This is a genomic window from Paraburkholderia nodosa (assembly GCF_001718195.1).
Classification (GTDB): Bacteria; Pseudomonadota; Gammaproteobacteria; order Burkholderiales; family Burkholderiaceae; genus Paraburkholderia; species Paraburkholderia nodosa_A.
In genome coordinates this window covers 230687-287989 of the sequence record NZ_MCNV01000001.1, presented here as the reverse complement: position 1 = coordinate 287989, position 57303 = coordinate 230687, and the positions used below count along the sequence as shown (strand labels likewise).

The following is a 57303-nucleotide window of genomic DNA, read 5'->3' as shown; positions in this document are numbered from 1 at the left end:
GCAGCTTTCAGGTGACGAACATTTTTCATCGCCTTTCGGTGTTCGAGAATGTGCGCTGCTCCGTGTTGTGGTCGCTCGGCTACCGGTATTCGTTCTGGCATCGGCTCGAGCAATTGCGCGACGCGCGCAAGCGCGCCGAAGAAGTGCTCGAACTGATCGGCCTGCAGGGCCGCCACGACACGCTTGCCGGACTGCTGACCTACGCCGAGCAGCGCGCCCTCGAAATCGGCATCACGATCGCGGGCGGCGCCGAAGTCATCCTGCTCGACGAACCCACGGCGGGCATGAGCCGCTCGGAGTCGGATCATGCGGTGGAGCTGATTCGCCGGGTCACCGTCGGCAAGACGCTGGTGATGGTCGAGCACGACATGAGCGTCGTCTTCGGCCTCGCCGACCGCATCTCGGTGCTCGTGTACGGCGAGGTGATCGCCACGGACACGCCACAAGCCATCCGTAACAACCGCCGCGTGAAGGAAGCCTATCTGGGCACCACGCTGGACGAACCCGCAGGTGCACATTGATGGCGACCGCGAATTCCATGCTTCAGGTGCGCGACCTGCATGCGTACTACGGCAAGAGCCATATCCTGCACGGCGTCGAGATGCAGGTGGGCGAGGGCGAGATCGTCGCCTTGCTCGGACGCAACGGCGTGGGCCGCTCGACGCTCGCCAAAGCCATCATGGGGCTCGTGCGGTGCGAGGGGCAGATTCTGCTGCGCGGCGAGGAAGTGCGCGGACTGCGCACCTTCGAGGTTGCGCACCGGGGCATCGGCTACGTGCCGGAGAACCGCGATATCTTCCCGACGCTCACCGTGCGGCAGAACCTGATGCTCGGCGAAAAGCGCATCCGTTCGCGCCAGAAGCCGCGCTGGCAGTTCGACGACATGTACCGGATGTTCCCGCGCCTGAAGGAGCGCGAGGACACGCCAGCGGGCTTGCTGTCCGGCGGCGAGCAGCAGATGCTGACGCTGTGCCGCACGCTCATGGGCGACCCCGACCTCATCATCATCGACGAGCCGACCGAAGGGCTCGCGCCACTCGTCGTCGCGCAGGTGGGCGAGTACCTGAAGACGCTGAAGGCGCGCGGCATTTCGGTGCTGCTCGTCGAGCAGAAGCAGGCCATCGCGCTCGATATCTCGCAGCGCGTGTACGTCATGGGGCACGGCCAGATCGTGTTCGAGGGGACGCCGCAGCAGTTAAAGGCCGATGTGCGCGTTCGCCAGGAATGGCTCGAAGTGTAGGGCGCGCTGCGAGCGTTCGGTCTGCGGAAGACATTGCGCTTAGCGTGCGGGCAAGTTACCCGGTGAGTAGTTGGGCTGCTGGCCGTTGGCCCCAAAAAGATCTTCGGGTTGACCGTTCATCCGCTGCCGTATGTTGTCGTTGACGACCATGCCTGCCGGGAACGCCCGCGGTCCCACTCCGGCGGCCAGCCAGGCACGGTCCTCTACCCATTCGCGGTGTCGCGGCCCCAAGGGGTTGGACTGGACGGCAACGGGCGGATGAAGGGCGAACTTCAATCCGACGTCAGTGTGCTGCAACCTGTCGACGATCCAGACTAGCGGGCCGTCGGAGAGGCCGTGATCGGGGTAGCCGCCGCCGACATCGCAATGACCGCCGGGAAAGAGCGCTTGCGTCACGTTCGGGTTGGGATTCCACAAGGTCGGTTCGAACGGTCTGCGTTGCTCGTCGAGCGAAACCGCGTGCACGCCGAGGCCAATGTCCGGGTTCAGCGTCAGATCGCAGAACCGGAACAGATCGATGGCGGAACCCTCGTAGTAGATGGGAATGCCGAGTGAACCGACCGTATCCCAAACCGCCACGGCGGTGACTTTTGCGTTCACGAACGAGTTGGCATCCAAAGGCTTCGGGTTGGAGAAGGCGCGATGGATCGTCAAGAACTCCGTCAGGCCGTCTGCGATTTTCTGGAACGTCGTTTCGTGGCCGTGTCTCCATCGATACCACGCTGCCACCGCGGTGTCGTAACGTTTCTGATCGTCGATCGCGGCGAGATCCGGCCGAAGCAGACCCTGTCCCGCAATCAGTCCCGCAAGGGCTCGCGCGGTGTACGCGCCGCGGCTGAAACCGACGATCACGATGCTGTCGCCGGGCTCGAAATTGCGCGAAATATACGTATAGCCGCGCGCGATTCGAGCGACGACGCCGACCCCGAAAGCGCCGCCAGCGACTTTATCGAGCAGTTGCTGGGAATTTCCGACCCCGTGAATGTATTTCGCGATCTGTACGGGTGTGCCGTTGGCGTCTGCAAGGGCCTTTTCCATCTCGAGGCCACCCCAGTTGCTTCCTTCGGGCAGCAGGTTTCCATCGAGCCACGCGAAAAGCTTGCATACATTGGTCAGTCCCGGCTGGCACCCTGCCGCGGCGTCAGGCGCGGCACCGTCGCCTTTTCCTGCCGGATCTTCGGGGCCGTTCCACGTGCCGTCCGCGCAAAAGACTATCGTTTTGGACATCGCCGGCTCCTCACACGCAATTCAGTCGCTATCCACGGAATATTTGTTCGCTATCCTGATTATTGTCCCGGTGCGTTAACTCAGCCGATGCGGCATCGCGTGCGATGCGCGTGCCGAACATCAGGTCTACAAATATAGCTTCTGCGTTCCGGATTGCGAGGTCAGGAATGTACGAAGGCGCACGTACGACAGGGGCGGCCGTGCTGAAGTGGGCCGCAGGGGCCCCGGCGGGTCAGCTGAACTGCTCTGAAGGGGGGCTTTCGCATGGGGGAAGCAAGCTTTCGCGCTTCGGGGGAGAATGCATGTCGACGCGCCCTCGCAGACGTGCGAAAGGCGGGAGCGCGGTTTTGGCGGCGAGCTTCGAAAGGCTGAGCAGGAGGCCTGTTCGAAGTCACTAGCCGGAAACGAATGCAGACGTTAGCAGATGTTCTGAACTGACCGACAGTCGCCGTACTCGGCGGCGGCACGAGTCCCCACAGAGTGCCTAGGCGGCCGCCAGCGTAGCCGGCATTGTCGCAATGCCATTCGCGGTAACCGGTAATCCGTGAGGCGCCGTTGACTGATCTCTCCCACTACGTCAGGACCTCGCCATCATGCAAGACGAATCGGAAGATGTTGTCGCTCGTCGCGACTTCATGAAGAAGGCCGTTGCGCTGGTCGGCGCAACATCCGCATTGGTCTCGCAAAGCGAGGCCGCAAATGCCCAAGGCGCCAATGCGCCGACCGCCGGGGGCCCGCAAGGGACCGGGACGGTTTATACCGGCGATGTGATCCAGGCAAAGAAGGTCATCAGCGCGCTCGACGTCGGCGACCTAGAGCGCGGCAAGACACACAAGTTCTACTTTCAGGGCGTGCAAATGCCGACGGGGCAGAACTGGTATGTGTCGGTGATCGTTGTCCACGGTGCGAAGCCGGGCAAGCGCGTCGCGCTGATCAGCGGGGTGCATGGCGATGAAATGAGCCCCGTGCATACCATCCACAGCGTGATAAGCCAGCTCGACCCCGCGCAGATGTCAGGCACCGTGCTGGCGGTGCTCGACGTATCGCGCCCCGCGCTCGAGGCCATGGAGCGCAGATGGCCCAATTCCGCACTTGGAATCGGCCTCATCGACATCAACCGCGAATGGCCGGGCAACGAGAATGGCGGCAGCGCGCCGAGCCGGCATGCGGGACTGCTGTTCAACCGGCTGTTGAGGCCGAACACCGACTACGCACTCGATTTTCATACGGCCACCACCGGCATGGATTTGACGTCCTTCAATCTGGCCAGAATGGAATTGCCGGAGGCGCGAGCCATGGCGGAGCTTTTTCCGATCAAGCAGATCTTCGACAACCCCGCCTATCCCACGCTGCTTGCCAATGCATTCATCAACGTGGGGATTCCCGCAATCACGCCCGAGATCGGTTCCGCGCGCGTTTTCGATTTCGACATGATTCCGTCGTTCGTCGAAGGCACGATGAACGTGCTCAAGCGCTACAACATCGTATCGGGTCCGATGGGGCGCACTGGGCGAGACGTCGGGACCTTCGTCGGCAACAGCGGCCACTCAGTCATGTCGACGCACGGTGGATTCGTCGAACTGCTGGTCAAAGTCAATGACAAGGTCAACGCGGGCCAGAAAGTGGCAATCCAGCGCAATACCTTTGGCGAAGTGGTCGCGGAGTATACGACCGAAGTCACGGGCGAGGTGACGGGACGACGAACCGACGCCACGGCAGAGCCCAGAATTCCTCTCGTGATGATTCTTTATCAGAGCGCGGCAAAGGAGATTCCGGAGGACTTTTCTGAATGAAATCGGGTCGGGCAGGGCGGCACGGGTTTGCCGCCCTTGTTTCGGATGATATGGACACGCTGCAACTTGAGTTTCCGGAGAAAGAAATTCAAACAATCCCCGTCGCATAGTACACGGCGATCACGAAGAAGACCGCCAACGTCTTGATCACCGTCACCGCAAAAATGTCCCGATACGACTCGCGGTGCGTGAGCCCCGTAACCGCGAGCAGCGTGATGACCGCGCCATTGTGCGGCAGCGTGTCCATGCCGCCGCTCGCCATGGCCACCACGCGGTGCAGCACTTCCATCGGAATATGCGCTGCCTGTGCGTTTTTGATGAAGAGATCCGACATGGCCGCGAGCGCGATGCTCATGCCGCCCGATGCCGACCCCGTGATACCCGCGAGCGCGCTCACCGAAACGGCGGCGTTCACGAGCGGGTTCGGAATGCTCTTGAGCGCATCGCTCACGACGATGAACCCGGGCAGCGCCGCAATCACACCGCCGAAGCCGTATTCCGAGGCGGTATTCATCGAAGCCAGCAGCGCCCCGGCCACGGCCGCCTTCGTGCCGTTCGCGAAGCGGTCTTTCACGCGGCCGAACGCCGTGACGATCACGAGCACGATACCCGCGAGCAACGCGCCCTGAACCGCCCAGATCGCCACGACCTGCTTGACGGTGGCCGTGACCGGCGTATGAATGCCGGGCAGCACTTCGGGCGGCACGGTCACGGTGTCGCCGTACCAGACGGGAATCCAGTGCGTGAGCAGGAAGTTCGCCACGCCCACCAGCACGAGCGGCGCGACGGCGAGCAGCGGGTTGGGCAGGTGCTCGGTTTTCACGTGTTCCGGCTCGTTCACGAGCGAGGTGCCGTAGCCTTCGCCTTTCGACATCGCGCTGCGGCGGCGCCATTCGAGGTAAGAGAGGCCCACCACGATGATGAAGAGCGAACCGGTCACGCCGAGCGCAGGCGCGGCCCACGAGGTGGTCTTGAAGAACGTGGTGGGAATGATGTTCTGGATCTGCGGCGTGCCGGGCAGCGAATCCATCGTGAACGAAAAGGCGCCGAGCGCGATGGCGCCCGGCATGAGGCGCTTCGGAATATCGCTCTGGCGATAGAGTTCGGCTGCGAACGGGTAGACGGCGAACACCACTACGAAGAGCGAAACGCCGCCGTAAGTGAGCAGCGCGCACACCGCGACGATTACGGCGTTGGCGCGCGAACTGCCGATATAACGGATGGCGGCGTGCACGATCGCTTCGGAAAATCCCGATAGTTCGATCACCTTGCCAAATACCGCGCCGAGCAGGAACACAGGAAAGTAGAGCTTCACGAAGCCCACCATCTTTTCCATGAAGATGCCCGAGAAGACGGGTGCAACAGCGGCGGGTTCGGTGAGGAGGACCGCGGCGAGCGCGGCGATGGGCGCGAAGAGAATCACGCTGTAGCCGCGGTACGCGGCAAGCATGAGGAACGCGAGGGCGGCGAGAACGATAACAAACGACATGGAGTCTCCTGCGGATCGATCGCGTTGCGCGATTCAGCTTGCTGCGTGTGTGATGGCTTTCGCTGCGTCCTTTCGTGCGGCGAGGCCGTGGTGCGTCGCAGCGATTGTAACGAAAGGATTTATCTCGTTATTGCGAGCGTGGCCGCTCGGTCCTATCGTTGCGCAGAAGAGCGAGCCGCAGAGGTGCCAGTCAATGAGTGCAATCGGTAATGGCGGGCCAGGTGCGTGGCGCGTGCGGGCGGTGCAGACAGCGCGGCTTGCGGCGGCGCTTGTTTGCGTGGGCGCTTTTGCGGGCATTTGGGCGGGCGCAGCGTTCGCACAATCGCAAGCCGGCGCTTCCGCGCCCGGCTCAAAGGCCGAGAACACGACGAACGCGCCGGATACCCAGCGCAAGAACTGGTACAACGACCCGTTCTTCGCGCTGTCGAACGCGATCAGCGCCTGTCCGCAGCCGCTCGGCCCGCGGATGACGAAAGCCGAAGCCGACGACGACGCCCACTATCGCGTGGAGCGCGGCACGACCTGCTGGCTCGCGCACAAGTGCTCGAAGCCGAACTCGTATCTTTACGATGCGGACATTGCAGCGGCGATTCGCCAGCAACTGCAAGGCGATGCCCTGTTTGCGGGCACGAGCATCTGGATCACGGTGCAGCGCCGTTTCGTCTACGCGGAGGGCTGCGCGGGCCCGGGCTTCGACAGCGCGGCGCTCGAGCGCAGGCTCGCCGCGATTCCCGACGTCGAGCAGGTCTTCGTGCGCGTGAGTTCGGACCCGCAGGGCGCGCTGCCGTACAAGACGCTCTCGACCGCGCCCTGAGCGCTTGCACGCGGCGATGCATCGCACATGGCTCGCGGCGTGGCACAATCGCAACGTCGAAAAACTAGAAGCCCGTTGGGGTGCTCCAAATGACTCGTCCTGGTTCGTCGTTGTTCCGTTTGCACAGATTGCCGTTCGCGGCGTGTGCGTTGACCTTGATCGCAGGGCTGGCTGCGTGCAGCAGCGGCCCGCCGCTGTTCCTGTCGGACGGCCGTCCGACGATCCAGGTGCAATGCCCGGCGTCGGGCGATCGCGATTCCTGCGCGCAGCAGGCGCGTGCCCGTTGCGCCGGCGCAGGCTACGACACCGTCGCGACCTCGACCGACAACGGCAACTACACGCTCGTGTTCGCCTGCCGCAAGGCCCAATAAGCCTCTCGCGCCCCGCTCAGCCCTCGGCGGCGGCGCTCGGTCCGCGCGCCGGCAGGTTCAGCAAAAGGCGCAGCAGGTCGGGCTGGCGGCGCGTCGCCGTCTTCTGAAAGATCGATTGCAATTGTTTGCGCACGGTGTCGTGCTTCACGCCGACGTGCGCGGCGATTTCCTTTTGCGTGAGACCTTCCGCAAGCAGCAGCGCGATACGGCATTCGGCCGGCGAGAGATCGAAGGCCGTCGCGAGCACCTGCTCGTCGACCAGCGGCGCGGAGCGCGGGTGATAGAAGGTCAGCGCCGCGAAAGCGCGCAATTCCGGGGCCGAGGCGTCGTCGGCCGTCACCACGTTGTAGAACGCGTAGAGCACCTCCTGCTGGCTCGCCGAGGCCTGCGCGCGGCCCCGCCCATCATGGGTTTGGCCGTGCGGGTCCGTTGCGGCCGCAGCATCGGGCGCATCCGGCGCGAGCGTGCCGTCGGCGGCCCCTACGATACGCAGCGCGCGAAAGCGCGCCGCCGCAGCCCGCGCGCCGCTCATGCGGTTGCGCAGGCGCGCCTCGCTCACGGCGATGTCCTCGAGCAGGCGCGCGTGATAGGGCGCCGCGAGCGTGATGCGCCGACCGCGCACCCGCACGAGCGAGGTCGCCTTCAGGAGCCGCTGTGCGGCCTCGTTGCTATGGAGCACCTCGCCCAGCGCGCTCACGAGCATGGCTGGCGGACGTGAGCGGTTTGCAAGCGTGTCGGCGTTCAAGGCAAAGCGGCGCAGGTACAGGCGCACCGCGCGCACGAGGTGCGGCGTGAGCCGCTCGAGCAGTTCGCGGTGCTCGCCCGGAAGCGGCCCGGCCTGGGCGTCCACGCGGCACGCGAGCATAACGGCGAGCCCGTTCTGTTCGATCAGCTTGCACAGCGCCGCGTAGCGATGGCCTGCCTCGAGCGGGCAGAGCTCGAACCCGGCTGAGCAGTCGCCGTCCGCGCAGTCGAGCTCGATGCCGCAATGGAGCCACTTGCCCGGCGGGTAAGCGCGCAGCCATGCCAGGCGCACATCGTCGCGGTACAGCGGCCGGATGCGCTCCAGCGGTTCCGCGCCGGTGAGTGCGAAACCGTCGCTCCAGGAAAATAGATCGCGCTGCCGGTCAAAGGCATACAGATGAACTGACGCCACCCCAGTCGCTTCGCGCAATTGCGCGCAAAAATCCTTCCAGGCGCAAGGATTATCGAGTGTGTCGTAAATAAGGTGCAGCAGGCGATCGTATTGTGATTCGTTTGTTTTCACGCCATTCTCGTTGTTCGTATTGTGAAAGACCGATGGCAGCAAAATGCGCTCCGCATAGCGTTCCACAATTGAGGAATATACAGGCGCAATAGCCCCCGTTAATCTGCCTTTCGATATGGATGCGGATACAACCGCGAGCGTGGACGAGCTGCCTCTGGAATTCCGTGCGGTATCCAACGGATAGCCGGTCGCGCTGGCTTTATTCTGGTCTGACAGTACGAACAAAAGCAGTCAATCCGCTGCGGCGTGCATTTAGCACGGTCTGCCGGCGCGATTACCAAACCGACCGATTATCCGCAGCGTGCGGAAAAGCGGCGATGCGACGAAAGTGAGTGCGCGCTATTTGTGCGCGCTCGATAAAACTTGTCATTACCGGGGGCAGCGATGAATCATCACCAACTCGAAAAGGACATTGAGCATCTCGAACATATCATCGGGCGGCTCTCGGGGCGCGACCGTATTCCGCTCTCTTATTGGCGCGGCCGGCTCGAGTCGGTTTCCGGCGAGAACCTCGTGCCTTCGCAGGTGCAGCGCGTGAAGCGGCTCAACGAAGCGCTGCGCGCGCTCGAAAGCCGTCTGTCGCACGAATCGCTTGGGCAACGCGAACGGTAACGCCAACGTTTGCGATAGCGTTGTAAAAATGCGCGCCTGCATCGTCGCACGGGCTCCAAACCGGTCACAATGGCACTCTCTTGACCGAACTGGAGATGCGTTTTCATGCCGAGCTACAAGCAACTGACCGCCCAGCTGGAGAAGCTTCACAAGGAAGTGGCTGCGGCGCGTGAAAAGGAAATTGACCAGGCGATCGCCGAGATCAAGGAAAAAATCGCGGAGTACGACATCACCGCGGAAGAACTGGGCTTCACGAGCCGACGTGCAGGCCCCGCGCGCAAGAAGGCGCTGCCGGCCCGCTACATGAACCCGAAAACCGGCGAGACCTGGAGCGGCCGTGGCCGCGCGCCGGGCTGGCTGGCGGGCAAGAACCGCGAACGCTTCCTCATCAAGGAATAACGGGCCAATTCCTGCCAGGCCGTTGCACCAGGGGTGCGCAGCACCCGCCGTGACGGCCGCACCGTATTGAGTCCCGAAAAAGCTCACCTCAGGTCCCGCGCGGCGCGCAGCGGCATGCCGCAACGAGCGGGACCAGGACGCTCACGCAGCGCTTGCATGTCTGTGGCGAAAGGAAATTCTCGTGAAAACGGGGGCGTCTCGCGAGCGCGGCGGGTGCACGAAGCTGTCGACGGTGCGCTCGCATCGAGGTCCTGTAAAAGCTCACCTTTGCCAACGCGGCGCGAACCAGCGCGTCCAACCCGTTCGAACCCCATCAAACCTTTAGTCGGCGGGGCGAATGCCGTGTATCATTCGGTCCCGGCGCCTTTTCGCTTTTTTGCGCGGGCATCCGCGGGACATTCCCGATCGCTCGTGCTATTTGCCGTGCGTCGCAGGCAGCGCACTGCTCGCCGCACGCGCCGTAAGCGTTGCTTGAAAACGCGCCCGCAAGCGCCGCCGCGCTCGCCGCAACCCCCGCCGCGCGGCCCGGTTGCCCGAATTCATCTGTGATACCCGCCCTATCCATGTCAGTAGCCGAACTCAGACGCCGCCGCACGTTCGCGGTCATTTCTCACCCGGACGCGGGCAAGACCACGCTCACCGAAAAGCTGCTGCTGTTTTCGGGCGCGATCCAGATCGCGGGCACCGTGAAAGGCAAGAAGAGCGGCCGCTTCGCGACCTCCGACTGGATGGAGATCGAAAAGCAGCGTGGCATCTCGGTCGCCAGTTCGGTCATGCAGTTCGAGTACGGCGACGCGGTCATCAATCTGCTCGACACGCCGGGCCACGAGGACTTCTCGGAAGACACGTACCGCGTGCTCACGGCGGTCGACGCCGCCGTGATGGTGATCGACGGCGCGAACGGCGTGGAAGCGCAAACGCTCAAGCTGCTCGAAGTCTGCCGCAGCCGCAAGACGCCCATTCTCACGTTCATCAACAAGCTCGACCGCGAAGTGCGCGAGCCGCTCGACCTGCTCGACGAAATCGAGCAGCACCTGGGCGTGGCCGCCGTGCCGTTCACCTGGCCCATCGGCATGGGCAAGGAGTTCCAGGGCGTGTACGACATCCAGCGCGACCAGGTACGCGTGTTCCGCGCGGGTCAGGAGTCGCTGGGCGGCGCGGTGGAAACGCTGCAGCACATCAGCGACGCCGATGGCGAAGCGCGCTTCGGCTATCACTGGAAGCGCACCAAGGAAGAAGTCGAGCTGATCACGGGCGCGACGCCCACCTTCGATCGCGACGCCTTCCTCGCGGGCGAGCAGTCGCCGGTGCTGTTCGGCTCGGCGATCAACAACTTCGGCGTGAAGGAAATTCTCGACGCGCTGGTCGATCTCGCGCCGCCGCCGTCGCCGCGGATGGCCGTGCAGCGACCGGTCTCGCCAGAAGAGCCGAAGTTCACGGGCGTCGTGTTCAAGGTGCAGGCCAACATGGACCTCGCGCACCGCGACCGCGTGGCGTTCATCCGCGTGTGTTCGGGCCATTTCGAGCGCGGCATGCAGCTGAAGGTCACGCGCAACAACAAGACCTTCCGCGCGAACAACGTGGTGAGCTTCCTGTCGCAGCGCCGCGAGACCGTGGCCGAGGCGTACCCTGGCGACATCATCGGTATTCCTAACCACGGCACGCTGAGCCTCGGCGACACGCTCACCGAAGGCGAAGACCTGCAATTCACGGGTCTGCCGTTCTTCGCGCCGGAAATCTTCCAGACCATCGAAGTGGTCGATCCGATGCGCGCGAAGCAACTGGGCGAAGCGCTCAAGCAGCTTGGCGAAGAGGGCGCGATCCAGGTGTTCCGCCCGATCCACGGCGGCGCGACGATCCTGGGCGCGGTCGGCCAGCTGCAGTTCGAAGTGGTGTCGCACCGCCTCGCGGCCGAGTACAAGGTTGCCGTGCGCCTGATGCCCGCGCGCTATCGCCTCTCGCGCTGGGTGACCTGCGACGATCCCGCCGAGCTGCGCCGCTTCACCGATTCGTACGAGGCCCGCATGGCCTACGACGCGTCGAACGCGCCGACCTATCTCGCCTCGCACGTCTCCGAAATCGAGGTCGCGCAAAAGGCCTGGCCGAAGATCGTGTTCAACGAGCTGCGCGAGCATTCGGGCGCGCCGTTCCGCAAGTCGATGTAACACACACGGCGCGCTCGCGCCGCGTTCACAAACCAGGCAAAGTCCTTCTCGCGCATCGTGGTGCCACACGCCCAGGGCGGCGTGCGGCGCCATGCCGCCGCGTCTGCGCTCGTAGGCGCCGGGCGAAATACGCGCAGCGCCTGCGCGCTTGCCCTATCCTCTTCTCGTAACGGTAAAAGACGACAAACCGGCGTTCGCCTCTATGGCAAGCGCCTGTCCGACCGACGAGGAGTGCCTGTGACCGTACGCAATCTCGATGCAGTGTTCCAGCCGAAATCCGTGGCCGTGATCGGCGCTTCGCAGCGCCCCGGCAGCATCGGCAGCATGGTATGGCGGCGGCTGATCGAAGGCGGCTTCACGAGCCCGCTGTGGGCCGTCAATCCGCGCCATGCGGGCGACTTCGAAGCCTTCGACGGCCGGCCCGTGCTCGCCGACGCAAGCGACCTGCCCGAGGCGCCCGGCGTCGCGATCATCTGCACGCGGCCCGCCACGTGGCCCGCGCTCGTGCATCGCTTGGGCGGCATGGGCACGCGCGCGGCGATCATCGTCGGCGAGGCGAGCGACGAGGCCGACCAGGCCGACCTGCGCCACGCACTGGCGGCGGCGCGCCCGCATCTGCTGCGCATCGTCGGCCCCGGCAGTCTCGGCGCGCTCACGCCCGCGCTCAACGCGCAGCTGGGCGCGGCAGCGTCGATTGCGCGCAAGGGCGGCGTGGCCTGGGTGTCGCAGTCCAACGCGCTCACCAACGCGGTGCTGCGCTGGGCCGCGCCGCGCGGCCTGGGCTTTTCGCACGTGATCGCGCTCGGCGACGAAGCCGACGTCGACGTGGGCGACGTGCTCGACTACCTCGCGAGCGACCCGAGCACGCGCGCGATCCTGCTCGAAGTAGACACGATCCGCGCGGCGCGCAAGTTCATGTCGGCGGCGCGCGCGGCGGCGCGCAACAAACCTGTGCTCGCGCTGAGAAGCGGCCGCGACGACAAGGGCGATGCGCTCTACACGGCGGCGTTCCGGCGCGCGGGTCTCGTGCGCGTCGACACGCTCGACGACCTGCTCGACGAAATCGAAACGCTCGGCGTGGGCCGCGTGGCCGCGAGCGACACGGCCACGCTCATCACGAGCGACCGCGGCGTGGCGACACTTGCGCGCGACGCCTTCATGAAAGCCGGCGACACGCTCGCCCGCTGGAACGACGAAGCGCTGGCGGCCGTCCAGGCCGCGCTGCCGCACGCGCAGGCCGGCAATCCGCTCGTGCTCGGCGACACCGCGAAGCCCGAGCACTTCGGCCTCGCGCTGCAAACGCTCGCCACGCACCGCTCGAGCGGCACGGCGTTCGTCGTGCACGCGCCCACCCACAGCGCGCCGGTGGACGCGGTGGCGCGCACGCTGATCGAGCAACAGCGTTTCGCGTATCGCGGCATGCTCGCGTGCTTCTTCGGCGGGGTGGACGAAACCACGCGCGACGAACTGCACGCGCACGGCATTCCGGTACACACCACGCCGCGGCGCCTCGCGCGCGCGTTTGCCCGTCTCGTCGATTACCGGCTGGGCCGCGAGCTCTTGATGCAGACGCCGGAGACCATGCCCGCGCAGGGCCCGGCCGCGATCGAGGCCGCGCAGGGCGAAGCGCGCGCGGCGCTGGCGGCCGGGCGCACGGAACTGAAAGGGGAGGAGGCGGGCAGACTGCTGGCCTTGTTCGGGCTTGTCACGCAGGCGCAGGACGAACCGGGTGTGAAGCCCGTGGTGGATGTGTCGGTCGAGTTTCGCGACGACGACAACTTCGGCCCGGTGTTCCGTTTCGCCGCGCCTTCGCCGGACGACTTTTCGCCGCCGCTGCGCGTGTACAGCCTGCCGCCACTGAACCCCGTGCTCTCGCGCGACATCGTCGCGCACTCGCCCTATGCGCGCTACGCGGCGCCCGAGCCGACGCTGGCCGCGCTCACCGAGCTATCGCAGTTCGTGTGCGAGGTGCGGGAAATCGTGGGCTTGCGTCTGACGCTGCGTGTGCTGCCCGAGGCGGTCGTGGTCGTCGCGCCCTGCCTGCAGCTCGCGGAAAAGCGCAGCCGCTTCGCGATCATGCCGTATCCGCGGCGGCTGGAAGAAACCATCGACTGGCACGGCGAGTGCCTCACGATCCGCCCGATCCGTCCCGAAGACGAGGAGATGCACCGCACGTTCGTCGAGTCGATGACACCCGACGACTTGCGCCTGCGCTTCTTCTCGGCGGTGCGCAGCTTCGATCACACGCAACTCGCACGCATGACGCAAATCGACTACGACCGCGAGATGGCGCTGATTGCGGTGGTGCATGGCGAGGACGGCCAGCCGCGCACGCTGGGCGTGGTGCGCGCCGTGGCCGATCCGGACAACGAGACCGCCGAGTTCGCGGTCGCGATTCTGTCGAATCTCAAGCGCGGGGGCCTTGGCCGCTTGCTGATGTCGCGCATCATCGAGTACGTGCGCTCGCGCGGCACGCACTGGCTGCTCGGCGAGGCGCTGCGCGAGAACGCGCCGATGATCGGCCTCGCGCGCGCCTGCGGCTTCACCGTCACGCCCACGGAAGACCCGGGGGTGGTCGGCTTTCGCATGCCGCTCGACTGAGCCGGCGCACCTCGCTGCTTAGGCGGCCAGCTTCGCGAGCGCGTCGTCGATCTGGCCGCGCGTGAGTGCGAGCTCTTCGAGCCAAGCCTCGCCGTACTGCGCGCCGGTTTCCTTCTCCAGCCGCGCGATGGTCGCAGCGCAGCGCGCGGCGTCCTTGGGCGTGGCGATGAACGCCTTCACTGACTGGCCGCCCTGGAACGCCTCGAACAGCGGCATGCGGATTTCGTCGGGCAGCGCGCGCGTGGTCCACTGATGCGTCTTGCCGTTGAAGGTGAGCGACGGCGGCAGCACGCGCTCCTTGCGCGTGGCCGGAATCAGGCCGAAATTGCGCGCGGCTTCGGCGATCTGCTCGGCCGTGAACAGCTCCTCGGGAGCGATCTCGAATTGCGCGATGGCGGTTTCGACGGTCTTCATCGCGTCGGCGCGGTCGTCGCGCTTTTTCTGCGCGCGCGCGACGATATCGCGCAACTCGTCGGCTTCGTCAGCCGAGATCGTGAAGCTCGCCTGTTTCTGCTGAAGCTCGGAAAAGCGCTGGAATTCTTGATCGGTCAGGAGTTTCGCCATGGGTTTCGAATGCGCGTGAGCCGCTTGCCCGCCGGTTTGCGGCAGCGCGCGCGGCGCACAGGTTTTTTTGAGAGGGCCGCCATTCTAACCGTTTTGCGTGGCCGGCTTGAGTCCACCGGGCGTCAGGCTGCGCCGTCCTCGCGGAACATCGACAAGGTCTGCACGGTCGCGCTCAGCATTTGCGTCGCCTCGTCGAGCGAGGGCGCGACATAGTCGTCGATGCGCTTGAGGAACGGGCAGGTGAGCGCCGCGATCGCCTGACCCGAAGGCCCGAGCACCGGAAACGTCACGTCGGTCACGCCGAAAATCTGCTGACTGTCCTTGCGCGAGAAGCCCGCCTCGCGCACCTGCTCGCACGCGGCTTCGAGCGCCGCGTGATCGATCGCCACCTCGCCCTTCACCTTCGTATGCTCCGCGAGCATGTGCGCGCGCTGCTCCGGCGTTTGCCAGGCGAGCAGCGTGCGGCCCGAACTCGTGTCGACGAGACCCACGCGCGAACCCAGCCGCACCGCGATGCCCCATGTGCCCGGCCCGTCCACCTGGGCGATCACGAGCAGGTTGCCGCGGTCGTAGACGGTGAGATGGCACGACTGTTCGGCTTCGTCGGCGAAGCGCTGCATGAGCGGCAGCGCTTCCGAGATCAGGCGCTCCATGGGCGGGTGACGATGCGCGAGCGCGAAGAGTTTCAGGCTCAGCGCATAGCGGTCGCCGCCTTCCGAACGGATAACGTATTGCCGCGCCACGAGCCGCTCCAGCATGCGGTAGATCTCGCTCGCGTTGCGTCCCAGCGCCTTCGTGATCTCGGCGCGCGTGAGGCCGGCGCGCTGCTCCGCAAGCAGTTCGAGGATGTCGAGTCCCTTGTCCAGCGCGGGCGCGCGATAGCGATCGGCGTCGTCTTTCTCGTCGGCTTCCTCGGGCACGTTGTCCATCTGACTCTTCTTCGTGTTCTTTTCCATTCGATCGTCCCCAGGGAAATCACGGACCCATGCTGCGCTGCACATCGCTTGACCTTGGGATGTGCGTATATGAATAATGCATTCACTGGTGAATAAAGGCCAGCGTCGTCAGGTTCGGAAAAGGCAGTTGCAACAGGTCGCGGGCGCGGCGGCATTTCGCTCGATGGCGACAAGGGCGCAGGATTAAACGCGGAGACGATCTGTGAACGGCAACGCACCCCATACCGACGCACGCCTGATTCTGCTCGCGCCCGAGGACAACTGCCTGATCGCGGCAGCGCGTCTGGCAGCGGGCGAAACGGTAGAGATAGAAGGCGAGCGTGTGACGCTCGCCAGGACGATCGAACTCGGTCACAAGGTGGCGCGCCGCGCGCTCGCACAAGACGAGAAGGTGCTGCGCTATGGCGCGCGCATCGGCCACGTAAGCGAGCCGGTGGCGCGCGGCGAGCATCTGCACACGCACAACCTGGAAAGCGATTACTTGCCGACCTACACGCACGACGCGGGGCACGAATTCGTGCCGCACAAGTAACGCCACCATGATGCGGCACGCGCCGCGAGCAGGATTCATGTTATGAGCGATAGCAACGTCACCCCTTCACGAGCCGCCGCGCCCATGCTCCAAGGCTGGCTGCGCAACGACGGACGCAAGGGCATACGCAACGTGGTTGCGGTGGCCTATCTCGTGGAATGCGCGCACCACGTGGCGCAGGAAATCGTCGCGCAGTTCCGCGAGCCCCTTGGCGCGTTCGACGATCCGCCCGCGCTGCAGCAGCCAGAAGCGCCGCCGGTGCATCTGATCGGTTTTCCGGGCTGTTTCCCCAACAGCTACGCCGAGAAGATGATGAAGCAGCTCACCACGCATCCGAACGTGGGCGCGGTGCTGTTCGTTTCGCTCGGCTGCGAAAGCATGAACAAGCACTATCTCGTGGAGCAGGTGCGCGCGAGCGGCCGTCCGGTAGAAGTCCTGACGATCCAGGAAAAGGGCGGCACGCGCAGCACGATTCAGTACGGTCTCGACTGGGTGCGCGAAGCGCGTGCGCAACTCGCCGCGCAACAGAAAGTGCCGATGCGCCTCGATGAACTCGTGGTCGGCACGATTTGCGGCGGCTCGGACGGCACGAGCGGGATCACCGCCAACCCGGCTGTGGGCCGCGCCTTCGATCAGCTGATCGCAGCGGGTTCGGCCTGCATTTTTGAGGAAACCGGCGAGCTGGTGGGCTGCGAATTCCACATGAAAAGCCGTTCCGCAAGACCTGAACTGGGCGAGGCGATCGTCGCGTGCGTGGCCAAGGCGGCGCGCTATTACTCGATTCTGGGCCACGGTTCGTTCGCCGTCGGCAACGCGGACGGCGGCCTCACCACGCAGGAAGAGAAGTCGCTCGGCGCGTATGCAAAAAGCGGCGCCTCGCCGATCGTCGGCATCGTGAAGCCGGGCGACGTGCCGCCCACGGGCGGTCTCTATCTGCTCGACGTGGTGCCCGATGGCGAGCCGCGCTTCGGCTTTCCGAATATCAGCGACAATGCGGAAATCGCGGAGCTGATCGCGTGCGGCGCGCACCTGATCCTGTTTACGACAGGGCGCGGGTCGGTGGTGGGCTCTGCGCTTGCGCCGGTCATCAAGGTGTGCGCGAACCCGCTGACCTACCGCAACCTCGCCGGCGACATGGACGTGGACGCGGGCCGCATTCTCGAAGGGCGCGCGACGCTCGACGAAGTGGGGCGCGAAGTGTTCGACCGCACGCTGGCCGTAGCGGGCGGCGAGCGTTCGAAGTCGGAAACGCTCGGGCACCAGGAGTTTATCCTCACGTACAAGCGCTTCGAGCCCGTCGGCCCCGCATGCCTGCCCGCCAGTGCGCGCGTGCCGATCGTCGAAGCCGCGAACTGAAACTCACAGTCGGATGATTTCGTTGTGGAAACAACCATCTCCAGGAGGAGACGAGCCATGGCGCAAGAACAGCATCCCAAGGTGGCGCACAGGCGCCGTATCGGCCGCACGGCGCTCGAAGTCAGCGCATTGGGTCTAGGCACCGCGCCGCTCGGCGGCCTGTATCGCGACCTGTCCGAAGAAGAGGCGCAAGCCACCGTCGACGCCGCGTGGGAAGCCGGCATCCGCTTTTTCGATACCGCGCCGCACTACGGCCACACCAAGGCCGAGCACCGGCTGGGCGCGTCGCTGCGGCGCTATCCGCGCAACGAGTACGTGATTTCCACGAAAGTGGGCCGCCATTTCGTGCCGCGCACGCACGAGTACGACGGCAGCGAGGGCTGGCAAAACCCACTGCCCTTCGAAGCGATTTTCGACTACACGCGCGACGGCATTCTGCGTTCGTTCGAGGACAGCCAGCAGCGGCTCGGCTTAGTCGATATCGATGTCCTGCTCGTGCACGATATCGGCCGCTACACGCACGGCGAGCGCAACGAGCACTACTGGCGGCAACTGCGCGACAGCGGCTTCAAGGCGCTCGACGAATTGCGCAAGGCGGGCGCGATCAAGGCGATCGGCTTCGGCGTGAACGAGCGCGAAGTGATACGCGAGGCGATGCAGGAATTCGACATCGACTGCGCTTTGCTGGCGGGCCGCTATACGCTGCTCGAACAGGCTCCGCTCGACGACCTGCTGCCCGAGTGCGAGAAGAAGGGCGTGAGCATTCTGCTGGGCGGCGCGTTCAACTCGGGCATTCTCGCGCACGGACTGCTCGGCGAACTCAAATTCAACTACGCCGACGCGCCGCAGGACGTGGTCGAACGCGTGGCGCGGCTCGATACGATCTGCCGGACCTACGACGCCCCGCTCGCGGCGGCGGCGCTGCAGTTTCCCTATGCGCACCCGGCCGTGGCGACGGTGCTCAACGGCGCACGCAGCCCGCAGGAGGTGCGCGAGAACGTCGCCTCGTTCGAGACGAATTTGCCCCGCGAGTTGTGGCTCGCGCTGCGCGACAAAGGTCTCCTCGATCCGCGCGCGCCGCTTCCGCAGGCTTGAGCCATGACTACCATCTCTACGATCGAACGGATCGACGCCCATCAGCACTATTGGGACCCGGCACGCGGCGACTACGGCTGGCTCACGCCTTCGATGACCGCGCTGTATCGCGCGTTCGGACCCGCCGATCTCGCGCCGCTGCGCGCGTCGTGCGGCGTGGCGCGCACGGTGGTCGTGCAGGCCGCGCCGACTATCGAAGAAACACGCTGGCTGCTCGATCTTGCACGCAACGAGCCGTCGATTGCGGGCGTGGTGGGCTGGGTGCCGCTGGACGATCCGCACGTCGCCACGCTGATCGCCGAACTCGCGCGCGAGCCCAAGCTGCGCGGCGTGCGCCCGATGCTGCAGGACCTGCCCGACGACGACTGGATCGCGAAAGCCGATACCGCGCGCGGCGTGCAAGCGCTCATCGCGCACGATCTCGCTTTCGACGCGCTCGTGTTCACGCGCCACGCGGATGCGCTCGCGACGTTCCTCGCGCGGCATCCCGCGCTGCGCGTGGTGATCGATCACGGCGCGAAGCCGCCGATCGCGGCGGGCGGCGAGAGCGGCTTTGCGGCGTGGGCGCACGCCATCACGCGCTTCGCGCAGTTTGCGCAGGTGCACTGCAAGCTGTCGGGGCTCGCGACCGAAGCCGCGCCCGGCTGGGACGACGCTACGCTGGCGCCGTGGGTCGCGCATCTGCTTGCCGAGTTCGGGCCGCAACGCCTCATGTGGGGCAGCGACTGGCCGGTGCTGAACCTCAATGGCGATTACGCACGCTGGTACGCGAGTGCGCAGCAGCTTACACAAGCACTTTCCGCAGACGAGCGCGCCGCCGTTTTCGGCGGCAACGCTGCGGCTTTTTATCGGCTTGAATCCGGGCTCCGCGACCATCCAGCCGGTTAGAAAAGGTCCGCCGAACGCCACGAGGCGCGCCTGCGTCGCCATAATGGCCGTTTGCGTCATCCCAACTTCTTCCCGCGATTTCTTCGCTCGATCGCGGCATGGGCGCCTGCTGCAATACGGGGTATCGCCGTGCCGCGCTTCCAACTGGAGTGGCAGATGGTACAAAGACTGGCCGGCAAAACGGCCCTGATCACCGCGGCGGGCCAGGGCATCGGCTACGCGGCCGCCGAACTGTTCGCGCGCGAAGGCGCACGCGTGATCGCCACCGATCTGCGCATCGACGCACTGGCAGCGCTGCCGGTCGAGGCGCGCAAGCTCGACGTGCTCGACGGCGCGGCCATCACGGCGCTCGCGCAGGAACTGGGCGCGATCGACGTGCTGTTCAACTGCGCGGGTTTCGTGCACGCGGGCTCGATCCTGGAAGCGAGCGAAGAAGACTGGGACTTCGCGTTCGATCTGAACGCGAAGGCGATGTACCGGACCATCCGCGCCTTCCTGCCGGGCATGCTGGCGAAGGGCGGCGGGTCGATCATCAACATGTCGTCGGCGGCGTCGAGCGTGAAGGGCGTGCCCAACCGCTTCGTGTACGGCGCCTCGAAAGCCGCTGTGATAGGGTTGACGAAGGCTGTGGCCGCGGACTTCGTGACGCGCGGCGTCCGCTGCAATGCGATTTGCCCGGGCACGGTGTCGTCGCCGTCGCTGGAGGAGCGCATCGCCGCGCAGGCGGCGGCGCAGGGCACGAGCGTGGACGCGGCGCGCGCCGCGTTCGTCGCGCGCCAGCCGATGGGGCGCGTGGGCAAGCCCGAGGAAATCGCGGCGCTCGCGCTCTACCTCGCTTCCGACGAATCCGGATTCACGACCGGCCAGGCGCATGTGATCGACGGCGGATGGTCGAACTAGTTAGCCCGAACCATCGCCCCAGGCGATTCTGACCGACTGCAACGCACAGACACACGAGGAACACAGACGATGAAACTGCTTCGCTACGGCCCGAAGGGCCACGAGAAACCGGGCCTGCTCGACGTCGAAGGCCGCATTCGCGCGCTCTCGGGCAACGTGGCCGACATTGCGGGCGACGTGCTCTCGGACGCCGGCCTCGCGCAACTGCGCACGATCGACCCGGAAACGCTGCCGCTCGTCGAAGGCAATCCGCGTATCGGGCCCTGCGTGGGCCACATCGGCAAGATGGTCTGCATCGGTCTGAACTATGCCGATCACGCCGCCGAGTCGGGCATGCCGGTGCCGAGCGAGCCGGTTGTCTTCAACAAGTGGACGAGCGCCATCGTCGGCCCGAACGACGACATCGAGATCCCGCGCGGCTCGAAGAAGACCGACTGGGAAGTGGAACTGGGCGTGGTGATCGGCAAGCACGCGAAGAACGTGAGCGAGGCCGATGCGCTCAACTACGTGGCGGGCTACTGCGTGATCAACGACGTGTCCGAGCGCGAATGGCAGATCGAGCGCGGCGGCCAGTGGGACAAGGGCAAGGGCTTCGACACCTTCGGCCCGACCGGCCCGTGGCTCGTCACGCGCGACGAAGTGGCCGATCCGCAGAACCTCTCCATGTGGCTCGAAGTCGACGGCCATCGCTACCAGAACGGCAGCACGCGCACGATGATCTTCACGGTCGCGAAGCTGGTTTCCTATCTCTCGGAGTGCATGAGCCTGCAGCTGGGCGACGTGATCTCCACCGGCACGCCGCCGGGCGTGGGCATGGGCGTGAAGCCGAATCCCGTGTTCCTGAAGGCGGGGCAGACGGTGCGCCTTGGCATCGAGGGCCTGGGCGAGCAGCAGCAGAAAACGCGCGCGGCAGAGTAAGCGCGCCTGACGCACGAAAAAGCGCGCGAGGGGAGGCGGGACAAACCCGCTTCACCTCGCGCGCTTTGTTTGCGGCGCAGACTTTTCAGTTCGTCGGACTTTTGTCTTCCGGCCCGCTGCCTTCCGCGAGCCGGTTCACCGTCCCCTGCGCCAGCGCCACGAGCTTTTCGTCGCCGTTTTCCATCACGTACACGCTGCACTGGCAGGTGGCCTGGTGGCGCCCCGCGTGCACTACACGGGCGCGCGCCATCAGCGTGCCCTTGAGCGCCGGGCGCAGATAGTTGATCTTGTATTCCCCCGTCACCACCCGTGGCCCAAGGGCCAGCGCGCCGGCAAAGGTCAGCGCGTTGTCGGCGAGATAGCTGATCACGCCGCCATGCACGTAGCCGTGCTGCTGCTTGAGGTCGTCGCGTACCGGCAGGCGCAGGGTCAGCTCGTCCGCGCCCACGTGTGTCAGTTCCGTTCCGAGCAGCACGCTGAACGGTTGGGCATGCAAAGCGCCGCGTGCGCGGTCCACAAGATCTGTCATCGTCGCATTCCCTGGGTCTATCCCCGAGTGGTTTCCTAACCACTCTAGGAAGCCTTAGCGTCGAGTCAAGGTGAATCGAATCGAGCTGCCAACTTACATTAGTTGCGTATACAAAAAGGGCTCAATTACGTATATGAACGACTCCCCTGTCAGCAAGCATTTGATTGCAAAATGTATACGGAACTAGCCCATTTGGCGCCATTTTCCCATCTTGGTCGTCAATTCTTTGCAAACACGGCGTGATTTTCGCTGGTCGTCAGGCCGTCAGCCCGTCAGCTCAAGCGCTGCCATCCTCCTTGCGAGGAACATGAAGCCCTGCGCCCCAACGCGCTAAGGTGTTGAAAGAGTGGAGACAAAAATGGGACCAGCCGACTTCGGCGCATTCGAGCACGAAGGTTGGGAACGTGTCGCGCAGGCCTATCACACGTATTTCGGCGATTTGACTGCCCAGTCGAACCGCGCGATGCTCGAGACGCTTGGCGTGGGGCGTGGCACGCGCTTTCTCGACGTCGCATGCGGGCCTGGCTACCTCGCTGCCGCAGCCAGGCGCCGTGGTGCGGACGTCGCCGGCGTGGATTTCTCGGTCGCGATGGTCGACAGACGTATCGGCGCGATGCCGGGGAACTTCGAATTCCTATGTGCTGTGTCTTGGCTTCCGCACTCAAGGCTTAGGTGCAAGATTGTTTGCGGGAGGTCCGAGCGACAGCCCATCATCGTCCATCGAGGACGGGGCGCCTTACCGACACTGAGCATACTAGCGGCATGCAACTGCGAGACCGTCGAGTGGGCGAGTGCCATGCCCTCCCATTGGCGCGCATAGTGGCTGCCCCCGCTCCATCGCGGACTGCTGACAGCGGCCCGGATAGCGTTGACGAAGATTCGGAAGACTTGCTCGTAGAGCGGCCAGACGCCGGCTCGCTGGCATGCCCGGCACGGGAACCCTGTCGCTCCGCTGTCGCGCTTGTGCGCCGCGGCGGGCGGCAGACCGTTTGCGCAGACAATTCAAGAGTATCAGTATCCTCTGCTTCCATTGTGCAATGGCCTCGATTCATCCTGGTTGATGACGACCCGAACATCCTTCCTCCGCTTCGGATACTCCTCGAGGCGGAGGGCTATCGTGTGCTCACGGCGCTGAACGGCCTCGCGGCCATGCCTGTCACGGCAGCCGGACGCCCGGACGTCATCGTCACCGACTGGATGATGCCGGCGGTCGATGGCGTTGCCTTCTGCCGGTGGCTGAAGGCCGACCCTGCGACGGCAACCATTCCCGTTGTGATGCTGTCGGCTGCGCTACCGCCCTGTCCGACAGGCAACCTATGGGACGTCCTCTTGATGAAGCACACGCCGATAGGGCGCCTGCTTCATGTCATCGGCCGGCTACTGGACGCGCACGGCACCGCGACCTGACGCCGACGCGCCCGCGATGGGCTAAGGTCCCGGTTACGCGCGGCGTCGGGCTTTTTCAACTTCTGCGTCTCAGCGAATCGATAACCGTCGCAGCCTGGCTATCTGCGCAGGATGTCGGCCAGCCGCCACCGGACGCACCGCGTCCACTGCCTGCGCTTCGCGGTGCCGGGCTCGTGCAGCTCAGCGCGCAGGGCGAAGTCATGCGCGTGACGACCGCCCCTCGTGCAGAGCCCGACGGGGTCGTGCTGCGCAAGGGTACCGTCATCAAGCTGGCGCCTGACCCGGCGCAGCAGTCCACGAGCCTGTTGCGCCTAGGCGCGAGCGTCGCCGCTATACGCCGCGAAACGTTCTTTTGAGCGCCGCAAGCGCTTGTCTGCACGGGCACACGCTACCCGTGCGAGTCCACCCACGCGCGAGCCTAAGCCAGTCCCGCCACCTGCGCGTCGTCTGGCGTGCCGAAGATGCCAAGTATGACGGAAGCCTCGACCGGTCTGTGCTCCCGAGTAATCGGGCCGCTTGCGGCATAACGCACCGGGGCAAGGAGTTCTGTTGCGCGATGGCGTGCCCCCATAGCACGTAACCTTTGTACTCTTCCTGCTCCATGTGCAAACGGCCTCGCCCGACGTGGTAACCCAACGCCGATTGTATGAGAACCTTCAGCACCGGCTGTCACGCTGCGCAGCTCGGCATACCATCCGCCCCCAATCCACGTCGTCGCGCGTTCGCAGGACTTCAAACACGCGTGCAAACGATTGTCTGCGTATTCGAGCAAGCTAGATGTCTACCGACGCCTCGTCAACTCCATCTGCCACGCATGTGCAATTGCGACCTTGTCGTTTGGCGGCATAGAGCGCCCGGTCCGCTGCAGCCACCAGGAGCGTCGGGTCGTGACCATCGCTCGTGTGGAGGACGGCGACACCGAGGCTGATGGTAACAATCCCGGAATTGCTCCCCCGGTGCGGAAGACGGAGGCTTTCTACCGCCTGTCGGATTCGCTCGGCTACGACTAGTGCGCCATCCCGGTCGGTGTCGCGCAATATCAACGCAAATTCTTCGCCGCCATATCGCGCTACGGTGTCAGTAAAGCGCGCGGCCGACGATGCAATTGTTCCGGCAACGATGCGCAGGCATTCATCGCCGCGTTGATGGCCGTAGAAGTCGTTATAGCTCTTGTACGCGTCAACGTCCGTCATGATGACGGCCAGATATCCCCGCTTGTCGGCACGCGACTCCTGTTGCCAGTGATGCGCCAGCTCGCGGTCGAAATGGCGCCGATTGAACAGTCCAGTCAGTCCATCCCGGAAGGCGAGGCCGCGTAACTCGGCTCTTTCTTCAGCGGCACGTTTCTCCAATAGCGTTCGTTCAGTGATGTCTCTGACCGTAGCGGTCAGAGAATCGGGCTTTCCCGAGAACGGTTCGATTACGCAGCGCAGGTGGGCCTCCATCCATAGAACGCTACCGTTCATGTGTCGGAGGCGACTGGTTTCAGAAGCTTCGACCTCACCCGAGGCTACTTTCGCTATGGCCGCTGCGAGCGCATCGCGGTCATCGGCTAACGCCAGGTCGGTCAGGTGTGTACCGGTGAGGTGCTCGGGCGAGTGCCCCAACAATGAGGTGATACGCGGGGACACGTAGGTCAGCCTGCCGTCCAACCCGAGACTCATGACGATATCAGTCGCGTTTTCGGCGAGCACCCGATATCGACGTTCGCCGTCACGCAGCATCATGAAGAGCCGGTTGCGCTGGGCCTGGGTGGCGGTGATGGGCAAAGCGATGCCCAATGCGGCGACGAGGAAAAGCTGCAGGCCGAAGATACGACCTTGCATCGTTTCATAGGGGAAGACCCATAGTGGGCCCGTTCCGCGCAGGGTGAAAGAGACGGCGATTGCGAGGCACAGAAGCAGGCCAACCATGACACCTGCGAGGTCTGCCTGAAATGCGAGCAGGACAATGGGCGGGAGCGCCCAATACAGGAGCGGAAAACGGCTTTGGCCGAACACGCCTACCGTGGCAATGCAAACCACCAGTAACAGGAACGCAGTCTTGCGGCGCTGGTCGGCGCGCAGCAAATGAGCCACGTCACCAGTCCAGAAAACAAGCGCGGCAGGCGTGAAGATGGCGAGACTCAGGGCATCCGAAATAAACCAGTTGGCGAGGTCAGGCAGCAGCCGCCCACTTAGTCGTCCATGCAGTAGCGTCATCGCAAGGACGCCCGACACCGCAGGCGCAAACAGTACGCCGCCCGCCACAAATCTCGTCAGCGGCCTCGCCCGAACCATCTCGGAAACGGTCGAGATGCGTGGTGCAAAGGCAAGGGCGATAAGTACCTCAACGATGTCGGCAGACGAATAGGACGCAGATACGCCGAAACTCTCGCCCACGTAAAGATTGGCAGCCAGATTGCCAAGCACACCGCCGGCGAAAACCGAATACCGTCGCCGAGGCGGTGCAACCATCAGTTGTGACAGCAGCACCGCGTTGGTTAGCCATATTGGCGCGATTTCTCCCGCCATGGTTTTGAGCGCTCCGCTGGCGAGACAGGTGAGCGTTGTTACCATGAACGCTAGCAATAGGTGCCAGACGTCCGCAGGGTGGCTGGCAAGACTTGACGACCGCGAATCTGCTCGCAAATCGGGCGAGCGGCGAGCAGCCGAATTCCCCATCTTTATCTCTCTGTATTCTTGGTCTTCGCTTGCATCCCGGATGGATGCGCGGCGCCCATGTGCATGTTAGGAAGGCACGTTAAGCAAGACGCCTTGCTGCCTCACGAATCCATTTATCGGCCAGGAACGGCGAAACTTTACGGGGCACCATGCTGGACGGCTCTAGTTCTGTGGACCGTCTGCGGAAAATACCTGTTTGTGCCGCCAGTGCAGGCACCCCCGCAAGCGGACCGCGAGGAGAAGGCCACGGAAGTCCGTTCTGCTCAATCCGAACTCTTCCAAAACTGATTGCGAAAGTGTCTTGAACAATAGTCAGAGTGTATTACGTCGCGCGTGCAACCGATGTAGTTGCGTGAACAACTATTAGGGATTTAATTCTAAAACTTGCACTTGACGACGTTGAGAAACATTTGCGTCCTGGTTCCCCCCGTATGAACGCAGTCTTCGCCGCTGCGCTGGTTCGCTGGGCCGTTTGTGTTCCTCGGTTTGGTGCCCGCGCAAGCATATCCCGCCCGGGGTACGCGTCTTCGACACGATGAACGCTCGGTCGGAGAGCGTTTCTCACCTTGCTCAGGACACGAGCTTCATTTAAATGGCTTGCCGCCGTCAATTACACAAACTTACACTATTTGGACAAAACGGCCGGGCTCACGCCTGCAGTTGCACAGCTTGCGGTTAAAGTCTGCTGCCACGAGTCTAGGTGTCCACAAGCTCGTCGACCGCGTGAACTGCATGCGCTCTTCGCGTCACGCACCTATTTTGGTCTTGCATATACTGGGGCGCGAAGCATGGCACGAAACTATTGCTGCGGTGCCGACCATAAACCCGGTCATGATGACTCGGATGGCTGTGCCAGGACAGCGAGCCAGCAAACCGCGCCCCAAAGATGCTCGGTAGCCCATCAGAGTCGATAGACGCGCTCTGCATTGTCGTGGAACAGTGCACGACGCTCGGATTCAGAGAAGTCCTTCGTAATTGCCTTGAAGGCATCAAAGACCGCATCGTAACTGCTGAACAACTTGTCGACAGGAAAGTTACTCGCGAACATGCATCGCTCGACGCCGAATGCATCGATTGCATCGAGAACAAACGGCCGAATGCTGTCGACTGTCCACTTCCAGTCCGCCATCCCGAGCCCCGAAATCTTGCACGAAACGTTTGGCGCGGATGCCAGCATCCTCATCCCTTTTCTCCAGCCTTCGACTTCGGCGGGCATACGGTCCACCGGCATGCCAGTATGGTTGAGAATGACAGGAGTATCGGGATAAGCCTGGGCCAGCGCCGTCGCTTCTTCCATCTGCGTGCAGTACAGTTGCAAATCGAAGGACAGGTTGTAGCGTCGCAAGAGGGAGTAGCCCGCTCGCCATTGCGGGTCGCTCATGAGGTGCGGACTGTCAATGAACGTCTTGACTGGGTCACGATGGAAGTTAAGACACTGTCGGATTCCGCGCACGTTCGGATATTCGAGATGTGCCTCCATGACCTCCTGGACCTTCGGTGACGACAAGTCTGCAAAGGCGACGATTCCGTGCGGATAACCGTGCTTGTCTGCCACGCCCTGGAGCCACCGCGTTTCCGCCACCGGGTCATTATGGTCATATTCGACCTGCAGGTGGACCGTCTTGACGACATTCTGGTTCTTGATGTCGGCCAGAAAGTTTCCAATCAGATAGTCCTCACGAATCGCCGAGTAATCACCGAAAACGCGCTCAAGCATGGGCCCCTGAAGCCACGGATAGTCGCCGTTCTTCAAGTCGTAAAGATGATGATGCGGGTCAATGATGGGAAGGTTGTCCACAATGTCTCCGAATACGTTTGAATCAAGGCACGTGGCCGCCCGTTCGTCCACAGGCGGCTGTCGCACGAGCAAATGCGCTTAGTAGCTGCCGGCCGACGGCGGATACACGCGCTTCACAGTAGCCTGGGTGGTGGGCTGGTCAATCGTTTCCTTCGTAACGAGCGGCTCTTTAAGCGCCAGCTCCTGAGTCGTTGGCTTCTTGTTTAAAGCGTTGTTCACCTGAGTGGTGGCGTCGATACCCTGGCCAACGGCTTCCTGCAGGAAAATTCCCTGGACGGCACCATCACGCAACAGCTTGATGGTGGTCGGGCTTCCATCCGCCGTCACAACGGCAACCTTACCTGTGAGTCCCCGCGTTTGAAGCGCTTTGGCCGCGCCCGTCGCCGCCTCATCGTACATCCCGTAGATGGCCCTAACGTCGGGGTGGGCGGTCAGAATGTCGTTCGCCTGCGAAACAGCCTCGTTGACGGTCAGACCGTGGGTCTCAAGGACCTGAACCAGGTCGCAACCGTCCGCAGCAAACGATTCCTTTGCGCCCTTCATATATTTTTGCGCGTTCTCGCGGTCTTGCGGAAGCGACAGCATCGCAATTTTGTTACCGCCGCGCTCCTTCGCCAGCTTGCAGACATACGAGCCCTGTGCCTTGCCGGTTTCATAATTATTGGCGGTGACCGCCGACGTATAGTCGGTCTGTCCAGCCTGTGGACCGATGCCAGCAAACGCGATGGGGACAGACTTTTCCTTTAGCAGCCTCAATACCGGAGGCGTGCTCGTCGAACTGACGGGCCCCATGACAATAGCGGAGACGCCTCGCGTCAGCGCCGTCTTTACGTTGTCCATCTGCTTGGCAGGAGAATTCTCGGAGGTGAATTCCACGTAGTTCATGCCCAGTTCTTTCGCGCGCTCTTTCACTCCGTACGCGACCCATTGCCAGTACGAAATGTCCAAGGACGGTGCGATGTACGCAACCGTCTGTTTGGCCTGCGCGAGCGCCGACTGTGATGCCATCGCGACGCAAGCCAGCGCGCTACAGACAGCCATCGTGGTCAACGGCTTCCCAAGGTGGTGAAATTTGGCGAGTCGAAAGACGTTCATCATTGTCTCCTTGCTGAGTGTTGTGCCGCCGGCTTATCGCCGTGCTTTGGTGACGCGGTCGACAAGCACCGCGATGAGAATCACGACACCTGTCACGGTGCCTTGCCAGAAACTGTTCACGCCAATGAGATTCGCGCCGTTCTGGATAATCGTTATCATCAGCGCGCCGAGGAGTGCACCGATTGCGGACCCGGTGCCACCGAAGAGGCTTGCGCCCCCGATGACCACCGCCGCGATTGCCTGAAGCATCAGGGCGGACCCCGCCGTTGCCTCTGCATTGCTGATATACGAGATGCTCACGATGCCCGCGAAAGACGCAAGCAACCCAGAAATTACGTAGGCGGACAGACGAACGCGGTTGACAGGGATACCGATGACACGAGCGGAAGAGCTGCTGCTACCCACCGCATAGAGCCATCTCCCTGCTACAACCTTGCGCAGGCAGAACTCAATAGCAATCAGCAGCAGCGCGCACCACAGCACGTAATTCATGACGCCAGGAATCAACGTCCCAGAATTGAGAATCCAATAGTTCGGGTCGTTGATAGGAAGCGAGTGGCCGTCGGTGACGATGAACGACAGACTTCCAGCGATGGCATACGTACTAAGCGTTACGACGAATGGCGCGAGACCTACGAAGGTCACGAGTGCGCCATTAATCGAACCGATGATGAAACCGACAGCCAGGCCTGCGATGCTGCTGACGACGGCGCCATAGCCATGTGACATCGCGAGACCGGTGACCATGCCTGTCAGGGAAAAGACTGAGCCGACTGACAGGTCGATACCACCCGTGATAATCACGAGGAGTACACCGAACGCCATGATGACGAGCGGTGCCGCAGCCTGGGTAACGTTCGCTAAGTTTCCCATCGATAGCGCAGCCGGAACGACCATGCCGACAGCAAGTTCGATGACAACAATGGCAATCGCGATAGCAATTTCGGTACGATAGGTCGACAATATGCGCCGGATACCACCGCCAGAATCCTTCGAGCCGCTCCGTATTGAATGCGTCACTGCTTTCATGTTTTGTCTCCTGACTTAATCTTCGATGTCCGAAACGTTCAATGTTTCAGGCGGCCATTCCTGTAGCGCTAGCAAGGCTCTCTTCACTAACGTCTGTGTGACGAAGAATGCCGGTCGGCCGCCCGGAAAGGTCAAATGCGAGCACCGTGTCACAAAGTTCGACCAGTTCCAGGTACTCAGTCGACCACCAGACGACTGCCGTGCCCTGTCTGGCGAGCTTGCGAACGAGTGCGTAGATTTCCCGCTTTGTCCGAATGTCGACTCCGCGCGTGGGTTCCTCGAGCACCAGCAGTTTCGGTTTCAGATTCAGCCAGCGCGCAACGAGGATTTTTTGCTGCGTGCCACCGCTCAAAGTTGAAGGGAGGTGCCATAGGGAACCAGCACGTATCTTGAGCGCGTCGAGGAGGGCTTGCCCCTGCCGAAGCTCTTCGTCACGAGCTATCTTTTTTCGCTCGACGATGCGCCGCGCTGCCATCAGGTTGTCGATGATTGGAAGCGTTGCGAGAATGCCCTTATTTGCGCGGTCGCCAGATATATAGCCGACCCCGGCGCGAGCCGCGCCTGACGGCCCGCGATGCTTGACCGGTTTGCCAGCGCGCTCGATATCCCATCGAGATTTTGGGCCGAGTCCCGTTAGGGCCTCAATGAGCGCCAGAGGACCGGTCGGAGCGCCCGCGAGTCCCACAATGGCCCCCGGACGTATTTCGAGCTCGATATCGTCGAGGCGGACAATGATGGGCCTTTGCGCGGTGCCACGGTTGTCGTGACTTGTGTCGTGACCTTCCCGCAAATCCGATGCAACTTCCAGGCTGACCTCGGTTTGTTGGTCAGGCTCGACGGATTGCCCCATATAGTCGACGATTTCGCGGTCCGTGATGGCATTTAGAGGCGCACGGTCGACGGCTGTTTTTCCGTCGCGAATGATGGTGCAAACGTCAGCAATCTGACGTATCTCGCGCATGCGATGAGATACGAACAGGACGGCAAGACTTGTCTCCGCTACCAGCCTTCGAATGACCGCAAAAAGACGCCCAGTCTCGGCAGCAGTGAGGTTCGCTGTCGGCTCGTCAAGCAGTAGCAGCCTCGCGCCAGAGCGGAGTGCTCGAGCGATTTCGACGAGCTGTCGCTCGTGAAGCGATAGCTCACCCACCAGACGGCTAACCGATTCCCGTGCGAACTGCGGGTCAATCAGCGATAGAGCATCAATCGCGAGAGCACGTGATGCTCGCTCGCTATAGGTCCCGAGCGCGCGTTGCATCCGGGGCATGGCGATATTTTCCGCGACCGACAGATGCGGCAGCAGTGCCAGCTCCTGGTTCACAACCGCAATCTCCCCTGTGTCAGCGGGCGATGCTGAGGAACCACCGAGGTCGCGTCCGGCGAATTGAAGCGTGCCCCCGTCCCGTTGATGCTGGCCAGAGATAATCTTGATGAACGTCGACTTCCCGGCTCCGTTCCCACCAAGGAACGCGTGTACCTCTCCTGGACGGACAGACAGGTCGAAGCGCTTGAGGACGCTGGTAGCCCCGAAGCTTTTGACGATTGACTTCGCTAGCAACAACGTAGGTTGTTCGGACATTGCGCATCTCCGTCGCGAAAACAGCGAACGAACGGCTCCAACCGCAGGTTGCGAGAGCCGCCTGCAGTGAGTGACAAATTTCGGAGGCTTAACTGAGTGGCTACAAATGCAGCGAGCCGAACTCAGTGCCGGTCGCGCTCCTTAGCTGGGGGCGACCACGTAGCGACAGACGCATCGCTCGCTGGGAGGGGAATTCAGGGTATTCATCTACGTCTCCTGTGCGGTTGCTGCACCGCGCCATATTTATATGAGGCAATGTTTTAGGCCACTGGGTGACCTGACACGGGGTAACATTTCAACTGTTTTCCTGTCCGTATCGTTGATGTCGAGGATGGCAGCGACCACCGTCCGAAGGCAATGCAGTTTTGTTCAATCGCGACTGAAAAAAATTTGACCATGCGAATTCCTCCGTTGAAGGCCATCATTGCTTTCGAGAGCATTGCACGCACGAAGAGCGTCAACCGGGCAGCGGAAGAGCTTGACCTTACGGCGTCGGCCGTCAGCCATCAGTTAAGCAACCTCGAATCAATGATTGGCCAATCCCTGTTTCAACGGACAGGTCGTGGTCTCGTCCTGACACCGACCGGGGAGCGATATCTTGCCGATGTGACGGGGTCGCTGGCAGACCTCAGCCGGGCAACTGAGCGTGCCTCGAGCCAGAAGGAAGTCGACATCCTGCGCGTGCATTCGAGCCCGAGTTTCGGCCTGATGTGGCTATTGCCGCGGCTATCCTCGTTTCAGGAAGCAAATGGCGACGTTCAGTTGAACGTCGCCTGCTCATACGAGAACGTATCGTTTTCGAACGGGTATTACGACATCGACATTCGTCATGGCTATGGAGAATGGAGCAACCTTGAAGTGCGCACGGTCCGGGGCGAATTCATTGCCCCGCTGGCGTCGCCGGCCTATCTCGAGCGGCATCCGGTGAAGACTCCAGATGACCTGCTGGCCCAGCGGCTGGTCTATTCGGAGACGCCTCTCGTTCAGTGGCGGCAATGGTTTGGGCGGGCCGGGGTTGCTGGTGCGAACAAGACGTTCGACTTCTCGTTCGACCGTTCCTACATGTCCATCGAGACAGCTTCGCTAGGGCTCGGAATTGCTCTGGAAAGCGTGATGATGGCTTCGCAAAAGATAAAGGACGGCGCACTTGTGCAGGTCTTCGACAATAGCCATTCGGTCGAGGTTGGCGCACATCATCTCGTTTACCCTAGCCAGAACGCCGAATTGCCCCGAGTTGCAAAATTTTTGACCTGGATTGAAGAGGAAATTGAACGCTGCAAGGTGGGCTCGCAGGGATAACCCTGGGGGCTGAAAATTTCTCAGCTATGGTTGAGGGGAACTGCGTTGATGCAAGGTTCGCCGGCGGACAAACTTCGCCTACACCTAGTTCATCAATGGAGACACCCACATGTTGCTCGGGAATCAAGTCGTTATCGTCACGGGCGCGGCATCGGCACGCGGCATCGGTAAAGCGACGGCAAAGGCGATGGCAGCACACGGCGCGCGCATTGCAATTCTGGACCTGAACCTGGCGGACGCGGAAAGCGCTGCGCGTGACCTCGGGGAAGGTCATCTCGGTCTGGCGTGCGACGTCACCGACAAGGAAGCCTGCGTCGCCGCAGCAGATGCAGTCGCTGCTAAATACGGCCGAATCGACGCGTTGATAAACAACGCCGGGATTACGCAGCCCATCAAGACACTCGAAATCTCGAAGAACAACTTCGACGCAGTCGTCGGCGTGAGCCTGCTGGGGACGCTGTATATGTCACAGGCCGTCATCCCGCACATGAAGAAGCAGCAGCGTGGCAGCATCGTTTGCATGTCTTCCGTTTCCGCGCAACGCGGCGGCGGCATTTTCGGCGGCCCGCACTACAGCGCAGCGAAAGCTGGCGTTCTCGGGCTTGCCAAGGCGATGGCTCGTGAATTCGGTGGCGACCATATCCGCGTCAATTCCATTACGCCCGGCCTTATCCAGACGGACATCACGGGCGACAAGCTGACCCCTGAGATGCGCGCAGACATCATCAAGGGCATCCCACTGGGGCGTCTCGGCGAGGCAAACGACATCGCCAATGCCTGCCTGTTCCTGGCAAGCGACCTCTCCACCTATCTGACCGGCATCACTCTCGACGTCAACGGCGGCATGCTGATTCATTGAAGTGACGTGCCCTCTTTCGCTTCCGACATTGCATAAACATACGACGCACTTGGCCTAGCCGGGGCGTCTTGCCGCCAAAGCGGCACAGAGACATGGCGCTGAGCCCGTCACCGTGACGAGCTCAGATGACAGGAGACAACCCATGAAATCCAGACTGGCCACACCGGGAATCGGTGCAGACCTCTCGGCTTCGAGCGACTCATCAGACTTTGAGGCGCGAACTTACGCAAGAGTCGCCCGTCGCCTCATTCCCTTTCTGATGCTTTGTTACCTCGGCGCGTATCTCGACCGGGTGAACGTGGGCTTTGCAAAGCTGCAGATGCTCAACGACCTGCGCTTCTCTGAAACCATTTATGGCATCGGTGCAGGCATTTTCTTTCTGGGCTACTTCCTCTTCGAAGTCCCGAGCAATCTCATTCTGCACAAAGTCGGCGCGCGAAATTGGCTCGCGCGCATCATGCTGACCTGGGCGGTGATTTCCGCAAGCTTTTTGTTTGTGAAGACGCCGACCACGTTTTATGTACTGCGCTTCCTGCTCGGCGTCGCGGAAGCGGGGTTCGCGCCGGGCGTGATTCTGTACATGACCTACTGGTTCCCGGCCGCCCGGCGCGCAAAAGCGCTCTCGATGTTTTTCATGGCGATTCCAATGGCTGGCATCCTCGGTGGCCCGCTTTCCGGCTGGATTATGCATTCCTTCCAGGGAGCCCAGGGACTTGCAGGATGGAAATGGCTTTTCATGCTGGAGGCACTCCCGTCGTTGCTCCTTGGCATCGCAATTTTTCTGTATCTCGACAACGGAATCGCCAGTGCGAAATGGCTGTCCGATGACGAAAAGGCACTTCTCAAGCGCAACGTGGAAAGCGACCGTACGGCGGCCACCGAGCACGTGTCCATCCGTGCGTTTGTCCGCGACCGTCGTCTCTGGCTAATGGCTGGAATCTACTTCTGTGTAGTTCTCGGTCAATACGGCCTCACCTTCTGGCTGCCGACAATCATCCGTCGCACAGGTGTCGCGGACCCGCTGTGGGTTGGTGTCCTGACCGCGATTCCGTACATTTGCGCCATCATCGCGTTGCCGTTACTCGGAAGTAGCGCCGATAAGCGCCGCGAACGCCGTTTGCATCTGGCGATTCCGATGCTGGTTTCTGCCGCCGCTTTCGCCACACTGCCGATGCTCGGAAGCGTGGGTCCCTCGATTATCTGCGTGAGCATCGCTGCTGCCGGCATCCTCGCGTCGTCGTCATTGTTTTGGGCGCTTCCTACTGCTGTTCTCAGCGGTATGTCCGCTGCGGCCGGAATTGCCGCGGTCAACTGTTTCGCGAATCTGGCCGGCTTTTTCTCGCCCGCCATTGTCGGATGGCTAAATGACTTCACCGGCCACGCGACAGCAGGCCTCATCTTCATTTCGACGGCTGTCGTTCTGGGCGCGGTTCTGGTGTTCTTCGTGCCCGCAAAGACTGTCAATCGCTGAACGCACTCTTTCCAGGAGACGAGTAAATGAGTACAACCGTCATCGAGGATGTGTCGCTCGCTGAGCGCGCATACCGCATCCGCCGTAACGCTTTGCTAATGGGCGAAGTACAGGGCCAGGGTTATATCGGCCAAGCGCTCGACATCGCTGACGTTCTGGCCGTTTCATATTTCGGCGCGATGAACTACCGCGCGGCGGAGCCAGACTGGGAGGACCGGGACCGATTCCTGTTGTCGAATGGTCATTACGCAATCGCGCTCTACGCTGCATTGTTCGAAGCGGGCATTCTTCCCGAAGAAGAACTGGAGACCTACGGCAGCGACGACAGCCGTCTGCCCATGTCCGGAATGGCGAGCTACACCCCGGGGATGGAGATGTCCGGTGGGTCGCTCGGCCAGGGGCTAACGATTGCCGTGGGCCGGTGTCTCGGACTCAAGCGCAAAGGCTCTAAATCGTTCGTGTACACGCTCTTCTCCGACGGCGAACTTGACGAAGGAGCCATCTGGGAAGGTCTCCTCTCGGCAGCGCACTGGAAGCTGGACAACCTGATTGCGATGGTCGACGTCAATAACCAGCAGGCCGACGGCCCGTCGACGCAAATCATGGCCTTCGAGCCGCTCGTTCCGAAGCTCGAAGCGTTCGGCTGGTACGTGCAACGCGTGAACGGGAACGACATCAATGCCGTGAAGGCGGCATTCGACAACGCTCGAAACCTGAAGGAGGCAAAGCCGCGAATCGTCGTGTGCGACACGAAGATGGGCTGCGGCGTACCGTTCCTCGAGCAACGGGAGAAGAACCATTTCATCCGGGTGGACGCTCATGAATGGAAGCTGGCGCTGGATGCACTTGATGAAACTTTTGCAGGGAGCAAAGCATGAACTCGGTCGTCGATAAAAAGCCTCGTCTGAAGACCTCGGCGATGATTGCGTCCATCGCCGGCGAAGGCCAGGTGACACGCTCTGCGCCGTTCGGGCATGCACTTGTCGAATTGGCTCGCGCGAAGACGAATGTCATTGGCATGACGGCCGACCTGGGCAAGTACACCGACCTCCATGTCTTCGCAAAAGAGTTCCCGGACCGGTACTACCAGATGGGCATGGCGGAACAGCTTCTGATGGGCGCTGCCGCCGGCTTCGCCCACGAAGGAGCGCAGCCGTTCGTCACCACCTACGCCGTGTTCGCGACGCGTCGAGCGTATGATTTTATTCATCAGACCATCGCCGAGGACAACCTCGACGTCAAAATCATCTGCGCGCTGCCAGGCCTGACGACCGGGTACGGCCCGAGCCACCAGGCCGCTGAAGACCTTGCGCTCATGCGCGCAATGCCAAACATGACGGTAATTGACCCGTGCGATGCGCTCGACATTGAACAGATGGTACCGGCCATCGCGGCGCATAAGGGTCCGGTCTATGCGCGCCTTCTGCGTGGCAACGTGCCCGCGGTGCTCGACGAGTACAACTATAAGTTCGAACTCGGCAAAGCCAAGATGCTGCGCGATGGCAACGACGTCCTCATCATCTCGTCGGGCATCATGACAATGCGTGCGCTGGAAACTGCGAAAGCGCTGGCGTCGGACAAGGTGGACGTTGCAGTGCTGCACGTTCCGACCATCAAGCCGCTCGACACGGAGACCATCATCCGCGAGTCGAAGCGGACGGGGCGCATGGTCGTCGTCGCTGAGAACCATACGGTTATAGGCGGTTTGGGTGAAGCTGTCGCAACCACGCTCTTGAGCGCCGGCGTTTCGTGTACGTTCAAACAGGTCGCGCTGCCCGACGAGTTTCTCGACGCCGGTGCACTGCCGACGCTCCACGACCGCTATGGCATTTCGACAAATGTCATGGCGGCCAACATCAAACAGTGGCTGACTTAAACGTCAGCTGGTCAGCAGGCGTTCGCGTGTAGGAGATGCGTACGCTGGCGATACTCGCTTTTCAAGCGTCTCCTCCATGTATCACGTGGAATGGACTAGGCCCACTACCGGTGGGCCATTTTTTATCCAGGTCTCGCGCCGCGGGAAAGCGATGTGACGGCATCTATAGCCCGTGGTGACCTCGCCGTGTTTCTTGCGAGCGTCAGGCACCAGCCAACATGGATTGAACTCAGGGCTCAAGAGACGACCTCGGACTAGCGTATTCGCGGCAGGCTTCGCATACTGCGTTTGACGGGCCGTGCACCGGTTTCTGCACAGCTAGGTTTGCGAAGGCGGTGCCTTGGCTGCGTACTGAGGAGGAGACAAAACGAGCTCTTCTCTCGGTACGCATTCCGCCTCGTTATTTTTTGCCCTTGAGGGTGAACGGAGCGAGGAGCGACTGAATGTCGACCTGTTGTCCCTGAAGCAAAAGCAGACGAGCGTGGAGCACCGTGTTCTCGAGAACAAGCTTCGCGGTGCTCAGCAGGTACATCGCATGGAGGTCCGAGTCCGACATCGCCGCCTCTACAACGTGGTGCCGTTCTACCAGCGAGCACATGACAAGGCGTCGTAGCTCCTGTTCGCCGAACGGTAGGTCCGCATAGTCGATTGGGTCTTCTGCCTCGACTTCACACAGCATCTCAACAAGCGCTTCGGTGCTCACTTCCATGTGCCAGCTCCTTGACGGTGGTCAGACTGTTCATGAAGTGCTTCCAGATTAACGTCTTCCGTGTGGAACGTCCAACGTTCTCTGCAACGCGATAGCTCCTTGTATAAGTCATGATGTAAGCGCTACCGAGCGATTGACCGACTAGCACGAAGGGGGCGCGTTCCCCAGCGACCTGCAATGCGCGATGCAAATCTTCAGCAACCGATTTGGCATCTTGTGCTTCTGAGCTGCGGTCGCTCCACATGATTCCTGCGCGACTATATGAACAGGCAGGCGCGGGTGACCTTCGAAACGGATGGCTGGACGGCCGACCAGTCCAGCGAACCGCTAATGCCCAAGCCGGATTCGAACACCACCGTCGGAGAGCCATTGCCAGTGCAGTTGAGCTGTATGCGCCGGTCGCCGATGTTCACCATCTCACCCGGCGGTTGATGGTTCTTCGCCGCGAGGTACCGCTGGAGCGCTTCGTAGCCTGTTCCCGCAACAACTAGCGCGGCGAGTACTGACAGCAAGATTAGGCCAATTCGGAAAATCAGGCGCACGGTCCAGTTCCTGGGAGTTAGATTATGGCTGTGTGATGGACTTGCAAAGTACGGAGATAGTTGCGCCTCCGCGCGATTATTCAAGAGAGGCGGCCGCTAATGACGAAATTGCTCATCATAGATTTTCTGAAACGCCCGCGAGATGCGTCATCAAACGACTCGCCAGTGGCGATTTTTTTCACGAGGACCGATACGCCGGCGTACCGCCGTATGCCCCAACTCGACTGCTGAGGAATATCAAAAGGAGAACGCCAAGGCCGCTCAGGGCCGCCAGTCATCGCGTGGCACCCAGAGTGAGCACGGCAGTCATGACGTTTTCATCAGGGAATGTTAAATGTCGAGGGCTTCAATCAGACGGAATTGTCGAGCCGGAAAAATCCCCTTATGATTTCGGTCGACTTTAAGGGATGCCCCGACAAGGAAAATCTAAATGGGAGCGCAGGACATTATCTCATTTATGCAGTCTGCATTATTTCAGACTGACCGGCTCGTAAAACTCGATTCCCCGGCGGGGGCGAATGCGCTATTGCCGCAGACCGTGATGGGTACCTCACGGCTTGGCCGCAACTTCGAATACGTCATCGACGCTGTATCGACGAACGGTTCGCTTGAGCTGAAGTCCCTTGTTGCGCAACCGGTCACGCTCTGGCTTCAGCGTGCCGACAAGTCCTATCGCCCGCAGCATGGCTACGTCCATACCGCGCGGCGGCTTGGCGCCGACGGGGAGCTGACGAGTTACCAACTGGGCTACTCCTCATGGCTGCATTTCCTCAAGTTCCGCAAGGACGCGCAGATTTTCCAGGACAAGTCAGTAGAGGCTATCCTCGAATCTGTTTTTCAGATGCATCCGCAGGCGGCCGGGGCGTTCCGGTTTGACATTCAAAATGCATCGCCGGTTCGGTCATTCTGCGTTCAGTACGAGGACGACTGGACTTTCGTGCACCGGTTGCTCGAGTCCGAAGGCTGGTTCTACTACTTCGAGCATGCCGACGATGGTAAGTCGCACACGCTTGTCGTGACCGATGACCTCTATTCGCTCAAGGCCATGTCGCCCCAGGAGGTCGACTTCTACCGTGCCGGCAGCCCCAGCCAGACGGAAGCGCTTGTGCAGTGGTCCGGCACGCGCACGCTTCAAAGCACGAGCTACAGCTCGCGCACCTTTGACTACAAGAATCCTGGTACCACCAAGGAGACTTCGTTTCCGACTGTCGCGAATCAAGGCGACCTGCCGGAACAGGCGGAGGTCTACGAATACACAGGCGCCTATAGCTGGCAGGAAAGCGACCGTGGCGACAAGCTCACCAAGCTCAAGCTGGAAGAGTGGGAGTCGCGCGCGAAGCGCTTTTTTGGCGTCGGAGGCCTGCGCAGCATCGACGTCGGCCGCTGGTTCTCGCTGGACAACCATCCCGCGCACGAACAGGACGACGGCGAGGACCGGAAGTTCGCGGTCATTGAAGCCTCGTGGTATATCCGGAACAATATCCCGGTTAGCGAGACTCACGCGTTCCCGCATAGCCTCTCTGAACGTCTGGCGGCGGTTCGCGCTACGTATGAGCAGTGCGCAGCTGCGTTCTCGGTCGAAGATTCCGTCGGCGATGGCAGCGATGGCTTCTTTCTCGTCGAGGTCGAGGCGCAGCGACTGAAGGTTCCGTTTCGCAGCCCGTTCGAACACCGCAAGCCGGTCATGCACCTTCAGACGGCAACGGTGACGGGCCCGGAGAACGAAGAGGTCTACACCGATTCGCTCAACCGCATCCTCGTGCGCATGCACTGGGACCGACGTGAGGCGTCCGCCGCGACGTGCTGGGTGCGCGCCGCGTTCTCGGACACGGGAAGCGGCTATGGTAGCGTCCACGTGCCCCGCATCGGCGAAGAAGTGACCATCGACTGGGTCGGCGGTGATTGCGACCGGCCCCTCGCGACAGGGCGCGTCTATAACGGCGCGACGCAGCCGCATTGGCACTCGAATGGCATCCTCTCCGGCTTTCGGTCGCGCGAATACGGTGGCGCGGGCGGCTTCAACCAGCTCGTGATGGACGACGCGACCGCGCAGAATCGGCTGCAATTGCTGTCGTCCCCTGGCAACTCCATGCTCCACATGGGCTACCTCATCGCCCAGGACGGCAACACGCGCGGCAGCTATCTCGGCAGCGGATTCGAGTTGCGCACTGACGCGTACGGCGCGCTGCGCGCGAACCGCGGGCTGTTCCTCTCGACTCACACAGCCGCAGGCACGAACGCGCAGCAACTTGACGTAAGCGCCGCACGAGGGCAGTTGTCAGGTGCGGGCAACCTTCTCGATTCGCTCAACAGCGCGAACACGACGCATCAGGCCGAAAGCCTGCAAGCAGGCCAGGACGCGCTCAAAGCCTTCACCGCAGCGTCGACTGATAGCGCCCAGGGCCAGGCAAGCAGCGGGCGCACAGCCGGCGGCGGCACTGGTTCGGCCAATGCGTTCAAGGAGCCCATTCTCCTGGCGGCGAGCCCAGCGGGAATCGGCGTCTCGACGCAGCAATCATTGCACATGAGCGCGGACGAGCAGCTCACCCTGGTCAGCGGTCAAAGCACGCACATCGCCACTGGCAAGTCGCTGCTTGCGAGCGTGACCGACAAAATCAGCCTCTTCGTCCAGAACGCCGGAATGAAGCTCTTTGCCGCGAAGGGCAAGGTCGAAATTCGCGCGCACTCGGACAACATCGAGCTGACCGCGCAGAAGACAGTGAAGGTGCTGTCGGCCTCCGAAAACGTGGAAGTGGCTGCGAGCCAGGGCGTCCTGCTGACCGCCGGGGGCGCGTACATCCGCATCCACGATGGCAACATCGAGATTCATGCTCCCGGGCAGATAGACATCAAGGGTGCGCAGCATGCGTTCAACGGCCCCACGAGCAGTCCCTACGACCTGCCCACATTGCCGAAGGGCGACCTCCACAACAAGCTCGAGCTCAACCTGATGGACGACAACCTGAAGGCGGTGCCCAATGCGCCCTACAAGGTGGCGTTCGAAAACGGCACGACGATGGCGGGCAAGCTCGACGGCAACGGGCATGCCCTGCTTCGGGACGTGCCCGACGGGCCGGCCAAGGTCTTTTTCGGAGAAGATGCGCGACCCTTCACGCCGCAGCCCGTGCAGGCTGCGAAGGCGCTTGAGCAGAAAGACATCCTCAAGGAACTCCACGCAGGCGGCCATGACGGCATCACGGACGAAAACCTCTTCAGCCTGTTCAACAAATTCTCTGGCCGACCGGACGTGACATGAACGCAGACGACCAGCAGGCAATCGAAGATGCGGCCAAGGAGATTGGGCTGTCGATGGCGTCTAACGCCTTCCCGCTTTTCTACGTCGCGCAGAACGTCTACGACACGACGGAAAGCGTCTGGACCGTCTGGAACGCTCGCGAAAGTGTGGACGAGATAACGAAAATCGAGGCCGGCATCGACCTGGTATTCGCCGTCGTGGGCTGGGTTCCTGTCGTCGGCGCCGGAGTCAAGCGGACGTTTCGACTGGTCAACCACAAGTCCGAAATATATGGCCCGCTGCTGTTCGACATTCTGCGTCTGGTGCTTCAGCGTGCGCACATCCAGACCAGCCCGGATGCGCTCATCGACAAGCTGTTCGATGCAACGGGCGTCAAGACGTACCTCACGGAGGCTCGTGAACATATTCAGAAGTCCTGGCTGTATCGCGAGATGCCTACGAGTGTTCAAACCACGTTCATGCAGGCGCTGGGCTTCGTCGAAATGAATCTGCCATACTGGCTCGCGCAGTTCGTCCAGCGCAAGCTGCTTCACTGGCGCAAGAAGCAGCCGAACTCGTCAGCCATCAGCACGCTCGAGGAGCACCGAACGACTGACAAGCCAGGTGCAAAGGGCCAAGAAGCCAAAGCAGGCCAGGACCGACCTGTGCCGACGCCCTCGCGCGGCGTCGTCAATGCCAAGCTCGCCGTCACCGACATCACAACGAATATCACGGGCATTCTGGGTGAGCACATCGGCGACTACTACTGCTATGAAAAGCTTAAATGGGGAAATGGCTGGAAGGACCACGACAAGGGCCTGAGCGGCAAGTGGAGTGAGCAGCCAGGGCTGCGGGTTATGGGCAAGCTCAACGATAAGGGCAAGCTGAACAAGCTCTTTGACCTCAAGGCACGTGGTCACGGCATCGACGGTGTTTGGCGTGCCGCCCCGTTTAGCAACCAGATGAAGGACTTCGCCATCGTCGAAATGAAATCGTCGACGACAACGCGAAAGCTGCAAGACCCGAACGCGAAGCACAATATCGCCAGCAAACTCGGAACGATTAAGGAGGCGGTGCGCCCTCCTGCTCAGGACCTGCTTGAGCCGCCGGACGACGCGGGACCAGCGTTGCCGACCAAAGGTGGCGGCAAGCCTGGCGGCGGTAAGCCCGCATCTGGCGGTGGAAAACCAACACTGGGTGGCTCCGCAAATGAGAGCAGTCCTGCGAGAAAGCAGCAAGCCGACGCTGCACCGTCGACAGCGGACACAACGCCGAAGGACAAGACCACCGCGACCGCACCGAGCAGTGCAAAAATCGCCCGGGTCCAGATGAGTCACGAGTGGATTGAAGCCAAACTCTCCGGAGCCGTTTCGGACCAAGGCCTGGTCAACACGATTTTGAGGTCCGGGTACTCGCGACATCTGCTGTACGTCCCGTTCTACCTTCCGTCCGCCGTGCAACACGTCGAAGCGCTCACGACGGGCGCTGAACACGACCATGCTGACCACGACCTTCCCTTCACCCATCACTACAAGGAGGGAGAGGTTGAAGAAGCGGTCAAGCTGAAAGCGAGCAGGATAAGATAGCCTAGGGCTAAGAGATTATGGATATGAACGAAGACTTCGATTCGACACGGCGGCAACGCTTTCTTGGCGAGGACTACTTCAAGTGGCGTTTGGACCTCCTTGATGACGGCATCGCGTACTGGTCCGAAAATACTGCGCCAACCGGCAGCAATGAGAACGAGCGGAAGGCGCTGACGCAGCGCTACCTCGTTTCCGATGTCTATCGACGCTTCCTACTCCTGTATACAGGTGGAGCGGACCTCAAGCTGCTGCGTGGTGAACTTGAGCCGGTTCTCGAGGCCTTTGAACGGTACGCGAAAGCTCAACGGCTGAATCGACAGGATGCCGGCGAACCGCCATTGGTCTTTGAAGAAATTGGCGAATATGAAACGGCGATGCAGCTCATCGGCTTTTGCTACCTGCTGCATCGACGTGACCTGCTGCCGCGCATCGTCGAGATGTTTGACCCCTCCTATCGGGGGAAGGACACGTTGTATGAGGACCTGCTGGCTTACGAACTCGATGGTCGAATCAACGTAGATAGCTGGTATCACGACGTGCCGTATCGGCCCCTCGTGTTCAGTCTCTATCGCGAGACGAAGAAGGAATCTGTCGACGACATGACGGAATACCTCGAAGCCTGGTATCCGGGAATGGCCGCAGCTCCATGGCACGACGGACATCTGGAAGCCCAGAAGAATGGCAAGGGTACCTACGTCGGCTACTGGGCAGTTGAGGCGGCAGCGGTCGCATTTCTGCTGCAGCTGGACGACAGCTCTTTCCGCGACCATCTGCTGTATCCGAAGGACCTCGCTGATTTCGCGCGCAACTTCGATGCAGCGGAAGACGGCGCGCCAATACGCCGGGATAGTGGACCAATGACGGTACGAACGGGGCAGACGTGTCCGGAAACCGGCGTTTGGAAAGCACAAGGCCACAACGTACCTGGTGTGCTGGTAAATCAGGGGGATGCGATGCCGGATGTCTTCGCACCCGACCGGAATGGCGCGTACCGACCACAGCCGGCGCTGTGGGAGTTCGAACGTAAAGCCTGAGGTCTAGGTGAGTTCAGTCAGCAAGGGCACGCTGCGTACGGAAGTAGATTTCCGGGCGCGTCAGCAAATCAACGGAAGATTATTCGCCTGCTGACTGCGTGAAATCGCAGACACCCCGCCCACGCGCGAGCGGGAAGCGATTCAAAAATGACCCGAATCCTGATACAGAGGACTGTCTCGACCCTCGCCGTGGCGGTCCCGGCACTTGCGTCCGCCGTTGGCACGAGCCAGGCCAAACCTGTCACGTACCGATGCACGGCGGACCGGAATATCGTTAGCCATTACCTGCATGTGACCGTCGACGACGAGAAGGTGAGCAAGTTCAGCTACACGGCAGGCACTCCGGCCGAGGAGAGCATCAACTCGTGCTCTGTCGACTCCAATGTAGCGACGGTGTCTGACACTGCACCGGGCGTTCAGTCTTTCTCCACGAGCGCTGGCGAGATTCTGGTGACAAGGAAGGGGAAAAAGTTCGTCTTCGACCTTTCCAAGCTCAAGGTGACCGACCTCTGCGGGCAATCCTCGACCATTGCGAAGCACATCGCTATTACGCCGGGCTCCCATCGCTGCTCAGACGTCGTCAACGTCGAATAGCCAACGGGTCGACAGTGAAACACTCCGTGCAGATCGCGACCAATGAAGTTTGGATGCGTGAGCGTCCACTCAAGAGGAAGCTGGAAGAGCTCTTCGAGACCACCGATTTCCTCTCTGAACGATGAGCGTGCTCCGAAGCCACCTCGCACGAGACGCTACGCACAGTTCTTACGCGTGAAGTGGCTCGGGCCGGACCGTGGCCAGTCTGGTACCAGCAAACGGGTCCCGTCGCCAGTCCACGTCAGCGCGCTTGCCCGATTGTGGTTCTGCTGGCACACGGATTGCAAAATGCTCGAGCGATTGGCCCGCGCTCGTCGCCTGCACGACCCACTGAGGGGTATTGCCCTTGCCGTCCCAGGTATTTCCAAAGGCGTCGCGGTACTTTGCCGCGCGCAGTCGTTCTTGGTCCGCGGCGATAGAAGCGGCGACATCCTCTGGGTCGATTTCGAGCTCAGCCATCCTGCGCCGAAGATAGGCCACTATGCTTTCGCGTTTCCGTTCGTCCATCTGGTTGTGCTCGCCCTGAATGCAATCCTTGAGCAGGTAATCGCAGGTCGCCAGGCTAACACAGGCTGATTACGACGCGCTCAGGGAGTCACCTGAGACATGAACGCGCTCGCCGACCTGGACCGGCGGCTGCGTTGAATAGTTGAAGTTCCGGTAGCTACCGTCCTGCATTCTGACCTGCACCTGGTAACTCGTCGCCTTGCGAACAGCATGCTCAATGCCATTGCCTGCAAGGCCACCGCCGACGGCGCCGGCAATCGTTGCCAGAACGCGACCGCGCCCTCCGCCGACCTGATTTCCCAACAGACCGCCGGCGACCGCTCCGCCTACGGCCCCGAGACCCGTTGTCGGCTCGGGTTCCTGGACCGTATTGACGGCGACGACTTCTCCGGCGTTCGGGTCAACGGCGACTGGTCTCGGAGCCGGTTGTGCCGACGATTGATATGTGTCGTTGTTCGCATACCGCGGGGGCTGCTCAACTGGCACGCTATGGTGATGATGGACGCGCGGCTGGGCGGGCGCTTCCTCCCTGGTCACGCGCTGCTCCGCGCTCGATTGCGGTGAAGCGACCGGTGTGCTCGCGACTTGTGCAGCGACCGGAATAGCTTGCGTCGGAGGAGCGGTCACAGCTCGGGATGCCGGAAGCACGCCTGTCATCGCCGCGATACCTGTAGCGCTGGCCAGGATGACTGCCACGGCTGCGCCGGCAACCAAAGGATGAATGCGACTACGCTGCGGTGAACCGGAATTCAGATTGGTGCTCATGTCGCGCTCCGTTGAGGTGTGTCAGCAAGAACGCCGCAATCGACACAGCGGTGCACCGGGCCAGTGTGAGATTTGTAAGCAGTTGTAGTGCTCTACGGAGGGGCAAGGGAAAGCGTCTTCGAGGGCGGACCGTTAAAGCGTCAAGGACGTCAGCTCCGTCTCCGAGTCCTGATAATTCTCTGGTTGCGTCGCCCGTCCGTGGTACTAATCGTCCAAAGAGGTGACTTGGCTGGGTACGTGCCTCGCACTGCCCCAAGTGAATTGCGGCCAGAGAGTAGCCCAGTCGCTCGACTCACGCCGAACGACTGGCGCTAACACAGCGATGCAAGTTACCTTTGCGAGGAAACACCAGGTCGCTTTTCTCCGATACGGCGAAAATTTTTCGACCGTGGTCCGCTCGATTCCGACCTGAAGCGTTCATTCCGAGCTTCCAGGCTGATGGTTTCGATTGCGCAGCAAAGTCGCGATGATGCTCATATAGCCAACGGCTCACGCCCTCATTGCTGAGGAGTGTTGCAATATAAGCGGCTGACACCGTGAGATGTAGCTGCTCGATGCCATGGCGTTCATCGGTCTGTGCTACACCAGTTTGAAGCGTTGCGAGTTCACGGTCGAGATGAGCGAGCTGCTCTGACACTTCGTTGCCCGGTTTCCCACGAGTACCAGCATCAATTTCGAGTTGCTCCGGCGGAGTGGCAGCAACAATCGCCCGCGCAAAGGCCGCCGTGAAGTTTCCCTGCCCACACATGAGCTCGACAGCCTCCATTTGCCGAGAAGGCTTCATCTGCTTCAGCGCCTTGAAAGTTGTCGCCGGGCAGGTTTTGTCGGCATGCAGCACGGCGGCCTCATCCGATATGCCGTAAGTGTCCAGCCGGCATTCTATTGTTGCGAGAAATGCAGGGAATGACCGTGTAACCATTGCCGAAATGATCCGTTGCGCATTTTGGGGCATTTTTTCACGGTTTAGGGCTCAAAAATCGGGTTTGCGTGGCCGTAAACGCAGTGCGGGCCCGAGCGATCACATGCTCGCGCCTCACTCATTCACTGCCATCCAGGTGTCCCGATGTTCAGCAAGATCAAGGTCGCATCCGGCCTGTTGTGTGTCCTCGTCGCGTTCTGTGTACTGCAGCTCGTGACCGCAGGACTTGGTTACTGGTCGCTTACGCGCACGCACGACGACGTGGCCGACCTCTCGAAGGTGGCGTTGCGGCAGGCGAGCGCCGCCAACGTCATCACCCAGCAGTTGATGGACGCCCGTATCAATCTCTCGCGCGCGGGCACGCGCATGGTCCGCGGCGGCACGGTGCCGACCGATATGGTCAATCACGCGCGCGACCAGCTGGCCGCCGCCGACACCACGTTCGCGGCGCTCATGGCCGTCCCGCCGATCAACGACGACAATCGCGCGCGCGTCGCCGCGCTCGGCGAGCGCTATCAGGTGTACCGCAAGGCGCTCGGCGAGCTGATCGACGACCTCAACGGCAACAATCTGCAGGCCTTCCTCGACCAGCCGACGCAGTCGTACCAGGACGCCTATCTCGCCGAACTGCACGCCTTTGCGCAGTTCAACGCCGCGGCGAGCCGCGCGTCGCTCGATTCGATCGACGCGCGCCTCGCGCTCTTCCAGATCGTCGGCATCGTCATCCTGGTCCTGCTGATCGCACTCGCGACCGGCGTGCACCTCGCGCTGCGCCGCGGCGTAGTGGAGCCGCTCGAGGAAGCGGGCCGCCATTTCGAGCGCATCGCGCGCGGGCGCCTCGACGAGCGCATCGCCGCGCGCGGCGAGAACGAGATCGGCCGGCTGTTCCAGGGCCTTGCGCTGATGCAGTCGAGCCTGGCGCGCACGGTCCACACCGTGCGCGAAACGGCGGGCTCGATCAACGTGGGCGCCGACGAGATCGCCACCGGCAACGCCGATCTTTCGGCGCGCACCGAATCGCAGGCGGCGTCGCTGGAGCAGACGGCGGCGAGCATGGAGGAACTGACGGGCACGGTGCGCAACACGGCCGACAACGCGCGCGAGGCGAACGCGCTGGCCGAGGCGGCGCTCGACGCGACCGCACGCGGCGGCGCCGTGGTGGGCGAGGTGGTCGAGCGCATGCGCGGCATCGCGCAAAGCTCGGACAAGATCGCGGAAATCATCGGCGTGATCGACGGCATCGCGTTCCAGACCAACATTCTCGCGCTCAACGCGGCCGTGGAAGCGGCGCGGGCAGGCGAGCAGGGCCGCGGTTTCGCGGTCGTGGCGGGCGAGGTGCGCGGGCTCGCGCAGCGCAGCGCGCAGTCGGCCAAGGAGATCAAGACGCTGATCAGCGAGTCGGTTTCGCAGATCCGCGGCGGCTCGGAGCTGGTGGAGCGCGCGGGCGAGTCGATGCGCGAGGTGTCGAACTCGATTTCGCGCGCCACGCAGATGATGGCGGGTATCAGCGCCTCGTCGCTCGAGCAGAGCACGGGCATCGATCAGGTGAATCAGGCCGTCTCGCAGATGGACCAGATGACCCAGCAGAATGCGGCGCTCGTGGAGGAGGCCGCGGCTGCCGCGGCTTCGCTGCATCAACAGACGCGCCAGCTTTCCGAGGCCGTGGCGGCGTTCGAGATTTCGCCGGCGGTGCTGGCGGCCTAAGCGACTCGAGCGGTCTGGGCGCCTTGGCGGCGGGCTTGCGCCCGTCTGCCTCGGCGTTTCGCATGGTTGTGCCTCAAACGCCCATGCCCTGATAGGCCGTCAAGAGGTGATACGGCGTCGTGGACGGCATGTCCGCGCGCGCCACGTCGCCGTTTGCGCTACGGCATTCCACCCAGCCCTGCGGCGTGAGAAAGCGCGGCGCGAAGCGGCCGATCTGCGGCGCGAGCGCGGCGCGCATCGCGGCGTCGCCGTGCGTGGCGAGCGCGCGCAAGTATTCCGTTTGCGCCCAGATACGCTGCGTAGCATCGATCACCCGGCCCTGCTCGTCGAGCGCGGCCGCCACGGCGCCCGTTTCCGGGTCGACGCCGTGCTTCTGTGCAAAGACGAAGGCGCGCGCGAGCGCTTCGTCCAGTCCCGACGCGCCCAACCGGGCGCCCGCACGCGAAGCCAGCCAGAACCATTCGAACTGATGACCGGGCTCGAGGCGGTTGTCTGCCGCGCCGACCGGCAATTCGGCGATGCAGCCCGTCGGCGCGTGCAGGAAGCCGCGCGCGAGGGCCTCGACGAGCCGCGTGATCGCCGTGTCGAACGCGCTGTCGCCGGTCGCCTCGCTCGCCGCGAGCCAGGCCTCGGTGAGGTGCATGAGCGGATTCTGCAGCGGGCCGCCGGTAACGCTCGCGAAGGACGCGTCGAGCGCCGCGTTGAGCAGGCCGTCGCGGGCCGCGAAGCGGTCGACGATCAGCGAGGACGTTTCGCGCGCGACGTCGAGCGCCTCGGTCGCGCCGAAGCGCTGGCCGTAGGCCGCAGTGGCGAACACCACGAAGGCGTGCGTGTAGAGGTCCTTGGTGGTGTCGAGCGGCGCGCCGGCTGCGTCGACGCTATAGAACCATCCGCCGTGCTGCGGGTCCCGATATGTGTGGCGCAGCGTTTCGAAGAGCGTTTGCGCGTGCGCGGCGTCGCCGGCCTGGGAGAAAACGAAGAGCTGGCGGGCACACGCCATCGCGCGGTAGCGCGTGACGGGCAGCGGGGTCGCGCCGGCCGCATCGAGCGCCTCGTAGGGCAGGCGCAGTTCGGCATTGAAGCCGGGGCCGCGCCACATCGGCAGGACGACGCGGTCGAAATGCTCGCGCAGGCTGGCTGCGCTCGTAGGTGTGTTCATGGCGAAAAGTTGCGGCGAAGCGCGTCGCATCGAAAGAGCAATGCCGGCGATTGTACGCATTCGCAAACTGCGCGGGACATTCCAGGCGGCGCAGCACGCTCGCCCACGACTGCGCACCTGGCTGACCTGCGCGGGGTGTCGGTCGATGCCGGCTGGGTAAGTCGGGGAAGAGCCCTTGGCCGTGCGTTCCGGCATGCGACAATGCGCGTTCGAACCAGAACACGAGGACGTCGCCAAGCGGCCGTGACCGGCCGGCGCGCGACGCGAACCGCATCGCTGACACATGGCTGATTACGCAGATACCGCATCCTTGAGCTCTTCGCATCCCGAACGCAACGCGCCGTGGCAGCCCCACGCGACGTCCGCGCCGTCCGACGTGACTGAATCCCCGCTTGCTGTCGAATCCGATGCTCCGCACGCGCTTGCCGTCGACGGGCTCGCGGCCGTTGCCGAAGCGGATGCCGCCGTGCGTCAGGGCACGCTGAGCGGCTTCGAAAGCCCGGAGTCGGCTCAAGCGGTGACAATGCCCGTCGACGAAGCTGGCGCGACGAGCCCTGTTGCGGCTGCAACGACTGCGCGCCGCGCGCCGCGGGCGAAACGAGTTGCTGCTCCTGCCGTGGCCGAAGCGGTGGAGCCGGGCATTGGAGTGGTGCAGGAACCGGCTCCCGCAGCCTTTGTCGCCGAGCCGTCGTCTGCCGCCGGCCCTGCCGAGCGTGTGGAGCCCATTGGGTTCGCGTCCGAAGCGGCTCACGCGGCCCCCGAGCCGGACGCGCTGACGCAGCGCCTCGACGCGCTCCAGGGCGCGCTCGCCGAGCAGCGCCGTATGGCGGTCGCCTCGTCGCGGCAACAAAAGTGGGTGCTTACCGCCGCGTCGGTGGCGGTGCTCGCATCGGTCGGGTTCGGGATCGCTCAGTCGGTGCGGCTCGACAGCCTCGCAAACGAATCCCGCGCCGACGAGGCGCGCCTCGAGCAATTCATCCTGAAGCAGCAGTCCACGCTCGACGACCTGTCGCAGCGCATGGCCGCGCAAACCGCCGCCGCCGCGGCTGCTGCGGCCACCGCCGCGGAAACCCCGGCGCCGCCGCCCGCACGTGTGTCGTCCAGAGCGGTGTCCGCCAAGGCCTCGCCCGCGCCCGCGCACCGCGCAGCGGCCCATTCCACACGTACGCCTCACGCGAAAAGCGCCCAGAAAGCCACGCGCTGACCGGCTTCGCCCCGCGATCCTGCCCCTGTACCTGAAATCTCGATGCGTTGTATTGCTGCAACGCATCGATTGCGCTCGACCCCGTGCGACGGCGCGTCGCAGTTTTTTTGCTGCGCTGCACTAGCGTTGCCCTAGGGAAAACCCTATAATTCGTTCTGTCTTAGGGAAAACCCTGAACCGCAGCCTAACTGGGAGTCGCCATGAGCTTCATCTTTGCCCTGTTCCAAAAGGTAAGCGACCTCTTCGCGTCGCCGTATCTGCCGATGGATTCGGAATACTCGTACGAAGCGCGCCACCGCGAAGCCGAGCGCGTTCGCCGTTCGCACTACATGCCGTTTGGCATGCCGCGTGACTGATCGAAGCTGAAACGCTTCGGGCGGCGCGCGCCGTCCAACGCGTTTCTCCGGTCAGACCGCCAGGTCTTCAGCAAGGCCGGCTCTCGCAAGAGAGCCGGCCTTGCTGCGTTTTGGGGCGGCTGCAAGCCACTGGCTTGTCGGCAGCCGCGCGCGGCTCGTGTCATAGTGGTGCCGCTTCGAAATCGCCAAGCCTCATCATGTCCAATACCTACTTCTACGACCCCGCCCAGGGCCATGGCCTGCCGCACGATCCATTCAAGGCGATCGTCGCGCCGCGCGTGATCGGCTGGATTTCCAGCCGCGCAAAAAGCGGCGCGCTCAATCTCGCGCCCTACAGCTTCTTCGGCGCGTTCGCCACGTTTCCGCCGATCATCGGGTTCTGCAGCGAAGGCCGCAAGGACAGCATCAGCAACATCGAAGAGACCGGTGAGTTCGTCTGGAATCTCACGTCGAAGGCGCTGGCGCCGCAGATGAACCGCACCTCCGCGCCGGTCGCCGCCGACGTCGACGAATTCGCGCTCGCGGGCCTCACGGCCGCGCCGGGCCGCAGCGTGGCGGTGCCGCATGTGGCCGAGTCGCCTGCCGCGCTCGAATGCAAGCTGCTGAAGGTCGTGCGGCTCAACACGCTGGACGGCGCGCCCATGGACAACTGGCTCGCGCTGGGGCAGGTGGTGGGTGTGCACATTCGCGAGGAATTCCTGAAGGACGGCCTGTTCGATACGCAAGCGGCCCAGCCCGTGATGCGCGCGGGCTATCGCGCCGACTATGCGCAGATCGGCGAGATGTTCCAGATGGTGCGGCCGAGCGCGTAAGCCGCTGCGGGCGTGCGCTTCCGGATGAACGGGGCGCGGCGTTGCCGCGTGCTGCCCGCCCGCCGATAATGGCCCGACAGCGCGAAGCGCGCAGGGAGGCAATCCATGCAATCTCCGACGGGATCGGTGGTGGCGCTCAGTTCTGCCGCCTCGACGATGTTTTCGATCGGCTTGATCGCACTGGGCTACTGGGGGCTGCACGAGCCGTCGGCCTGGCGCATCGGCGACCGGGTGGTCGTCGGCATCGCGCTCGCGGGCTTCGCGTGCCTCGGCAGCGTGCCCTGGCTCGCCACCTCGCCCGCGAAGCCCAACGACGAGTCGCGCTTTCTGATGGCGCGCCGCGCCTTTCTCTGCGGCGCGGCTGCCGTGTGGGTGTCGATCGCGCTTTCGCTCGTGTTGTGACGAGAAGCGCGATCAGAAGCGGGCGCGCAACCCCACCGTGCCCACCACTTGATTGGCCGTCGTCGACGCGCCGCCCGCCGTGTTGATGAACGCCACATAGTTGTGTCCCGAGGCGTGCTGGTACATGGCCTCGCCGTAGAGGTCGGTGCGCTTCGAGAGGCGGTACACGACCTGTGCGTCCACCTGGTTCCATTTCGGATCGGCGCCGTAGGTCGTCGTGTTGCTCACGTGGCCGTCCGTGAAGGTGTAGGCGAGACCGAGACTCCACGCGGGGTTCAACTGATACTTCCCGTTCACTTCGTAGTTGTTGAAGCTCATGTCGCCGCCCTGCGAGCCGAACGAGCTGGTGCCCGCATACTCGCTGCGCGTGAAGACGAAGCCCGCCGTCGCCGGCCCGAACGTGTAGTTGATACCGCCGCCGAACGAACGCAGGCGGTCGGCGCCGAGCGCGAAGCCGCCCTTGCCGTTGGCCGTCGATTCCGCGAGATCCACCGCGCCCGGGCTGCTTGCCGTTGCGCCCTGGGTGCCGTTCAGCTGCAGATAACCGGCCGCGATGGCGAGCGGCCCGTTGGTGTAGCTGGCGCCGAAGCTGTAGGCGCGGTTCACGGCAAAGTCGGTCTGGTTCGAGAACGCGTACAACGCGCCGAATTTCAGGCCGCTATACGTGTTGCTCGTGAACTTGACGGCGTTGCTCATGCGCAGCGAGTGGTTCAGGTTGTCGTTGTCGAACGGATGCGCGAAGCCCGTATCGCCGAAGGTGCCCGCCGTGGCCGAGAGCGGCGCGACGAAGTCGACGAGCGAGTCGTACTGGCGGCCGAGCGTGAGCGAGCCGAACTGGTCGCTCGCGAGGCCCACGTAGGCCTGACGGCCGAACATGCGGCCGTCCTGGCCGAGCTTGCCGTTCTGCACGTTGAAGCCGTTTTCGAGCACGAAGACCGCATGCAGGCCGCCGCCCAGGTCCTCGCTGCCGCGCACGCCGAAGCGGCTGCCGTTCACGTTGCCGCTCGTTGCCTGCCAGAGCGCGCCGCCCGACTTGCCGCTCGCGACGTTGTTCGTGTACATGATGCCGGCGTCGATCAGGCCGTAGAGCGTGACCGAGCTTTGCGCGTGGACGGCGGGCGCGGCGAGCGTGCCGAGGGCGCCGATCACGGCGGCAGCGGTGGTGAGCGAGAGGGTGTTCTTCATTCGAGGTTCCTGTAGCGTTGTTGTTTCGCGGCGTATGCAAAAGCGGGTTTGCAACAGCGACAGGAGTGTAGGGAGGGAAAGGCGCCGGAAAAACCGGCTGTGACTGGAGAGGATTCTTCCTCGATCTGGAAGGATGATTTCATCTCTCTGTCATAAATCGACTCGGGCATCGACTTGGGCGATCCTTGGCTTGCGCCCGGCCCGAAGCAGGAGCGGCCTTGCGAGTTTGGTACGATTCACGCTTTGCCAGCCGACCCTACCTGCCGCGTGAAGCGTTACGTACCGTTGATCCGCGATCGAATCGCGATGTCGTTGTCCCGCCTGAGGCCTGCCGCCGCGCGGCTGGGCGGGTTTGTCCGTCCCGCATTCGCGCGTGCGCTCCACCATGTGCGGCATCCCACGCGGCGCGGTGTGCTCATGACGATTGGCGCGTTGCCGGCGCTCGTCGTGCTCTACGTGCTCGTGCTGATTCCGTTCACGCCGGGCATTGGCGACATCCGCAAGGCGCGGGTGGACGAACCGGCCCAGATTCTGTCCGCCGACGGCAAGGTGCTCGCCGAGTTCAAGCCCTCGAATCGCGAATGGGTGCCGCTCGCACAGATCTCGCCGCACATGGTCGATGCGCTGATTTCCACCGAGGATCACCGCTTCTACGAGCACCACGGCATCGACTTCAAGCGCACGGCGGGCGCGGCGCTGCACACGTTCTCGGGCGAGCGCCAGGGCGGCTCGACCATTACGCAGCAGCTCGCGCGCAATCTCTATCCCGATGAAATCGGCCGCGCGCCCACGCTCACGCGCAAGATCAAGGAAGCGATCACGGCGTTCAAGATCGAGGCGGTGTACAGCAAGCAGCAGATTCTCGAGACGTATCTGAACACGGTGCCGTTCCTCTACAACGCCTATGGCATCGAGATGGCGGCGCGCACCTACTTCGGCGTTTCGGCGGATCAGCTCGACATCCTGCAAGCCGCGACGCTCACCGGCATGCTCAAGGGCAACGCCTACTACAACCCGGTGATCAACCCCGAGCGCGCGCTCGCGCGGCGCAACACCGTGCTCGGCCAGATGGTGAAGTACGGCAAGCTCAGCGAGGCGCAGTACGCCACGCTTTCGAAGAAGCCGCTGCGCCTCGACTTCGAGCGTCAGACCGAGCCGCCCGGCCCCGCGCCGCACTTTGCGCTGCAACTGCGCAAGTGGCTGATTTCGTGGGCCGACCGCAACGACTACAACATCTATTCGGATGGCCTCGTGGTGCGCACCACGATCGATTCGCGCCTCCAGCAAATGGCCACCGCCGCGCTGCGCCAGCACACGAACCAGCTCCAGGGCATCGCCAACGGCGCATGGAGCGGACGCAACGGCTGCGTGGCCGGCAACGACCTGTTCGCGACCTTCATGCGCGAAACGCAGGACTACAAGAGCGCACGCGACGCCGGTGCGAACGACGCCGACGCGCTCAAGCGGCTCGCTGGCGACCGCACCTTCATGCGCAACCTCTGCAAGAGCAAGACCGCGGTGGAGGCGGGCTTCCTCGCCATCGACCCGCGCAACGGGCAGATCAAGGCGTGGGTGGGCAGCCGCGACTTTACCGACGAACCGTTCGACCACGTGCAGCAGGCACGCCGTCAGCCGGGCTCGACGTTCAAGCCGTTCGTATACGGCGCGGCCTACGCGGCGGGCGCAAAGCCGAGCGACACGTTCATCGATCAGCCGGTGGAAATCCCGCTGGCGGGAGGCGAAATCTGGAAGCCGACCGACGACGTGCCGCCGAGCAATCGTCCGATGACGCTGCGCGACGCGATCGCGTTCTCGCGCAACCGCATCACCGCGCAGCTCATGCAGACGGTGGGCCCGGACAAGGTCGCGCGGCTCGCGCGCGCGATGGGCGTGCGCGACAGCCAGCTCGCCCCGGTGCCGTCGCTCGCGCTCGGCACGAGCCCGGTCACGTTGAAGGAGATGGTCTCCGCGTACAGCACCATCGCCAACGACGGCGAGTACCTCGAACCGCGCATGGTCACGAGTATCGAGGACCACAAGGGCAACGTGCTCGCGCAGTTCGAGAGCGCTTCGCCCGAGCGGGCGCTTTCGGCAGAGGCGGACCGCACGCTGCTCGACACGATGCGCGACGTCGTGAACCGCGGCACGGGCTCGGCCATCCGCACGCGCTTCGGCATACGCGGCGACGTGGCAGGCAAGACCGGCACGACCCAGGGCAACACGGACGGCTGGTTCATCCTGATGGACCCGCAACTCGTGGCGGGCGCGTGGGTGGGCTTCGACGACGGCCGCGTGACGCTTGACGACTACTGGGGGCAGGGCGCACGCAGCGCACTGCCGATCGTCGGCGACTTCTTTCAGCGTGCGCTGCGCTCGCGCCTCGTCGATCCGCGTGCGCGCTTCAACACCGAGGTGACGCCGGGCGCGTTCGAAACCTTCCGCGAGAACCTGCGGGCGTGGATGGACAAACTGTTCGGCAAGCACGAAGCGCCGCCTCCCGCCCCGCCGGTGCGGCATGCGCCGCCGCCGCGCGTGAGCGCGCCGGCACCTGCATCCGTGCCGGCTGCGGCTTCCGAGGCGGGCGCATCGGTGCCAGCGGAGGCATCGGCGCCGTCTGCTGCTTCGGCGGCGGCCGCCGAATCCGCCGCGCGCGCCATCATGGGCCTGCCACCGATCATCGGGCCGTCGAGCGCGCCGGCGGCGCAGGCCCCGCAGCCTTCGTATCCGGCGCAGGCGCCGGCGCTCGCACCGACCCCGACGCCCGACGAGGCGGACCCTGACACGCCGGGCGCGAGCGCGAGCTACACGCCGCCCGTGGCCCAGCCGCAGCAGGGGCAATGAGCGGGGCGTCGCGCGGCCGGCTCAGCGAGTCGCGCGCGCTTCTCCCGCGCCGGTAGCGACAGGGCGCGCCGCGTGCCGGGCGCGCAGGTGAGTGAGCAGCGCCCGGCGCACGGGCGCGTCGTAGTAGCGACTGGCGACCCACGCAAGCAGCACGATGCCCGGTACGAGCACGGCGGCGATGACCCGAGACGGATGGCTCAGTGTGTGAATGCGCGACACGAGGTCCTGAACGATGAATCCGAGCGGCACATGAAGAACATAGATGCCGTAGGAAACGAGGCCGGAAAAGGCGACAAGCGGCAGCAGGCGCGCCGGCGGCTCCACGCGGGACGCCACCCAGACGATTCCAGGAAGGACCCCCAGCGAGAGAAACAGATCGATCGCGTTTTGATGCGCTGCTGGCCAGGGGATGCAGAGCAGTGCGATCGCCAGCACGATGACCGCGAGCGCCGCAGGATGTCTGCGCTCGCGCACGGGGCGGCCGAATCGATAGAGCAGCAAGCCAGCGGGAAAGGCGTAGCCAAGGCGGGCGAAGCCCGAATCGAAGGTGTCCCAGGCCACTCCGCCGCTGATGGAGGACGTGCAGGCCAGGTACACGAGACAGAGGCCGGATACGCACATGATGGCGACGAGCGTGCGCGTCGTCAGATCGCGAAAGAACACACCGTAGGCAAGGCTCGCCACCAACTCGAAGAACAGCGACCAGGCCGGAAAGTCGAGCGGGTAAATAAAATTCCAGACCGTCGGCCCGGGATAGAACGTAGGCAAGCCGACGTGTGACGGCAGCATCAGCACGCTTGCCGGCAGCGCCGAAGCGATCTCGCTCCAGTTCGATACGGGCAGACGCAGCCCCATGGCAACGAGACCGAGCACGAGGCCGGCGCCGTAAAGCGGGTACAGGCGAACCAGTCGCAGCTGAGTGTATTGACGGCAACTCAAGGCGCCCGACGCGAGTTT

At 63.0% G+C, this 57303-nt stretch carries 52 protein-coding genes and 1 pseudogene (2 of these 53 only partly in view); 33 read left to right on the top strand and 20 right to left on the bottom strand.

The window, feature by feature from the left end:
- On the top strand, nt 1-521 hold the 3' portion of the coding sequence (locus BFD71_RS01195) for an ABC transporter ATP-binding protein (protein WP_069261456.1). Its footprint begins 247 nt before the window's first position; the window shows 521 of its 768 coding nt (coding positions 248-768); its start codon lies off the left edge, out of view; it ends in the stop codon at nt 519-521.
- The gene (locus BFD71_RS01190; protein ID WP_069261455.1) at nt 521-1240 is read left to right on the top strand and encodes an ABC transporter ATP-binding protein; all 720 of its coding nucleotides are present in this window, start codon (nt 521-523) and stop codon (nt 1238-1240) included. The genes BFD71_RS01195 and BFD71_RS01190 overlap by 1 nt, the downstream gene beginning before the upstream one ends.
- 39 nt (nt 1241-1279) lie before the next feature.
- Here BFD71_RS01190 and BFD71_RS01185 read toward each other — a convergent pair whose 3' ends face one another.
- On the bottom strand, nt 1280-2467 hold the full coding sequence (locus BFD71_RS01185; RefSeq protein WP_069261454.1) for a DUF2235 domain-containing protein: 1188 nt from the start codon (nt 2465-2467) through the stop codon (nt 1280-1282).
- 593 nt (nt 2468-3060) lie between these two features.
- Between BFD71_RS01185 and BFD71_RS01180 the strand changes: the two genes are divergently transcribed.
- Entirely contained in the window at nt 3061-4260 is a 1200-nt protein-coding gene (locus BFD71_RS01180) for a M14 family metallopeptidase (RefSeq protein WP_069261453.1), read from the top strand.
- An 88-nt stretch (nt 4261-4348) separates the two neighbouring features.
- Here BFD71_RS01180 and BFD71_RS01175 read toward each other — a convergent pair whose 3' ends face one another.
- Nucleotides 4349-5749 carry a GntP family permease gene (locus BFD71_RS01175; protein WP_069261452.1) on the bottom strand — a complete coding sequence of 467 codons (1401 nt, stop codon included), beginning with the start codon at nt 5747-5749 and terminating at the stop codon, nt 4349-4351.
- A gap of 193 nt (nt 5750-5942) precedes the next feature.
- On the opposite strand from BFD71_RS01175, the gene BFD71_RS01170 reads away from it, so the two are divergent.
- On the top strand, nt 5943-6563 hold the full coding sequence (locus tag BFD71_RS01170; RefSeq protein ID WP_069261451.1) for a BON domain-containing protein: 621 nt from the start codon (nt 5943-5945) through the stop codon (nt 6561-6563).
- 149 nt (nt 6564-6712) lie between these two features.
- Nucleotides 6713-6934 carry a hypothetical protein gene (locus BFD71_RS01165; protein ID WP_368604959.1) on the top strand — a complete coding sequence of 74 codons (222 nt, stop codon included), beginning with the start codon at nt 6713-6715 and terminating at the stop codon, nt 6932-6934.
- A 16-nt stretch (nt 6935-6950) separates the two neighbouring features.
- On the opposite strand, the gene BFD71_RS01160 is transcribed toward BFD71_RS01165, so the two are convergent.
- Complete coding sequence (locus BFD71_RS01160; protein ID WP_141710537.1) at nt 6951-8201, bottom strand: helix-turn-helix domain-containing protein; 1251 nt, start codon at nt 8199-8201, stop codon at nt 6951-6953.
- A 384-nt stretch (nt 8202-8585) separates the two neighbouring features.
- Here BFD71_RS01160 and BFD71_RS01155 point away from each other — a divergent pair, with 384 nt between their 5' ends.
- The 4 genes from BFD71_RS01155 to BFD71_RS01140 all read left to right on the top strand — a co-directional run bounded on the left by BFD71_RS01155 (nt 8586) and on the right by BFD71_RS01140 (nt 13978).
- Entirely contained in the window at nt 8586-8813 is a 228-nt protein-coding gene (locus BFD71_RS01155; protein ID WP_069261448.1) for a hypothetical protein, read from the top strand.
- Nucleotides 8814-8918: 105 nt separating this feature from the next.
- Nucleotides 8919-9212: an H-NS histone family protein gene (locus BFD71_RS01150; protein ID WP_069261447.1), complete on the top strand. Its 294-nt coding sequence runs from the start codon at nt 8919-8921 to the stop codon at nt 9210-9212.
- A gap of 563 nt (nt 9213-9775) precedes the next feature.
- Complete coding sequence (locus BFD71_RS01145; protein WP_069261446.1) at nt 9776-11377, top strand: peptide chain release factor 3; 1602 nt, start codon at nt 9776-9778, stop codon at nt 11375-11377.
- A gap of 237 nt (nt 11378-11614) precedes the next feature.
- Nucleotides 11615-13978, top strand: a complete 2364-nt coding sequence (locus BFD71_RS01140; protein ID WP_069261445.1) for a bifunctional acetate--CoA ligase family protein/GNAT family N-acetyltransferase — start codon at nt 11615-11617, stop codon at nt 13976-13978.
- 18 nt (nt 13979-13996) lie between these two features.
- Here BFD71_RS01140 and BFD71_RS01135 read toward each other — a convergent pair whose 3' ends face one another.
- Both BFD71_RS01135 and BFD71_RS01130 read right to left on the bottom strand, forming a co-directional pair.
- Nucleotides 13997-14542: a hypothetical protein gene (locus BFD71_RS01135; protein WP_069261444.1), complete on the bottom strand. Its 546-nt coding sequence runs from the start codon at nt 14540-14542 to the stop codon at nt 13997-13999.
- 122 nt (nt 14543-14664) lie between these two features.
- Nucleotides 14665-15498 carry an IclR family transcriptional regulator gene (locus tag BFD71_RS01130; protein WP_256094445.1) on the bottom strand — a complete coding sequence of 278 codons (834 nt, stop codon included), beginning with the start codon at nt 15496-15498 and terminating at the stop codon, nt 14665-14667.
- Between the two features lie 202 nt (nt 15499-15700).
- Between BFD71_RS01130 and BFD71_RS01125 the strand changes: the two genes are divergently transcribed.
- The 6 genes from BFD71_RS01125 (at nt 15701) to BFD71_RS01100 (ending at nt 21187) form a co-directional block, all read left to right on the top strand.
- Nucleotides 15701-16030 (top strand): UxaA family hydrolase, encoded by a 330-nt coding sequence (locus BFD71_RS01125; RefSeq protein WP_069261443.1) that lies wholly within the window; start codon nt 15701-15703, stop codon nt 16028-16030.
- Between the two features lie 42 nt (nt 16031-16072).
- A complete protein-coding gene (locus BFD71_RS01120) occupies nt 16073-17386 on the top strand; it encodes a UxaA family hydrolase (RefSeq protein WP_069261442.1) in 1314 nt (437 codons plus the stop codon).
- A gap of 57 nt (nt 17387-17443) precedes the next feature.
- Nucleotides 17444-18481, top strand: coding sequence for an aldo/keto reductase (locus BFD71_RS01115; RefSeq protein WP_069261441.1), 1038 nt, complete (start codon nt 17444-17446; stop codon nt 18479-18481).
- Nucleotides 18482-18484: 3 nt separating this feature from the next.
- Nucleotides 18485-19369: an amidohydrolase family protein gene (locus BFD71_RS01110; protein ID WP_069261440.1), complete on the top strand. Its 885-nt coding sequence runs from the start codon at nt 18485-18487 to the stop codon at nt 19367-19369.
- A gap of 156 nt (nt 19370-19525) precedes the next feature.
- Nucleotides 19526-20269 (top strand): SDR family oxidoreductase, encoded by a 744-nt coding sequence (locus BFD71_RS01105; RefSeq protein ID WP_069261439.1) that lies wholly within the window; start codon nt 19526-19528, stop codon nt 20267-20269.
- A 69-nt stretch (nt 20270-20338) separates the two neighbouring features.
- Complete coding sequence (locus tag BFD71_RS01100; protein ID WP_069261438.1) at nt 20339-21187, top strand: ureidoglycolate lyase; 849 nt, start codon at nt 20339-20341, stop codon at nt 21185-21187.
- Between the two features lie 85 nt (nt 21188-21272).
- Here the strand turns inward: BFD71_RS01100 and BFD71_RS01095 are convergent, their stop codons facing one another.
- The gene (locus tag BFD71_RS01095) at nt 21273-21716 is read right to left on the bottom strand and encodes a PaaI family thioesterase (RefSeq protein ID WP_069261437.1); all 444 of its coding nucleotides are present in this window, start codon (nt 21714-21716) and stop codon (nt 21273-21275) included.
- 358 nt (nt 21717-22074) lie between these two features.
- On the opposite strand from BFD71_RS01095, the gene BFD71_RS42770 reads away from it, so the two are divergent.
- The 3 genes from BFD71_RS42770 to BFD71_RS01080 all read left to right on the top strand — a co-directional run bounded on the left by BFD71_RS42770 (nt 22075) and on the right by BFD71_RS01080 (nt 23479).
- Nucleotides 22075-22536: a class I SAM-dependent methyltransferase gene (locus BFD71_RS42770; RefSeq protein WP_069261436.1), complete on the top strand. Its 462-nt coding sequence runs from the start codon at nt 22075-22077 to the stop codon at nt 22534-22536.
- A complete protein-coding gene (locus BFD71_RS38790) occupies nt 22479-23123 on the top strand; it encodes a response regulator (RefSeq protein ID WP_083244984.1) in 645 nt (214 codons plus the stop codon). The genes BFD71_RS42770 and BFD71_RS38790 overlap by 58 nt, the downstream gene beginning before the upstream one ends.
- A 173-nt stretch (nt 23124-23296) precedes the next feature.
- Entirely contained in the window at nt 23297-23479 is a 183-nt protein-coding gene (locus BFD71_RS01080; RefSeq protein ID WP_368682384.1) for a hypothetical protein, read from the top strand.
- Nucleotides 23480-23541: 62 nt separating this feature from the next.
- On the opposite strand, the pseudogene BFD71_RS41935 reads toward BFD71_RS01080, so the two are convergent.
- From BFD71_RS41935 to BFD71_RS01055, 6 genes and pseudogenes are all read right to left on the bottom strand, one after another.
- Nucleotides 23542-23726: pseudogene (locus BFD71_RS41935) on the bottom strand (hypothetical protein).
- Nucleotides 23727-23896: 170 nt separating this feature from the next.
- On the bottom strand, nt 23897-25681 hold the full coding sequence (locus BFD71_RS38780) for a sensor domain-containing diguanylate cyclase (protein WP_176732802.1): 1785 nt from the start codon (nt 25679-25681) through the stop codon (nt 23897-23899).
- A gap of 1006 nt (nt 25682-26687) precedes the next feature.
- A complete protein-coding gene (locus BFD71_RS01070) occupies nt 26688-27584 on the bottom strand; it encodes an amidohydrolase family protein (protein ID WP_069261435.1) in 897 nt (298 codons plus the stop codon).
- 78 nt (nt 27585-27662) lie between these two features.
- Nucleotides 27663-28682 carry a substrate-binding domain-containing protein gene (locus BFD71_RS01065; RefSeq protein ID WP_256094444.1) on the bottom strand — a complete coding sequence of 340 codons (1020 nt, stop codon included), beginning with the start codon at nt 28680-28682 and terminating at the stop codon, nt 27663-27665.
- A 30-nt stretch (nt 28683-28712) separates the two neighbouring features.
- Complete coding sequence (locus tag BFD71_RS01060; protein ID WP_069261434.1) at nt 28713-29708, bottom strand: ABC transporter permease; 996 nt, start codon at nt 29706-29708, stop codon at nt 28713-28715.
- A gap of 46 nt (nt 29709-29754) precedes the next feature.
- On the bottom strand, nt 29755-31287 hold the full coding sequence (locus BFD71_RS01055) for a sugar ABC transporter ATP-binding protein (protein WP_069261433.1): 1533 nt from the start codon (nt 31285-31287) through the stop codon (nt 29755-29757).
- Nucleotides 31288-31683: 396 nt separating this feature from the next.
- On the opposite strand from BFD71_RS01055, the gene BFD71_RS01050 reads away from it, so the two are divergent.
- From BFD71_RS01050 to BFD71_RS01030, 5 genes are all read left to right on the top strand, one after another.
- Nucleotides 31684-32586 carry a LysR substrate-binding domain-containing protein gene (locus tag BFD71_RS01050; RefSeq protein WP_069261846.1) on the top strand — a complete coding sequence of 301 codons (903 nt, stop codon included), beginning with the start codon at nt 31684-31686 and terminating at the stop codon, nt 32584-32586.
- A gap of 109 nt (nt 32587-32695) precedes the next feature.
- Complete coding sequence (locus BFD71_RS01045) at nt 32696-33445, top strand: SDR family NAD(P)-dependent oxidoreductase (RefSeq protein WP_069261432.1); 750 nt, start codon at nt 32696-32698, stop codon at nt 33443-33445.
- Nucleotides 33446-33587: 142 nt separating this feature from the next.
- On the top strand, nt 33588-34916 hold the full coding sequence (locus tag BFD71_RS01040; RefSeq protein WP_069261431.1) for an MFS transporter: 1329 nt from the start codon (nt 33588-33590) through the stop codon (nt 34914-34916).
- Nucleotides 34917-34942: 26 nt separating this feature from the next.
- On the top strand, nt 34943-35794 hold the full coding sequence (locus tag BFD71_RS01035) for a transketolase (protein ID WP_069261430.1): 852 nt from the start codon (nt 34943-34945) through the stop codon (nt 35792-35794).
- On the top strand, nt 35791-36792 hold the full coding sequence (locus BFD71_RS01030; RefSeq protein WP_069261429.1) for a transketolase family protein: 1002 nt from the start codon (nt 35791-35793) through the stop codon (nt 36790-36792). Before BFD71_RS01035 ends, BFD71_RS01030 begins: the two co-directional genes overlap by 4 nt.
- Before the next feature lie 400 nt (nt 36793-37192).
- On the opposite strand, the gene BFD71_RS01025 is transcribed toward BFD71_RS01030, so the two are convergent.
- The gene (locus BFD71_RS01025; protein WP_069261428.1) at nt 37193-37501 is read right to left on the bottom strand and encodes a hypothetical protein; all 309 of its coding nucleotides are present in this window, start codon (nt 37499-37501) and stop codon (nt 37193-37195) included.
- 257 nt (nt 37502-37758) lie between these two features.
- Entirely contained in the window at nt 37759-38043 is a 285-nt protein-coding gene (locus BFD71_RS01020) for a hypothetical protein (RefSeq protein ID WP_069261427.1), read from the bottom strand.
- A 430-nt stretch (nt 38044-38473) separates the two neighbouring features.
- On the opposite strand from BFD71_RS01020, the gene BFD71_RS01015 reads away from it, so the two are divergent.
- The 4 genes from BFD71_RS01015 (at nt 38474) to BFD71_RS01000 (ending at nt 44492) form a co-directional block, all read left to right on the top strand.
- Nucleotides 38474-41299, top strand: a complete 2826-nt coding sequence (locus BFD71_RS01015; protein ID WP_069261426.1) for a type VI secretion system Vgr family protein — start codon at nt 38474-38476, stop codon at nt 41297-41299.
- Nucleotides 41296-42864 carry a hypothetical protein gene (locus tag BFD71_RS01010; protein ID WP_069261425.1) on the top strand — a complete coding sequence of 523 codons (1569 nt, stop codon included), beginning with the start codon at nt 41296-41298 and terminating at the stop codon, nt 42862-42864. The genes BFD71_RS01015 and BFD71_RS01010 overlap by 4 nt, the downstream gene beginning before the upstream one ends.
- Nucleotides 42865-42887: 23 nt before the next feature.
- Nucleotides 42888-43898 (top strand): PoNe immunity protein domain-containing protein, encoded by a 1011-nt coding sequence (locus BFD71_RS01005; RefSeq protein WP_069261845.1) that lies wholly within the window; start codon nt 42888-42890, stop codon nt 43896-43898.
- Between the two features lie 147 nt (nt 43899-44045).
- The gene (locus BFD71_RS01000; RefSeq protein ID WP_069261424.1) at nt 44046-44492 is read left to right on the top strand and encodes a hypothetical protein; all 447 of its coding nucleotides are present in this window, start codon (nt 44046-44048) and stop codon (nt 44490-44492) included.
- Nucleotides 44493-44660: 168 nt separating this feature from the next.
- On the opposite strand, the gene BFD71_RS00995 is transcribed toward BFD71_RS01000, so the two are convergent.
- From BFD71_RS00995 to BFD71_RS38770, 3 genes are all read right to left on the bottom strand, one after another.
- Complete coding sequence (locus tag BFD71_RS00995; protein ID WP_069261423.1) at nt 44661-44999, bottom strand: H-NS histone family protein; 339 nt, start codon at nt 44997-44999, stop codon at nt 44661-44663.
- A gap of 69 nt (nt 45000-45068) precedes the next feature.
- A complete protein-coding gene (locus BFD71_RS38775; protein WP_083244982.1) occupies nt 45069-45764 on the bottom strand; it encodes a glycine zipper 2TM domain-containing protein in 696 nt (231 codons plus the stop codon).
- Between the two features lie 292 nt (nt 45765-46056).
- On the bottom strand, nt 46057-46716 hold the full coding sequence (locus BFD71_RS38770) for a plasmid partitioning protein RepB C-terminal domain-containing protein (protein WP_083244981.1): 660 nt from the start codon (nt 46714-46716) through the stop codon (nt 46057-46059).
- A 111-nt stretch (nt 46717-46827) separates the two neighbouring features.
- Between BFD71_RS38770 and BFD71_RS00985 the strand changes: the two genes are divergently transcribed.
- A complete protein-coding gene (locus BFD71_RS00985; protein ID WP_069261421.1) occupies nt 46828-48387 on the top strand; it encodes a methyl-accepting chemotaxis protein in 1560 nt (519 codons plus the stop codon).
- 73 nt (nt 48388-48460) lie between these two features.
- Here BFD71_RS00985 and BFD71_RS00980 read toward each other — a convergent pair whose 3' ends face one another.
- Nucleotides 48461-49546 (bottom strand): AGE family epimerase/isomerase, encoded by a 1086-nt coding sequence (locus tag BFD71_RS00980; protein WP_069261844.1) that lies wholly within the window; start codon nt 49544-49546, stop codon nt 48461-48463.
- 376 nt (nt 49547-49922) lie between these two features.
- Here BFD71_RS00980 and BFD71_RS00975 point away from each other — a divergent pair, with 376 nt between their 5' ends.
- The 4 genes from BFD71_RS00975 to BFD71_RS00965 all read left to right on the top strand — a co-directional run bounded on the left by BFD71_RS00975 (nt 49923) and on the right by BFD71_RS00965 (nt 52320).
- On the top strand, nt 49923-50750 hold the full coding sequence (locus BFD71_RS00975; RefSeq protein ID WP_141710536.1) for a hypothetical protein: 828 nt from the start codon (nt 49923-49925) through the stop codon (nt 50748-50750).
- Nucleotides 50751-50950: 200 nt separating this feature from the next.
- A complete protein-coding gene (locus BFD71_RS41245; protein WP_165822904.1) occupies nt 50951-51106 on the top strand; it encodes a hypothetical protein in 156 nt (51 codons plus the stop codon).
- 197 nt (nt 51107-51303) lie between these two features.
- Nucleotides 51304-51918, top strand: a complete 615-nt coding sequence (locus BFD71_RS00970) for a flavin reductase family protein (protein ID WP_069261419.1) — start codon at nt 51304-51306, stop codon at nt 51916-51918.
- Nucleotides 51919-52023: 105 nt separating this feature from the next.
- Nucleotides 52024-52320, top strand: a complete 297-nt coding sequence (locus BFD71_RS00965) for a hypothetical protein (RefSeq protein WP_028202877.1) — start codon at nt 52024-52026, stop codon at nt 52318-52320.
- Nucleotides 52321-52332: 12 nt separating this feature from the next.
- Here the strand turns inward: BFD71_RS00965 and BFD71_RS00960 are convergent, their stop codons facing one another.
- Nucleotides 52333-53505: a porin gene (locus BFD71_RS00960; RefSeq protein WP_069261418.1), complete on the bottom strand. Its 1173-nt coding sequence runs from the start codon at nt 53503-53505 to the stop codon at nt 52333-52335.
- 306 nt (nt 53506-53811) lie between these two features.
- Here BFD71_RS00960 and BFD71_RS00955 point away from each other — a divergent pair, with 306 nt between their 5' ends.
- A complete protein-coding gene (locus tag BFD71_RS00955; RefSeq protein ID WP_083244980.1) occupies nt 53812-56346 on the top strand; it encodes a penicillin-binding protein 1A in 2535 nt (844 codons plus the stop codon).
- A gap of 21 nt (nt 56347-56367) precedes the next feature.
- Here the strand turns inward: BFD71_RS00955 and BFD71_RS00950 are convergent, their stop codons facing one another.
- Nucleotides 56368-57303 carry the 3' portion of an acyltransferase family protein gene (locus BFD71_RS00950; RefSeq protein WP_069261417.1) on the bottom strand. The gene runs 186 nt beyond the window's last position, so the window shows 936 of its 1122 coding nt (coding positions 187-1122); its start codon lies off the right edge, out of view; the stop codon is at nt 56368-56370.

Coding starts and splice junctions, on each gene's coding strand:
- BFD71_RS01115 (WP_069261441.1), top strand. CDS start 17,444: ATGGCGCAAGAACAGCATCCCAAGGTGGCGCACAGGCGCCGTATCGGC.
- BFD71_RS00985 (WP_069261421.1), top strand. CDS start 46,828: ATGTTCAGCAAGATCAAGGTCGCATCCGGCCTGTTGTGTGTCCTCGTC.
- BFD71_RS00960 (WP_069261418.1), bottom strand. CDS start 53,505: ATGAAGAACACCCTCTCGCTCACCACCGCTGCCGCCGTGATCGGCGCC.
- BFD71_RS41245 (WP_165822904.1), top strand. CDS start 50,951: ATGAGCTTCATCTTTGCCCTGTTCCAAAAGGTAAGCGACCTCTTCGCG.
- BFD71_RS38790 (WP_083244984.1), top strand. CDS start 22,479: ATGCAACTGCGAGACCGTCGAGTGGGCGAGTGCCATGCCCTCCCATTG.
- BFD71_RS01095 (WP_069261437.1), bottom strand. CDS start 21,716: ATGACAGATCTTGTGGACCGCGCACGCGGCGCTTTGCATGCCCAACCG.
- BFD71_RS01105 (WP_069261439.1), top strand. CDS start 19,526: ATGGTACAAAGACTGGCCGGCAAAACGGCCCTGATCACCGCGGCGGGC.
- BFD71_RS01005 (WP_069261845.1), top strand. CDS start 42,888: ATGAACGAAGACTTCGATTCGACACGGCGGCAACGCTTTCTTGGCGAG.
- BFD71_RS01045 (WP_069261432.1), top strand. CDS start 32,696: ATGTTGCTCGGGAATCAAGTCGTTATCGTCACGGGCGCGGCATCGGCA.
- BFD71_RS01170 (WP_069261451.1), top strand. CDS start 5,943: ATGAGTGCAATCGGTAATGGCGGGCCAGGTGCGTGGCGCGTGCGGGCG.
- BFD71_RS01035 (WP_069261430.1), top strand. CDS start 34,943: ATGAGTACAACCGTCATCGAGGATGTGTCGCTCGCTGAGCGCGCATAC.
- BFD71_RS38775 (WP_083244982.1), bottom strand. CDS start 45,764: ATGAGCACCAATCTGAATTCCGGTTCACCGCAGCGTAGTCGCATTCAT.
- BFD71_RS42770 (WP_069261436.1), top strand. CDS start 22,075: ATGGGACCAGCCGACTTCGGCGCATTCGAGCACGAAGGTTGGGAACGT.
- BFD71_RS01000 (WP_069261424.1), top strand. CDS start 44,046: ATGACCCGAATCCTGATACAGAGGACTGTCTCGACCCTCGCCGTGGCG.
- BFD71_RS01100 (WP_069261438.1), top strand. CDS start 20,339: ATGAAACTGCTTCGCTACGGCCCGAAGGGCCACGAGAAACCGGGCCTG.
- BFD71_RS38780 (WP_176732802.1), bottom strand. CDS start 25,681: ATGGTAACAACGCTCACCTGTCTCGCCAGCGGAGCGCTCAAAACCATG.
- BFD71_RS01050 (WP_069261846.1), top strand. CDS start 31,684: ATGCGAATTCCTCCGTTGAAGGCCATCATTGCTTTCGAGAGCATTGCA.
- BFD71_RS01010 (WP_069261425.1), top strand. CDS start 41,296: ATGAACGCAGACGACCAGCAGGCAATCGAAGATGCGGCCAAGGAGATT.
- BFD71_RS01025 (WP_069261428.1), bottom strand. CDS start 37,501: ATGGAAGTGAGCACCGAAGCGCTTGTTGAGATGCTGTGTGAAGTCGAG.
- BFD71_RS01055 (WP_069261433.1), bottom strand. CDS start 31,287: ATGTCCGAACAACCTACGTTGTTGCTAGCGAAGTCAATCGTCAAAAGC.
- BFD71_RS01175 (WP_069261452.1), bottom strand. CDS start 5,749: ATGTCGTTTGTTATCGTTCTCGCCGCCCTCGCGTTCCTCATGCTTGCC.
- BFD71_RS01110 (WP_069261440.1), top strand. CDS start 18,485: ATGACTACCATCTCTACGATCGAACGGATCGACGCCCATCAGCACTAT.
- BFD71_RS01030 (WP_069261429.1), top strand. CDS start 35,791: ATGAACTCGGTCGTCGATAAAAAGCCTCGTCTGAAGACCTCGGCGATG.
- BFD71_RS01155 (WP_069261448.1), top strand. CDS start 8,586: ATGAATCATCACCAACTCGAAAAGGACATTGAGCATCTCGAACATATC.
- BFD71_RS00955 (WP_083244980.1), top strand. CDS start 53,812: ATGTCGTTGTCCCGCCTGAGGCCTGCCGCCGCGCGGCTGGGCGGGTTT.
- BFD71_RS01015 (WP_069261426.1), top strand. CDS start 38,474: ATGGGAGCGCAGGACATTATCTCATTTATGCAGTCTGCATTATTTCAG.
- BFD71_RS01135 (WP_069261444.1), bottom strand. CDS start 14,542: ATGGCGAAACTCCTGACCGATCAAGAATTCCAGCGCTTTTCCGAGCTT.
- BFD71_RS01040 (WP_069261431.1), top strand. CDS start 33,588: ATGAAATCCAGACTGGCCACACCGGGAATCGGTGCAGACCTCTCGGCT.
- BFD71_RS00965 (WP_028202877.1), top strand. CDS start 52,024: ATGCAATCTCCGACGGGATCGGTGGTGGCGCTCAGTTCTGCCGCCTCG.
- BFD71_RS01120 (WP_069261442.1), top strand. CDS start 16,073: ATGAGCGATAGCAACGTCACCCCTTCACGAGCCGCCGCGCCCATGCTC.
- BFD71_RS01130 (WP_256094445.1), bottom strand. CDS start 15,498: ATGGAAAAGAACACGAAGAAGAGTCAGATGGACAACGTGCCCGAGGAA.
- BFD71_RS01145 (WP_069261446.1), top strand. CDS start 9,776: ATGTCAGTAGCCGAACTCAGACGCCGCCGCACGTTCGCGGTCATTTCT.
- BFD71_RS38770 (WP_083244981.1), bottom strand. CDS start 46,716: ATGCCCCAAAATGCGCAACGGATCATTTCGGCAATGGTTACACGGTCA.
- BFD71_RS00970 (WP_069261419.1), top strand. CDS start 51,304: ATGTCCAATACCTACTTCTACGACCCCGCCCAGGGCCATGGCCTGCCG.
- BFD71_RS01180 (WP_069261453.1), top strand. CDS start 3,061: ATGCAAGACGAATCGGAAGATGTTGTCGCTCGTCGCGACTTCATGAAG.
- BFD71_RS01060 (WP_069261434.1), bottom strand. CDS start 29,708: ATGAAAGCAGTGACGCATTCAATACGGAGCGGCTCGAAGGATTCTGGC.
- BFD71_RS01065 (WP_256094444.1), bottom strand. CDS start 28,682: ATGATGAACGTCTTTCGACTCGCCAAATTTCACCACCTTGGGAAGCCG.
- BFD71_RS01150 (WP_069261447.1), top strand. CDS start 8,919: ATGCCGAGCTACAAGCAACTGACCGCCCAGCTGGAGAAGCTTCACAAG.
- BFD71_RS01185 (WP_069261454.1), bottom strand. CDS start 2,467: ATGTCCAAAACGATAGTCTTTTGCGCGGACGGCACGTGGAACGGCCCC.
- BFD71_RS01190 (WP_069261455.1), top strand. CDS start 521: ATGGCGACCGCGAATTCCATGCTTCAGGTGCGCGACCTGCATGCGTAC.
- BFD71_RS00980 (WP_069261844.1), bottom strand. CDS start 49,546: ATGAACACACCTACGAGCGCAGCCAGCCTGCGCGAGCATTTCGACCGC.
- BFD71_RS00995 (WP_069261423.1), bottom strand. CDS start 44,999: ATGGACGAACGGAAACGCGAAAGCATAGTGGCCTATCTTCGGCGCAGG.